The following is a 57,671-nucleotide window of genomic DNA, read 5'->3' as shown; positions in this document are numbered from 1 at the left end:
ACGCTCGCGCCTAATCTCGGCGTGGTGCGCGTCGGGCCGGAAAAGAGCTTTGTAATCGCGGATATTCCGGGTCTGATCGAAGGCGCGGCAGAAGGTGCGGGACTCGGTCACCGCTTCTTGCGGCACTTGCAGCGCACCGGCGTGCTGTTGCACCTGGTCGATCTGGCCCCGTTCGACGAAGCCGTCGACCCGGTTCAGGAAGCGCGCGCAATCGTGAACGAATTGCGCAAGTACGACGAAGCGCTGTACGAAAAGCCGCGCTGGCTGGTGCTGAACAAGCTGGACATGGTTCCGGACGATGAGCGCAAGGCACGCGTGGCGGACTTCATCAAGCGGTACGAATGGGACGGTCCGGTGTTCGAAATTTCGGCGCTGACCGGCCAGGGTTGTGAAGGCCTGACCTACGCCATTTTCGACTACATCTCGAAGAACTCGGACGCGTCGCGCGCGGCGGAAGCCGAAGATCTCGCTGCGGACGTGCGTTTCCGCGATGAACCCGCGACTGCCGCTCCTCAACGTGCGCCGGAAATCGAAGAAGACGACGAAGACGAAGCGTAAGAAAATCAGGCCCGTGGATCGAGGCAAATTCGAGGAGAAATGCGTCAGATGCGTTCCGTCATAGCCGCTTCGAAGCGACTCGTAGTGAAAGTGGGATCGAGCCTCGTCACAAACGATGGTCGCGGGCTCGATCATGCTGCCATCGCGCGCTGGGCCTCGCAGATCGCCGCATTGCGCGAGCAGGGCAAGGAAGTCGTGCTGGTGAGTTCGGGCGCGATTGCCGAAGGGATTCATCGGCTTGGATGGACGAAAAGGCCGCGCGAAATCGACGAGTTGCAGGCGGCCGCCGCGGTCGGGCAAATGGGGTTGGCGCAGGTCTACGAAAGCAGTTTCGGCAAGCACGGTATTCGGACCGCCCAAATTCTGCTCACCCACGCCGATCTGGCTGACCGCGAACGCTATCTGAACGCGCGGTCCACGCTGCTGACCTTGCTGCGCCTGGGCTGCGTGCCCATCATCAATGAAAACGACACGGTCATTACCGACGAAATCAAATTCGGCGATAACGACACGCTGGGCGCGCTGGTCGCGAATCTGATCGAAGGCGACGCGCTGATCATCCTCACCGATCAACGTGGTCTGTTCACGGCCGATCCGCGCCACGATCCGTCGGCGACTCTGGTGGAGCAGGCGGATGCAGGAACGCCGGAACTCGAAGCCATGGCGGGCGGCGCGGGCTCGAGTCTCGGACGCGGTGGCATGTTGACCAAGATTCTCGCGGCGAAACGCGCGGCGCACAGCGGCGCGAATACCGTGATCGCGAGCGGGCGGGAATCAGATGTCCTGACGCGGCTTGCTTCCGGAGAGCTGATCGGCACGCAACTTATCGCCCGGACGGCGCGGATTGCTGCGAGAAAGCAGTGGATGGCCGATCATTTGCAGGTGCGCGGACATGTTGTCATTGACAACGGCGCAGTCGAAAAGCTGACCGCAGGCGGCAAAAGCCTGCTGCCAATCGGCGTTATCGACGTCCATGGCGCGTTTGCGCGTGGCGAAGTGATCGCATGCATGAATTCCGATGGACGGGAAGTGGCGCGCGGCATCACCAATTACAGCAGTTCCGAGGCGCGGCTTATCCAGCGCAAGCCCAGCGGCGAAATTGAGACGGTGCTTGGCTACATGCTGGAGCCTGAACTGATTCATCGAGACAATCTGGTGCTTGCCTGACGCGATCATTATTTAAAAAGCCGCCAATTGGCGGCTTTTTTGTCTAAGTGCGTGCTATCGATTTAGTGGTAATTCGATACCGCAGTCCGCTTCATCTGGATGTTCGATAGAATCTGCTTCGCCGTTCCAGTCGGCAGCTTGTTTGCGCAGAAGTAATCCTGATACAGGGCCGAGTGATACGCATTCAGTTCACCGGTTTCAATGCGCGTGAAATCGCGTTCCACCGCACGGTCCCAACCGGTCTGGTCCTCGTTGATGCTTGCATAGAGGCGCCAGTTGAAGTTGTCGCAGCGAATCCCTTCATAGTTCACGTTGCGCGCACCCGCCGGGCTTTGCACTACGACCGTGTAGCGAATCACGCCGTCATCGCCGACGCTGAGCGAGTTTTTATCGATGAAAAAACTGAGCGGCGTGTTCTGGGAAACCGTGAACGGAATCAGGTTGCCTTGCTGCGGCAGAGGCGGAATGGTCTCAACCTTGTTTTCGGTCCAGTTGGGCTTGCGGTCCATCAAATAGACAAACGCGCTGTCGTCCTTGTTGGTCGGCTTCGAGCTGCCGCAACCGGCGAGCACGGCAAGGGCTGCCGCGGATGCCGCGAACAATGCAATGGCTTTCAATTCTTGAATCCCTGAGGTTGATGCAGCGGCGACTGCAAACGGATTGAGCCTCGCGCTGCCTGAGGCCCACTTCCGACGCCACACGAAAAAAAGCGGCGAGCGTTGCCGCGCCGCCGCTTTGGATGACACACGTCCTAATCCCGCGAAGGACGTTGTGCGTAGATATGCAGCTCTTCGGTCACCGAACATTCTGCCTGAATGACCTGACCGTTGGCAGAAACGGTCGCGTCCTCCATGGTCATGCTCCCAATCACGCGCGGATACCGGTTGGCGTGACGCGCCAAATGTTCCGCGCGCTCGGCACGCACGGCTGCGCGCCTCAGGAAGCGAGAAAGTTCCGTGAGCGCAAGCTGATATACATCACGCTTGAACTCGATCACCGCGTCAAGCGGGACCCAATATTCGTTCCACCGCCAGGCATCGAATTCCGGATGATCAGTCGCACGCAAACAAATGTCACAGTCGCGGCCTACCATGCGTAACAAAAACCAAATCTGCTTTTGTCCGCGATAATGCCCGCGCACTTCGCGCTTGATGAACTTGTCCGGCACCTCATAACGCAGCCAGTCGCGGGTTCGACCCACGACCTTGACGTGTTCCGGCAGCAAACCGGTTTCTTCGTGTAACTCCCGATACATCGCTTGCACAGGGGTCTCGCCGTACTTGATGCCCCCTTGCGGAAACTGCCAGGAATGTTCACGCAGCCGCTTGCCCCAAAACACTTCGTTGTGCGCGTTCAAGAGGATGATGCCGACGTTCGGGCGAAAGCCTTCACGATCCAGCATACAACCACCTTCGAATCCTTTAAAATTGCTTTGATTATAAACAGATAACGGGCCTGGCGCACCGGCACGAACCCGAATTCGGGCATTCGTTTCGCCTGGGCGTTGAGGCGGGCGGCGCTATGGTTTGCGCCCCGCATCGCTGTCCCGTCGTTCACTCGTTCCGCACGTTCAGCACGATTGGGCGCTCACCGCCCATTCAATCGACGCGCTCCGCTTTGGAAGATTTTTGAATGAAAGCATCCCGTTTCTTTATCGCCACCCTGAAAGAAGCCCCCACCGACGCAGAAATCGTCAGCCACCAGCTCATGGTCCGCGCAGGCATGATCCGCCGCGTGGCCGGCGGTATTTATAGCTATCTGCCCATCGGCCTGCGTTCCATTCGCAAGGTGGAAAACATCGTGCGCGAAGAAATGGATCGTGCCGGCGCGCTCGAATTGCTGATGCCGGCGGTGCAGCCGGCCGAACTCTGGCAGGAATCGGGTCGTTGGGAGCAATACGGGCCGGAATTGCTGCGTATCAAGGATCGTCATGACCGCGATTTCGTGGTCGGGCCGACGCACGAAGAAGTGGTGACGGACATTGCGCGCCGCGAGATCAAGAGCTACCGCCAATTGCCGGTGAACTTCTATCAGATCCAGACGAAGTTCCGCGATGAAATCCGTCCGCGTTTCGGCGTGATGCGCGGACGCGAGTTCATCATGAAGGACGCATATTCGTTCGATCGCGATCAGGCAGGTCTTGCCGAGTCGTACAAGAAAATGTTTGATGCCTACGTGCGCGTGTTCTCGCGCATCGGCCTGGAATTCCGCGCGGTCGCGGCGGATAACGGATCGATTGGCGGCAGTGGTTCGCACGAGTTCCACGTGATCGCGGATACCGGTGAAGACGCGATTGCGTATAACCCGGCATCGGACTATGCGGCGAACGTCGAAGCAGCCGAGGCCTTGCCGCTCAACGCCACGCGCGCGGCGCCGGCCGAAGAGATGAAGAAGACGGCGACGCCGGGCAAGGCGAAGTGCGAGGCGGTGGCCGAGTTGCTGAACATTCCGCTGCAACGGACAATCAAGTCGATCATTCTCGCGACCGAAAACGAAGGCGCCGAAGCAACCATCTGGTTGCTGATGCTGCGCGGCGATCATTCGCTCAACGACATCAAGACGGGCAAGTTGCCGGGTCTCGCGGGTTACCGGTTCGCGACTGAAGCTGAAATCATCGATACCTTCGGCACGCCGCCCGGCTATCTCGGCCCCATCAACACAAAGAAGCCGATCAAGGTGATCGCGGACCGCACGGTCGCGAACATGAGCGACTTCGTGGTCGGCGCGAACGAGGTGGACTATCACATTACCGGCGTGAACTGGGGCCGCGATCTGCCGGAACCGGTCGTGGCGGACATCCGCAATGTGCTCGTGGGCGATCCGTCGCCGGATGGAAAAGGCACGCTCGAAATCTGCCGCGGCATTGAAGTGGGCCACGTGTTCCAGCTCGGCACGAAGTACTCGGACGCCATGGGCGCGACGTTCCTCGATGAAAACGGCAAGCCGGCCAAGATGCTGATGGGTTGCTACGGGATCGGGATCACGCGGGTTCTGGGCGCGGCGATCGAACAGAACTTCGATGCGAAGGGCATCATCTGGCCGGAATCGATTGCACCGTTTGAAGTCGTGCTCTGCCCGATGGGCTATGACCGCAGCGACGCCGTGCGCGAGCAGGCCGACAAGCTGTACGCGACGCTGCAGGCGGCGGGTATCGACGTGATCCTGGACGATCGAGGCGAGCGTCCGGGGGTGATGTTCGCGGATTGGGAACTGATCGGTGTGCCGCATCGGCTGGTGATCGGCGATCGCGGGCTGAAGGAAGGCAAGCTCGAGTATCAGGCACGACGCGATGCCGAAGCCACATTGCTGCCGGTCGATGACGCTGCAAATGTGGTGATCGAGAAGGTCCGCGCCGCGCTCGCGGGTGGAGTGACGAAGTAACGTGCAGTACAACTTCCTCTCGGCAACGGTGCTGCTGATTCTGATCACCGATCCGCTCGGCAATATCCCGATCTTCATTAACGCGTTGCGTGGTGTGGCGAAGGAGCGTCGGCGGATCGTGATCCTGCGTGAAGTGGCGATCGCCTTCGGGATACTGCTGATGTTCATGCTCGTCGGCGACCGCTTTCTTCGCGCGATGAGCCTGACGGATCTGTCGTTGCGGCTGGGCGGCGGGATCGTGTTGTTCCTGATCGCGCTGCGGATGATTTTTCCGCATCCCGATGGCCCGATGGGCGGCGATTCGCGCGGCGGCGAACCGTTGATCGTGCCGCTGGCCATTCCCGCGCTCGCCGGTCCGTCGGCGCTGGCTACGGTGATGTTACTGACATCGCAGGCGCCGGGGCAGATGTGGGAGTGGGTCGGCGCGCTGACCGTGACCATGTTCGTTTGCGCCATCGTGCTGGTGATGGCCGAAAAGATTCAGCACTGGCTCGGCGAACGCGCGGTGACGGCGTTCGAGCGGCTGATGGGACTAGTGCTCGTGTCCATATCCGTGGAAATGATCCTGACCGGGATTCGCACCTTCGTGCATCAACTGGCGGTCAGCGGCTGACATTTTCTTACGCATTAAAGCAGAAGGCCGTTTCAACGTGAGTTGAAACGGCCTTCTTTCATTTTTCCCTGCAAGGGAAAGAATCAAGCGCCTTCAGTCAGCGCCCGGATGGTCGGCAGGTTGCGCCAATAGCCCTTCGCGTCCATGCCACAGCCGAACACATAGCGGTCGGGCACTTCAAAGCCGCAAAAATCCGGACGCAGCGGCTTCGCCTTGTTGATGAGCTTCTCGCAGAGCACCGCCGAGAGGAATTTCTTCGCGCCCATTGCCATGATCCGGTCGCGAATGGCGGCCATGGTTTCGCCTTCATCCAGGATGTCGTCGAGCACGAGCACCACGCGATCCTTCACCGATTCCGCCGGCGCCACGCGCCATTCCATCTTGTCGCCGCCCTTGGTCGTATTCCGATAGCGCGTCAGATGGATGTAGTCGAACTCGAGCGGGAAGTCGAGATGCGGCAGCAACATGCCGGTGAACACCGCCGCGCCGCCCATGACGGACAGCACGAGCGGAAACTCTTCACCGGTGCTCGTGCCGATGGCTTTCGCCATGTTGACGATCGACGCGGTCACGTCTTGCGCCGAAACGATCTCTTCGGAGTGGCTGAAAATGTGGAGTGCTTCTTCGCGGTTCATATGAGCAGGCGGGGAGGGTGTAACTAGATTAGAAGAGACGGGGCACGTAGCGCTACATATTAAACCCGCGTTCCCGAACGAAAACGCGGGTCTTCCAAAACAGACTGCTACGGCAACAAAAAGAAACAGAAACTCAACGCATGCCCGGCATCATGCCCTTCATGCCGCGCATCATTTTCTGCAGATTGCCGCCCTTGAGTTTTTTCATCATGCCGCGCATTTGCTCGTATTGATTCAGCATGCGGTTCACTTCCTGCACCTGCACGCCCGCGCCCGCTGCAATCCGGCGTTTGCGCTGCGCCTTGATGAGGTCGGGTTTCGCGCGCTCGGCGAGCGTCATGGAATTGATGATGCCTTCCATGCGGCGCATCTGCTTTTCGGCGACACCCATATTCGCGCCCGCCGCGGCCTGCTGGAATTGCGCCGGCAGCTTGTCCATCAACGATGACAAACCGCCCATGTTCTTCATTTGCGCCAGTTGCGCGCGGAAATCGTTCAGATCGAAATCGCCGCCTTTCTTGACCTTGTCGGCGAGTTTTTGCGCGGCGGCGCTGTCCACGCCTTTCTGCGCTTCCTCGACGAGCGCAAGAATGTCGCCCATGCCGAGAATCCGGTTCGCCATGCGATCCGGGTGGAATACTTCCAGGCCGTCGAGCTTTTCGGCGACACCCACGAACTTGATTGGCTTGCCGGTCACGTGGCGCACCGAAAGCGCCGCGCCGCCGCGTGAGTCGCCGTCGAGCTTGGTCAGCACCACGCCGGTCAGCGGCAGGGCGTCGCTGAACGCCTTGGCCGTGTTGACCGCGTCCTGACCGAGCATGGCGTCGACCACGAACAGCGTTTCCGCCGGTTTCAGGATGCCGTGAAGCTCGGCGATTTCCTTCATCATCGCTTCGTCTATACCGAGGCGGCCGGCTGTATCGACGATCAGTACGTCGTGAAAATGGCGTTTCGCCCAATCCACTGCCGCCCGCGCGATGTCAGCCGGTTTCTGATCCGGCTCCGACGGGAAAAAGTCCGCGCCGACCTGTTCGGTCACTGTTTTCAACTGCGCGATAGCAGCCGGCCGATACACGTCGACAGACACCGTCAGCACCTTTTTCTTGTGCTTTTCCCGCAGCAGCTTGGCGAGCTTGCCGGTCGTGGTGGTCTTACCCGCACCTTGCAGGCCGGCCATGAGTATGATTGCAGGCGGTGTGACGGCCAGGTTCAGCTCGACCGCCTTGCCCTCGTAATCCCCGCCGATGATGGCCGTCAGCTCGCGCTGCACCACGCCGACCAGCGCCTGCCCCGGCGACAGGCTGGAAATCACTTCCTCGCCGAGCGCCTTTTCCTTCACCTTGGCGATGAATTCGCGCACGACCGGCAGCGCAACGTCGGCCTCGAGCAGCGCCAGGCGGACTTCGCGCAGCATTTCCTGCGTGTTAGCCTCGGTGAGCCGGGCTTCGCCGCGCAGCGTCTTTACGACGCGCGCCATCCGTGTAGTGAGTGTGTCTAGCATGGGAGCGTGTGAGAGTGCGGCCGGTAAGTGTCGGTAACTAAGCGATAACGGCGTCCTGGCGGCCCTTGCGGTCAAAGGGGAAGACGTCGCGGCCTCGGGGCCTGGTGTAAACTTCAATCATGGATATTGTACTGTATGCCCTCACTGCGCTTCTCTACGGCGGACTTGCCGTAGCGGGCTGGCGCGCGCATCGCCACACGGCGGTCGGACCGGCGCTCGCGGGCATGCCGGCGGGCACCCGCCTGGGCGACGCAATGGAAAGCGGGCGGAGATCGAAGGCGTCGGGCATGAGTTCAATGGGACGCGTGCTGCTCGGCGTTGCGTTGCTTTTGCATGGCGTCCTGTTGCACACCACCATCTTTCCGCAAAACGCGATGGTCTTCGGCTTCGCGTTTGCGCTCTCCGCCATGTTCTGGCTGGGCGCGGGCATCTACTGGATCGAGAGTTTCTTCTTTCCGCTCGACGGCTTGCGGTTGCTCGTCCTGCCGCTTGCGGCCGTGGCGTCCGTAATGCCGTTGATCTTCGGCGGCGTGCGCGTGTTGTCGTATTCGGCCGCGCCCATGTTCAAGCTGCACTTCCTGATCGCCAACATCGCGTACGGATTGTTTGCCATCGCCGCGCTTCACGCCATCCTCATGCTGATGGTGGAGAAGCGTTTGCAGAACATGCGCGGCACGGCGACGCGGCATACTTCGAACAGTTGGGTGTCGAGCTGGCTCGATACTTTGCCGCCGTTGCTCACGCTCGAAAAATTGTTGTTCCGCTTGATATCGGCGGGGTTCGTGCTTTTGACGCTCACGCTGATCTCGGGCGTCGCATTCAATGAACAACTCGTCGACAAAGCGTTCAAGCTCGACCACAAGACGGTGTTCGCGATTCTGTCGTGGGTCATGTTCGGCGCGTTGCTGACCGCGCGCCGCGTGTCCGGCTGGCGTGGCCGTGCTGCGTTGCGCTGGGTGCTCGCCTCGTTCGTGGCGTTGTTGCTGGCTTATGTGGGCAGCCGCTTCGTGTTCGAAGTGCTGTTGCATCGCGCGGTCGTCTGACGCGTTCACCTCGACTTCGCCTCTACCGCTTCTACTGCTTCTACTATTAGTAAGCTCATGCGCCAAATTCTCCTGCTGATTTTTGTTTTCTTCGCGAGCCAGTGGCTTTTCAAAAAGCTCAAGCGCGCCCAGGCTGCGGCCGGTAATCCGCACCCCGGTCCCGGTAATGGCGCCGGCGCCGCGCGCGCCTCTCGCGGTCCGGCTGCTTCCAGCGCGCCGCAACTTCCGGATCCGCTCGTGCGCTGCGCCGAGTGCGGCTTGCATACGCCGAGCAGCGAATCGGTCGTCGCGGCGGGGCACCGCTTCTGTTCCGTCGATCACGCCCATCGCCACGCAGCGCGCCCGACAGGCCGCGACGCACGATGAGCGAAGCGGGTGTTATCGGCGGGGACGGGTGGTATTCGTCAGCGCGCCGTTTGCCGTCGCCGAATTTCGAGGTGCGTCCCGGCGGCATTGAACCGACGTTGATCGTCGTTCATAACATCAGTCTGCCGCCCGACGAGTTCGGCGGCAGCGCGATCACCGAGTTTTTCCAGAATCGTCTGGATCACGATGCTCACCCGTACTACGACCAGTTGCGCGACATGCGCGTATCGTCGCATTTCGTGATTCGCCGCGACGGCGTGGTCGACCAATATGTGTCGTGCAACGAGCGTGCGTGGCATGCGGGGTTATCGAATTTCTTCGGCCGCGAGCGATGCAATGATTTCTCGGTGGGCATCGAGCTGGAAGGCAGCGATACAAGCGCGTTCGAAGATGCGCAGTATATGTCGCTCAATCAAGTGGTCCGCGCGGTCACGCGGCGCTACCCAATCGATGCCTTAGCCGGCCATTCGGACATTGCGCCGGGGCGCAAGACGGACCCTGGCCCGCACTTCGAATGGTTGCGGCTGCAGCACGACTGTGAACTTCCTCTTCGGTACTTTCCCTACCTCGCCAAAGCGTAGGTCGCGGGCCTCCGCGACCGTTCACCGCTTGACATCCGCACATTCAATTTTGCGTTGCAGCGCGTTTGGCGCTCGTAAGCTCGCGATCCCTTGTCCGACTTTGGCATTCGAAAAGTCAAGCCCGGTTAGTGAAATCCTCAGCAAATAAAAGTTTTTGAGACTGTGCGGAATGTCACTATACTTGGTGCTCAGAGACGTAAAACGCACTATATGTTGTGTTGTCAAGGCGGCGCCCCGCTCTTAGAGCCGGCGCCGCACGCTTTCCGGCCATAGAACAAAACGCCGCATAAGCGACTGATTCGCCGCGTGAAATTCGCCGGCAAGTCGGGTTGAGACACTCGGGGGCAGATAGGCGTAGTGAGTGAAATTGCCATCGTGATCGTACGGATCGCAGCGGCAAATTCCCAGGCTGACCATTTTCAATTTCATCGTCGCGCGCGGTCGGCAAGAGCAGCACCCGGCAGTAAAAAACTGGCCAGCCACGCGCGGCACGCATCTCAATCCGCGGACGTTCCGCACCATCGAACACCAGGAGATTTGCACATGCAAACCACCGACAACGCCACGATTTCCTACGAAGGCGCTTCTGTGCGACCCATCGGCGCACAAGGTCAGCAGCCGAACGCGAGCGCGCTCGCCCCGGACGCCACGCTGGCCGACTACAAAGTCATCCGCCGTAACGGGACCGTGGTGTCGTTCGAGCCGTCGAAGATTTCCATCGCCGTGACGAAGGCATTCCTCGCCGTGAACGGCGGGCAGGGCGCGGGCTCGGCACGGGTGCGCGAGCTCGTTGAACAACTGACGCACAGCGTCGTGCGCGCGCTGGTGCGCAGCCGTCCGAACGGCGGTACGTTCCATATCGAAGATATTCAGGATCAGGTCGAACTCGCGCTGATGCGCGGCGGCGAGCACAACGTGGCGCGCGCTTACGTGCTGTATCGCGAGAAGCGCACGCAGGAACGCGCGCATGCGCCGGAAACGCGTGCGAACGCGCTCGGCATCAATGTGATCGACAACGGCGTGTCGCATCCGCTGGATCTGGACGCGTTGAAGGCGCGCATCAACGAAGCGTGCGTGAATCTCGGCAGCGAAGTGAACGCGGACCCGATCGTCGCGGAAACGGTGAAGAACCTGTACGACGGCGTGCCGATGGCGCAAGTCTACGACTCGGCCATTCTCGCCGCGCGCACCATGATCGAAAAGGACCCGGCGTACAGCCAGGTCACCGCACGCATCCTGCTGCACACGATCCGCCGCGAAATCCTGGAAGAAGACGTCTCGCAAGGCGAAATGTCGACGCGCTACGCCGAATACTTTCCGCTCTTCATCAAGCAGGGCGTGGAAGCGGAACTGCTCGACGAAAAACTACAGCAATACGACTTGAAGCGCCTGGGCGCCGCACTCGATGCCGACCGCGACCTGCAATTCGGTTATCTGGGTCTGCAGACGCTGTATGACCGCTACTTCCTGCACAACGAGAACAAGCGCATCGAACTGCCGCAGGCGTTCTTCATGCGCGTCGCGATGGGCCTGGCGCTCAACGAAATCGACCGCGAAGCACGCGCTATCGAGTTCTACAACGTGTTGTCGAGCTTCGACTTCATGTCGTCCACGCCAACGCTGTTCAACTCGGGCACGCGCCGGTCGCAATTGTCGTCGTGCTATCTGACCACGGTTGCCGACGACCTCGACGGCATCTATGAAGCGCTGAAGGAAAACGCGCTGCTCTCGAAGTTCGCGGGCGGTCTGGGCAACGACTGGACGCGCGTGCGTGCACTCGGTTCCCACATCAAGGGCACGAACGGCAAGTCGCAAGGTGTGGTGCCGTTCCTGAAGGTCGTGAACGACACCGCCGTCGCGGTGAACCAGGGCGGCAAGCGCAAGGGCGCGGTATGCGCGTACCTGGAAACGTGGCACCTGGATATCGAAGAATTCCTGGAACTGCGCAAGAACACGGGCGACGACCGTCGCCGCACGCACGACATGAACACGGCGAACTGGATTCCCGACCTGTTCATGAAGCGCGTTCACGAAAACGGCGACTGGACGCTGTTCTCTCCGGCCAACACGCCGGACCTGCACGATCTGTTCGGCGCGGCGTTCGAAAAAGCGTACGTGGCGTATGAAGAAAAAGCGGCGCGTGGCGAGCTGAAGCTGTTCAAGAAGGTTCCGGCTGCGCAACTCTGGCGCAAGATGCTGGGCATGCTGTTCGAAACGGGCCACCCGTGGATCACGTTCAAGGATCCGTGCAACATCCGTTCGCCGCAGCAGCATATCGGCGTGGTGCATTCGTCGAACCTGTGCACGGAAATCACGCTGAACACCAGCGACACCGAAATCGCCGTGTGTAATCTCGGCTCGGTGAACCTCGTCGCGCACATGAAGCAACAGGCCGACGGCACGCTGGCGCTCGACCACGAGAAGTTGAAGCGCACGGTCAGCGTGGCGATGCGCATGCTGGATAACGTCATCGACATCAATTACTACGCCGTTGCGAAGGCGCGTAATTCGAACCTGAAGCATCGGCCGGTCGGCATGGGCATCATGGGATTCCAGGACTGCCTGCACTTGCTGCGCACGCCGTATGCATCGAAGGAAGCAGTCGATTTCGCCGATACCTCCATGGAAGCGGTCTGCTACTACGCGTACTACGCATCCACGGAACTCGCCGAAGAACGCGGCCGTTACTCGAGCTATCGCGGTTCGCTGTGGGATCGCGGCATTCTTCCGCAAGACTCGCTGAAGCTGCTCGCGGCAGAACGCGGCGGCTACGTGGAAGTTGACGAAAGCGCATCGATGGACTGGACCGAGCTGCGTTCGCGGATTGCAACGCACGGCATGCGCAATTCGAATTGCGTGGCGATTGCGCCGACGGCGACCATTTCGAACATCATCGGCGTGTCGGCGTGTATCGAGCCGACGTTCCAGAATCTGTACGTGAAGTCGAATCTGTCGGGCGAATTCACGGTCGTGAACGAGTACCTGGTGCGTGATCTGAAGGAACGCGGCCTGTGGGACGAAGTCATGGTCTCCGACCTGAAGTACTTCGACGGCACGCTTTCGCGCATCGACCGGGTTCCGGCCGATCTGCGCGCGATCTACGCCACCGCGTTCGAACTGGACGCAACCTGGGTCGTGGAAGCAGCGTCGCGCCGCCAGAAATGGATCGATCAGGCGCAGTCGCTCAACATCTACATGGCGGGCGCGTCGGGCAAGAAGCTGGACGAGGTGTACAAGCTCGCGTGGCTGCGCGGCCTGAAGACCACGTATTACCTCCGCACCATGGCCGCAACGCACGTCGAGAAATCGACCGTTGCTCACGGTCAGCTGAACTCGGTGCCCTCGGGCAACTCGGACGGCGGCGCGGGTGGTGCAAGCGGTACGAACGGCAGCGGCTTCGGCACGCAGGGTTCGCACGGATCATCGACGGGTGGTTTCAACGCGGCGGCAATCGCGGCGCCGGCGGTGTCCGCGGCTGAGCAGGAAGCCGACGGTCCGGTCTGCATGATGCGTCCGGGCGATGCCGGGTTCGACGAATGCGAGGCTTGCCAGTAAAAAGGTGCAGGCGACGGGTTGCAGATAACCCGTCGCTAATAAGTACAGTAATTAGCAGAGGCCGGTACGAAAGCGGTTGTTCTTCCCAGTCAGGAAGTGGCGGCCGGATTCGATACCGGCCTTTTCCATGTGTACTCGCCGCTTATCCTCGCGTTCCCCGCGATATCTCGTGCCCGGCATCGCGGGAAAGCCTTGCGGTAATCGGAATCGAAAGAAACGAAAACATGCCGACAACCACAAACGCCGGCCAGAAATCCGACCAGACCATTTGCGGATGTCCTTGCAGATCGTGAGAAATCTGCAGCGCAATTCCGCCAACGGTCACGCCCAGTCCCAGCGAAACCTGCTGGATAAAACTGCCGAGACTCGTGGCGCGGCCAACATCACGGCTCTCGATCTCGGCATACGTCAGCGAGTTGAGGCTCGTAAATTGCAACGCCGGGAAGAATCCGCCGAGCAGCACGACCGCCCAGATGAGCCATGTCGGCGTGCCGGGATAGAACATGCCGCACGCCGCGATCGCAATGCCCGAGAGCGCTGCGTTCACCATCAGCGTCTGCCGGAAGCCGAAGCGATGCAGCACGCGCGAGGCCAGCGAGCGCATGAACATGCCGCCGACAGCCGATGCGCAGGTGATCGAGCCCGACTTGAATGCGCTCATGCCCAGTCCTTCCTGCATGGCGAGCGGCAGCAGGAACGGCACGGCGCCAAGGCCGATACGAAACAGCGAGCCGCCGACCACACTTGCCTGGAAGGTCGGCACGCGCAGGAAGCTGAGATCGAGCAGTGGCAGCTTGATGCGCCGCGAATGCAGGAGATACAGCACGAGAAACACCACGCCGCCGAGCGCCATGCCGGCCGCGACGCGATCGGTGACCAGCTCGCCGCCGATCAGCGAGAGCCCGAGGAGAAACAGCGTGCCGCCCATCGCCGACAAAAAGAAGCCCAGCCAGTCGAGGGGCCCCGGATGCGCTTCACGCACGTTCGCGATGTACTTGTTAGTGAGGTAGATCCCGGCGATGCCGATCGGGATGTTGATGAAAAAAATCAGGCGCCAGTGCAGATAGGTCGTGATGAAACCGCCGAGCAGCGGGCCCACGGCGGGACCGAACATCGCAGGCAGAGAAAGATAGTTCATCGCGCGGATGAATTCGGAGCGCCGCACCGAGCGGAAGATGATGATCCGCCCGACCGGCACCATCATCGCGCCGCCGACGCCTTGCACGAAGCGCGCGAGCGTGAAGGGGATCAGCGAGGTGGAGGCCGCGCACAGGATCGAGCCGGCAACGAAAATGCCGATGGCAAGACGAAAGATGGTGCGTGCGCCGAAGCGGTCGGCGACCCAGCCGCAGATTGGAATGAACACGCCGAGGCCGAGCACATAACTCGTGACGGCAATCTTTAGTGTTACAGGATCGCGGCCGAAAGCTTTGGCCATTTCGGGGATCGCGGTGACGATGACGTTGGCATCGACGCTTTCCATGAACATCGCGCACGCGACGATGAGAGGGGCAACGAAAGCTTTGATGGCTAGCGACATGGAGAACGGAAGGGGATCTCTTCGCGGCGGGAGTTGCGATTATGGCATCGATATCAAGGCAGCGACATCGCGAAGTGCCGCCGCGCTGTCACGATGAGCGCTACCTCGCGCAGGAAAAACACAAGGAGCACGACGATGGACCCCCAAGATTTGCAGCGTCTCGTCACGCAAAAAATGCCTTACGGAAAGTACAAGGACCGCTTGCTTGCGGACCTGCCCGGTCACTATCTCGCGTGGTTTGCGCGTGAGGGTTTTCCTGCAGGACAACTCGGCCGGCTGATTGCGTTGATGCACGAAATCGATCACAACAACTTGCGCGAACTGCTCGCGCCGCTGCGTGACAAACGTGCTTGAACGCGATGCTGAGCAAGGCTTCGCGGCGTGATTTCGACGCTCTGGCCGGTGCTTGCACGATGCATCCACTTGTACTATAGGTAGTTTGTGCTGGCCCAAAACACCCAAGATTTTGTGTTTTTAACCTTTGCGATGAAGGCATCGAGTGCTACACTTTCACCATGGAAACACGACGCGAAAGCGCTTTGTTTCCACTGCGAGACAGGCGGGTTCGCGGGCGTTGAAGAGAGCGTCCGAGCGATCAAAAAACGTGTCGCAGAGGATCAGATTCAAAGCTTTGCTTGTGCGCATCGCGAAGATCGACTTAACTGAATTGAACGCGTGGATTGAACGCGTCGCGCATCGTACGAACCCGCAGCAAATGCACTTGCATCAACACGCGGACGAGTCAGGATTTCATCGAAGGCAATTGAAGTTCGAATGCAACGAAAGTCACTGGACGTCACGCTTCAAAAGACACACTCAGGATGATTCGCAGCAACGCATCACGACGTTGTGAAGAGCGTGAAAGAGCGCTGCGAGAGCACCGCGAGAGCACTGCATCGAACACGTTCAGCAACATCTCGCATGAAGCTTCAAGCAGTGAGCTCAACGCAAAGTGTTGTATGCAAGTAGCAGCGTCAACACGAAAACAGGATTTTTATGAGCAAGCTCTTTTATCGCTCATGGAAAGATGGTACAAACCGATCTAAATTGATGGTGAGAATTTATGCTCAACTGGGATGACGAGACCACTGCCGTAACTCCCTCGAACGGTTCGCAACACAACACGTTGCGTAACCCGGCAGGTCAGGTTGCCGGCGTCAGTCAGGCATCACGTGCAGCTGCTCCGAGCGCTGCACATGTTGCGGGCCATGGCGTTCTTCAAACTGCCCATCAAACGCCAGTAGGCGCGAATATTTTTGCGAGCGACTTCGTTGCTCCCGCAGCACCGAGCGCCAGCGACATCGAGGCTGCAAGTGCAAAGCGCGTGAATGTAGCGGACAAGCGCATCATCAACGGCAAGACCGACGTGAACCAGTTGGTGCCGTTCAAGTACAAGTGGGCGTGGGAAAAGTATCTGGCGGGTTGTGCGAACCACTGGATGCCGCAGGAAGTGAACATGTCGCGCGACATCGCGTTGTGGAAAGATCCTAACGGTCTGTCCGACGACGAGCGCCGCATCGTGAAGCGCAACCTCGGTTTTTTCGTGACGGCGGATTCGCTGGCGGCGAACAACATCGTGCTCGGCACGTATCGCCACATCACCGCGCCCGAGTGCCGCCAGTTCCTGCTGCGTCAGGCGTTCGAGGAAGCGATCCACACGCACGCGTATCAGTACATCGTCGAATCGCTGGGTCTGGACGAGAGCGAAATCTTCAACGCGTATCACGAGGTCGACTCGATTCGCGCGAAGGACGAGTTCCTGATTCCGTTCATCAACACGCTGACTGATCCGGCCTTCACCACGGGTACGCTCGAAGCGGACCAGAAATTGCTGAAGTCGTTGATCGTGTTTGCTTGCGTGATGGAAGGCTTGTTCTTCTACGTTGGCTTTACGCAGATCCTGGCGCTGGGTCGCCAGAACAAGATGACGGGTGCAGCGGAGCAGTATCAATACATCCTGCGCGACGAGTCGATGCACTGCAATTTCGGTATCGACCTGATCAACCAGATCAAGCTCGAAGAGCCGCAACTGTGGACGCCGGAATTCCGCGCGGAGATCCGCGAGATTTTCCAGCAGGCTGTTGAACTTGAGTACCGGTATGCAGAAGATACGATGCCGCGCGGCGTGCTCGGTCTGAATGCATCCATGTTCAAGAGCTATTTGCGCTTCATCTGTAATCGTCGATGCCAGCAGATCGGTCTCGACACGCTGTTCCCGAACGAGGAAAACCCGTTCCCGTGGATGAGCGAGATGATCGACTTGAAGAAGGAACGCAACTTCTTCGAGACGCGAGTGATTGAGTATCAGACTGGCGGCGCGCTGACCTGGGAATAAGCGGGGAAGCGAATCAGCGTCAGCCGGCGGCAATGGACGCATTGCCGCTACGAATGAGATGCAGACCAGGCGCCTGTCATGGCGCCGAGTAGACGGGTGAAAAGCAAACCGGCGCTTATGCGTGCGATCAAGATTGCTCGCGCGCCGGTCCAACAGGTTTAGGAGAACGGTCGCCTGATGCGAAGTGCGCCTTGTGGCTTGACAGCCCTTATAGATGACAGGCGTTTTGCGGACCCTTCAGTGGGACGGGCAAACTTCCCCCCGAAATATGCCGTCGGCAGTGCCGATGGCCCGATCAAGCGATTGCCGGCACCGCTTCAAGGTGCTGACTTAATTTGGCGCGCGGTGCCTTGTGGCACCGCGCGCCTTGCCGTATTCATTAGCGTAAGCAAGCTCCATCAGCGTACGCCGATGAATAATCCGCTTCGCAGCGTGCGTCCTGAGAAGCCCACGCGGGAAGCGGGTTTTGACGAAGGGTGTTGTTTGAACTGACTCTCATCTTGAAACCTGAAGGAGAAAATGATGGCATTAGCCAAGAAATCCGTCGCAAAGAAGGCTGCAGCAAAGCCGGCCGTTAAGAAGACGGCTGCCAAGAAGGCAACGGTAGCGAAGAAGGCTCCGGCAGCTAAGAAAGTAGCCGCCAAGAAAGTTGCAACCAAGAAAGTCGCAGTGAAGAAGGTCGCGGCGAAGAAGGTTGCAGCAAAGAAGGTTGCTGCCAAGAAGGCGCCGGCGAAGAAAGTTGCTGCCAAGAAAGTTGCAGTGAAGAAGGTTGCAGCGAAGAAGGCGCCGGCGAAGAAGGCTGCTGCCAAGAAGGCGCCTGCCAAGAAGGCTGCTGCTAAAAAGGCGCCTGCCAAGAAAGCGCCTGCGAAGAAGGCCGCTGCCAAGAAGGCGCCTGCTAAAAAGGCTGCTGCCAAAAAGGCGCCTGCTAAGAAGGCACCTGCCAAAAAGGCGGCCGCCAAGAAGGCTGCGCCCGCCAAGAAGGCTGCCCCTGCTGCGAAGAAGGCCGCGCCTGCGAAGAAAGCTGCAACGCCTGCCCCTGCCGCAGCTCCCGCTGCAGCGCCGGCTCCGGTTGCCAAGAAGGCTCCGGCCAAGAAGGCTGCCGCTGCGAAGAAGACGACTGCTGTAGCACCGGCAACGACGGCAACGACCCCCGCAGCGCCGGCTCCGGCTGCAACGGTCAAGACGGCGTTGAACCCGGCCGCCGCATGGCCGTTCCCGACGGGCAGCCGTCCGTAAGCGCAGGGTGTGATGCAGTAAATCGACACACGCTGTGTGTCTCGCGACCGCGTAGTGCTATGCGGTCCAAACCCGCTGTCCGGTTTGTATCGGCGGCGGGTTTTTTTACGGGGAAAAAAAACGCATGTGCCCGCGAAGGCAAATGCGTTTTTCTTCAGCGCCGCGCGATCAGCTCAATCGCGCCGGTGCATCAGACGTTCAGTGCGTCACCCGCGTCACGCCACCGCTCGACAACAAGCGGACACGTTCACCAGCCTGGAACACTTCGCCGGTCGCAGTTTGCGTAATGGCGCGCATGTCGCCGTTATCGAGGCGCACGGTGATCTCCAGTCCGTTCTGCGTGGCGACGCCGTTCTCAACCGCGTTACCCGCCACCGCACCCGCGATACCACCAACGATACCCGTCAGGATCGAGCCGCGTCCGCCGCCCAGCGCGCTGCCTGCCACCGCACCTAGTGCGCCGCCGCCGATAGCGCCAAGGCCGCTCGGCTGGCCGTTGTTCGAGCTGATCTTCACGCCGCGCACGCTGTCGACGGTGCCCATGCGGACCGTTTCTTCGCGTTGTGCCTGCGACGCCGTGTACACGTCCGGCGAGCTGCTGTTATAGGCGCATCCCGTCACGAAGACGGTGCTTATCAGCGCTGCTGCCAGCGCTATTCGACTTGTCATGTTCATTCTCTACTCCCACTAAATTACGGCCGCCTGCGGCACTTGACCGCCAGCCGGCTGCACCTGTCGTTGCTGAAGCAGCACCAGGTCTGCTTCGTTACTTTTGCTGCTTTACTGCACCACATCAAATTCTCAAAGCGCCATACCAAACGCCGTCTTGAAGTGGGCGTCGATTTCAGCGCGCGTGGGCGCGTAAGTTTGCGGTCCCTGATGCTCGATCTTGAGCGATCCCATCAGGCTCGCAAGACGACCGGTCTTTGCCCAGCCGAGTTTGTTTTCGATACCGTAAAGCAGACCGCCGCGAAATGCGTCACCGCAACCGGTCGGGTCGACGATCTTCTCCGCCTTCACAACCGGAATTTCTTCGATACCGTCTGCGTGCAAAATCTGCGCGCCGTGCTCGCCGCGCGTGATGATCAACGCGTCGACGCGGCTCAAAATTTCATCGATAGACCAGCCGGTCTTGTTGCTCAACAATTTCGCCTCGTAATCGTTGACCGCCACGTATGTGGCAAGTTCAATCATGCGACAAAGCTCTACACCTTCGAGAATCGGCAGGCCCTGGCCCGGATCGAAAACAAACGGAATGCCTGCCGCCGCGAGTTCTTCGACGTGCTGGCGCATGCCGTCGGCGCCGTCCGGTGCGACGATTCCGAGCGTGATGCCCTTGGTTTCTCCAGCGTGATTCAGGTGCGAATCCATCATGGCGCCGGGGTGGAACGCGGTGATCTGGTTGTTCGCCAGATCGGTCGTGATGAAGCATTGCGCCGAGTGCTGGTCAGGCAGTACGCGCACGTATTCGCGCGACAAACCCAGGGCGTCGAACCGATCGAGGTAGAGCTGGGCGTCGGCTTCACCGAGCGTCGCCATGATCTTCGCGTCGCCGCCGAGCAGCTGCAGTGCGTAGGCAATGTTGCCTGCGCAGCCGCCGAAGTTGCGCCGCATCGTGGGGACGAGGAAGCTGATGTTCAGCTGATGTACCTGGTCCGGCAGGATGTGGTCGCCGAAGCGGCCCTGGAACGTCATGATGTTGTCGTAGGCAAGCGAGCCGCAGATGAGCGTAGACACTGGCGAAATCCCTGAAAATGATATGTAAAAGTACGCGCAGGTGAATGTTCCTGAGCACCGTGCATGCCCGGGTGATGGCGCTGCGCATTCGTCACGTCGCGCGTTCTTCGACGTCACGAATGCACATGCCGGCGTGATGCATTGCCGGCGGGCGGTATTCCCGTCTCGCCGGCGTCCCGCAATTTCTTCCGCTTACTTCAACGCGGCAAGCGCTGCGTCGTAATTCGGCTCGTTCTTGATTTCCGGCACGAGTTCGGAGTACAGAACCTTGTCGTTTTCATCGATAACCACAACCGCGCGCGCCGTCAGGCCCGTGAGCGGACCGCTCGTGACATCGACGCCATACGCCTTGGCGAAATCATGACCGCGGAACGTCGAAGCCGTCACCACGTTCGCGATGCCTTCGGTCGTGCAAAAGCGCGTTGCGGCAAACGGCAGGTCGCCCGAAACCACCACGACGACCGTGTTGTCGAGGCCGGCCGCGGCTTCGTTGAACTTGCGCGTGGACGTGGCGCACGTCGGCGTGTCCAGGCTCGGGACGATGTTCAGCACTTTGCGCTTGCCGCCGAAACTTGCGAGCGTCAGATTGCCGAGGTCCTTGCCGACCAGCGTGAAATCGGCTGCTTTTGCGCCAGCTGCGGGAAACGTGCCGGCGACTTCGATCGGGTTGCCGCCGAGGGTAACTTGGCTCATGTCTACTCCAGAATGGGTCTGATGTTCAGGGATTGAGCACGCCGACCGGCCGGGACGGACGGGCAGCGCGCACGGAGACAACGACTAACTAAGAGTGAAGCGCGTCAGGGGTAGAAAATCTGCACGCGATAATTCGCCGCAACGGCGTCGCCGGTATCGAGCCGGACGATAACCGGCTGCGTGCTGCGCGCAGCGAGTCCCGTGCCGATCTGCGTTCCCGGCCGCGCGTAATCCTGCGGCCAGAGCACACGGCGAATCGCGACGTTGTTCTTGTCGTCGAGGAGCGTGAGTTCCAGCGCCGGATACGCAATGGCCAAGTCGAAACGATTGCGAAGCGACAGTTTCAGCTCGAGCTTATGCGATCCATCCACCTGACGCAGGCCGGAATTTTCGATCTGCAATCCATCGATATCGCGCGGCGGCGCAACCACGCAGCCAACTTGTTCACACGCCTGCGCGAACAGCGGCTGCGATGCCGGCCAGTAGACCATGACGGTCTCCCGCTGCCACCACGCGACTTGCGCGGCGAGCCCGACCAGCAGCACGAGCGCGATCAATGAGCCGATGATCTTCCACGCCATGCCCGAACGTGCAGGCGGACGGGTTTCGCGGATGACAGGGAAGGGCTCCGAAGGCGGAGGAACGGTCGATGCCGGGCGGCCGAAACGCGGCTCGGCATCGGCATGATGGTCGTCGTCGTCGGGTTCTTCGCCCCACGCAGCAGCGGGAGGCGTTTCGGCGCGTCTTGGCGCAGGCGGTTCCGGTTCGGTGCGCGGTGCGGTGCGTCCGACAAACGGCTCCGTGCGGCCAATAAACGGATCGACGCGCTTCGCCGGTTCGGGTTCAGTCCGGCCGATAAACGGATCGTTGCGAGTCCGGGTGTTTGCCTCGGCCCGCGCCTCGGGATGATTGATCTCGTGCCACGGGGATTCGGCGCGGCCGTCGCCGGGGAAATCGCTTGCGTCTCGGGTACGTGCGCTTGCCTGGGCCTGCGCCTCTGCCAATCCGGCGAACGGTTCTTCCTCCAGCTCGACATGCCTGGGTTGTGCCGGGATGGCATCCTCCGCCTGGGGTCCAAGCGCGGTATCGGGGATGAACGGGTGTAGCGGAATGCCCAGCGCATCGTTCTTGCCGCCGGCGACTTCCGCGCTCGACTTTTCCGCCCACGGACTTGCCGGGTCAGCGCCGTAGTTCGGAGCGGGCGTAGGCTTGGGCGTATGCGTGGCCGTGGCGCGTGCGGTTATCGCGATGGCATCGCGGTCGAATTGATAGTGCGCGGCATCGAAGATTTCCTGGCAATGGCCGCAGCGCACACGGCCGTCGTGCGGCGCGAGCAGATGCGGGTCAAGACGGAAAACCGTATCGCAGTGGGGACAGCGGGTAGCCAGCGCCATAGTTAGCCGAAGGCCAGAGGCCAGTAGAAGGACGATGGCGCTATTCTAAAGGCTTTCGCGGCGGGTACCGGCAAGACATACCCATCCTTCGTGCTCGCGCCACACGCTGATGTCGATCCAGCGCGCGTACACGGCTGCAACTTCATCGGCCTGACGCGCAAGAATGCCCGATAAAGCAATGCGTCCGCCCGGTTTCACGCGCGCGGAAAGCATCGACGCCATTAGTTTCAGCGGGTTCGACAAGATGTTGGCGACCACAATATCGAACTGTCCTTCGGCCAGATCGTCGGGCAAACCGTAGGTGACTTCCGCGTGATTGCGCTCGCTGTTCTGGCGCGCGGACTCGACGGCTTGCGGATCGATATCGATTCCAATCACCGGATTTGCACCACATTTTTTCGCAAGAATCGCGAGGATTCCGGAACCACAACCGTAGTCGAGCACGGACTGATTCTGGAAAACCGATTGCTCGATCCACTCCATGCAAAGCCGCGTGGTCGGGTGGCTTCCGGTACCGAACGCAAGACCCGGATCGAGTTCGAGCACGAGCGCGTCGGGTTCGGGCGCATCGTGCCAGGACGGCACGACCCAGATCCGCTTGCCAATGGGAATCGGATCGAACTGAGATTGCGTGAGACGTACCCAGTCCTGATCCTCGACGTCGCGCAACGTGAACGAAGGCGCGTCCTTCAAGCCTATTTCGTTCGCCGCCGCCGCGAGCAGCACGGCGGGATCGGCGTCATTGGACAGCAGCGCGACCACGCGCGAACGATTCCACGCCTTCTGGTCCGGCGTGAGGCCGGGCTCGCCGAACAGAGGTTGCTCGTCGGGGGTATCGGCGTCGGCGTCTTCCACCGATACCGACAGCGCGCCCAATTCCAGCAACGCGTCCGACAACGCTTCCGCGTGTTCCCGGTCCAGCTCGGCGATCAATTCCCGGTAGCTCATCTTTTGCTGCCTTACTTATAGTGCTGCGTCTTCCGCGGCGACGGCGGCGGCCGCCTTGCGCGCGGCAAGCTTGTTTTCGAGGTAGTGAATGCTCGTGCCGCCTTCGACGAACTTGGCATCGATCATCATCTCGCGATGCAGCGGGATGTTGGTCGAGATGCCTTCCACGACCATCTCCGACAACGCAATGCGCATGCGGTTGATCGCCTGCTCACGGGTCGCACCGTACGAGATCAGCTTGCCGATCATCGAATCGTAGTTCGGCGGAACGAAATAACCGTTGTACACGTGCGAGTCGACGCGAATTCCCGGGCCGCCCGGCGCATGCCACGACGTAAGACGTCCCGGCGACGGCGTGAACTTGAACGGATCTTCCGCGTTGATCCGGCATTCGATCGCGTGACCGCGGAACTGAATGTCCTTCTGGCGGAACGCGAGCTTTTCGCCGGCGGCAATACGAATTTGTTCCTGAACGATATCCACGCCCGTGATCAGCTCCGTCACCGGATGCTCGACCTGTACGCGCGTGTTCATTTCGATGAAATAAAACTCGTTGTTTTCGTACAGGAATTCGAACGTGCCCGCGCCGAGATAACCCATCTTCTTGCAGGCATCGGCGCAACGATCGCCAATCCGGTCGATCAGGCGGCGCGGAATGCCCGGCGCCGGCGCTTCTTCGATCACCTTCTGGTGACGGCGCTGCATGGAGCAATCGCGTTCGCCGAGCCAGATTGCGTTACGGAACGAATCGGCGAGGATCTGGATTTCGATATGCCGCGGGTTCTCCAGGAATTTTTCCATGTAGACCTGCGGATTACCGAACGCGCGGCCGGCTTCTTCGCGGGTCATGTTCACTGCGTTGACCAGCGCCGCTTCTGTGTGCACCACGCGCATGCCGCGGCCGCCGCCGCCGCCCGCCGCCTTGATGATCACCGGATAACCCACGGCGCGCGCAATTTTCACGATCTCCTTAGGATCGTCGGGCAACGCACCTTCAGAACCCGGCACGCACGGCACGCCGGTCTTGATCATCGTCTGCTTGGCGGAGACCTTGTCGCCCATCATGCGGATCGTTTCCGGACGCGGGCCGATGAACGTGAAGCCCGACTGCTCGACGCGTTCCGCGAAATCCGCGTTCTCCGACAGGAAACCGTAGCCGGGGTGGATCGCTTCGGCATCGGTGACTTCGGCCGCGCTGATCAGCGCCGGCATGTTGAGGTAGCTCAGGTTGGACGGAGCCGGTCCAATACACACGGCTTCGTCGGCCAGTTTCACGTACTTCGCTTCTTTATCGGCTTCCGAATAGACGATGACCGTCTTGACGCCGAGTTCGCGGCAGGCGCGCTGGATTCGCAGCGCGATTTCACCACGGTTCGCAATGAGAATTTTTTCAAACATAGCAAGGTTTCGACTCATCGATGGATCGCCGGGACAAGGGTCCGAGGCGTTCCTGGGAGATCGGCGGCGCTTCTCGCCCGTTGTCTGTCCGACAAACGCGGCGAGTGCCCGAGTGCTGCGTTTCACCGGGCGCGCGTGCTGCGTGCGACGCCCCGGTCGAAGCGCGGGAAATCAATCGCCGATCACGAAGAGCGGCTGACCGTACTCGACGGCCTGGCCGTTCTCGACCAGGATTTCCTTCACGACGCCAGACTTGTCCGACTCGATTTCATTGAGCAGCTTCATTGCTTCGATAATGCAAAGCGTCTGCCCTTCCTTGACCGTATCGCCTACTTGCACGAACGCGTCGGCGCCCGGCGACGGCGCGCGATAGAACGAGCCGACCATCGGCGAAGTCACCACGTGTCCTTGCTGCACAACGGCAGCGGGCGTGGCCGGCGCGCCTGCGGCAGAGCCGCCGCCGTTGCCTGCATCGCCCGGCTGGCTGTATTGCGGCGCTTGGCCCATCTGGCCTTGCGGCATGTACTGCGGGGCCTGCATGTAGACCGGCGCGGCATTCTTGACGATGCGAACCTTGCCTTCGCCCTCGGTCACTTCGAGTTCCGAGATACCGGATTCAGAGACGAGGTCGATCAGCGTTTTGAGTTTACGAAGGTCCATCGAAAATTCCCCTTTCAATGCTTGGTGACCGGAAGCGTTTTCCGGTGCTTGACTTGGTTTTTGGGTGCCGCTGACGGGTGCATCGTCGGGCGCTGCAGACGCTGGCTCCGCGTCACGGTGTGCGCTCGATCCAGCCTTTGCGTGCGGATCGCGACTCAATCGCGCGTCTTCAGGGCAACGCGTTCGAGTGCAAAGTCGAGCGCATACAGATAGCCTTTCCAGCCGAGGCCGCAAATCACGGCTTCAGCGAGATCGGAGAAATAAGAGTGATGCCGGAAAGCTTCCCGCTTGTGGACGTTCGACAGATGAATCTCGACGAACGGCAGCGCGACGCCCGCAAGTGCATCGCGGATCGCGACGCTCGTATGGGTGTACGCGGCCGGATTGATCAGCACGAAGTCCACTTGTTCAGTGCGCGCTTGCTGAATGCGGTCGACGATCGCGCCTTCGTGATTGCTCTGAAATGACGACAATTCCGCGCCTGCCGCCTTTGCCTTGTCTGCCAGCGCTTGATCGATCTGAGCGAGCGTGACCCGGCCGTAGACGTCCGGCTCGCGAGTGCCGAGCAGGTTTAGATTAGGGCCGTGAAGCACCAGCAGTCGTGACATAGGGCTTTGGTTTATGCGGAGTTGGGCGCACTTTAGCGCCCTTTAGAGAATTTTGTCTAGTTTTACAACGCCGCACAGGCTCCCGGCTCGGGAGCGTTGCGTGTGTACACGCGCATTTTGCACGCATTTTCGGGCAAAGTTCGCCGAATTACTGTTAACTTTACGTGAATCGTTTCGATTTGACCCGCATCAACAAGAGGCTCAAAGGGCATCCAGCGTCGCTTTCAGCTCTTTTGGATCGACTTCGCCGAGCTTGGTCGAGCGGATGTTGCCCTTTGCGTCGATGACAACCGTAAAAGGCAGGGCGCCGGCGTTGTTGCCGAAGCTGCGAGCCAGGTCCGCGCCGCCGAAGCCCGCAATATAGATGGGGTAATCGACCGGCACCTTCTGCAGGAACGCATTCACGTTCTTCTCGGAATCGACGCCGAGGCCAATGAACGTAATGCCTTTCTTCTCATATTCGCGATGCAACGCGGCGAGCGTCGGCATTTCCTTGACGCACGGGCCGCACCATGACGCCCAGAAGTTCACCACGACAGGTTTGCCTTTGAACGATGCCAGGTTTTGCTGCGTGCCGGCGGCCATCTGCAGTTGCTGTTTCCAGAGGTCATCGACGGCATTGCTTTTCGCCGATGTCGTCATGGCCGCTTCGCTCGGGCTGCCGCCCAAGATCAGGTGGCTTGCGTAAAAACCGCCGCCGGTCGCCGCGATGGCAACGATCAGGGCGACTACGATGCGCATGGGTTTCATAGTGATGTGGCCGGTGTAGAAGGTGGTTCGTCGAGCAGCGCCTGGACAGCGGCGGCGTTCGCGCGGGCAAGTTTGCCGCGGCCGTCGGCGCGTACGGCGCCCCGGAGGTCGTTGGTATCGTAGAGCGCGATGTGCAGGCCCATGGGTTCTTCGTCGCGCGAGGGCCGCGTGAGAAAGCTCAGGGTTTCCACATAGCCACGGCCAGCGAAGTGGCGGGTCTCGGAGACATCGTATTGGATGTTCGCGTTCAGCAGATAGATGGCGACTTCCTTGGGGTTATCGCAGAAACATTGCAGATGGATGTCTGAGTGCTCGCCGGCGGTGCCGTTCAACACGGCGCCTGTGACGTACGGGTTGAATGGCTTTAGGCGCTGCATCCAGTCGAGGGTGACTTCGCGCATCCGGCGCAGGACGGCGGGTTGACTTTCGCTTTGAAAGATTGCCTGGTACTCGCGGATTTCTTCTTCGATTTGCGTGTTATCGGGGAGCCATTCGCCGCTGACGCGGGTTTCGCCGATTACCTGGCGGGCGGCCTTGCGCTTGGCGGTGGAGTAGTCGAGACCGTCTTCGGCGATCATTCGCGCCGCCGCGATGGCGATTTCCTCGCGGACGCGCTGGGGGTCGAAATGAGGTTTGCGAATCATGATGAGGATGATACCGGAAGGGGGAGGAGGGGCGCTGACGCTTGGGCGGACAAGGTTTTTTCTTGCGGTCGGGGTTGATGCCGGGTTGCTGCTTTTGAGGCCTTCGCGCGTTTCGTCCTATCTGATCTCTTTAGCACTGTTAGCCACTGTGCGTGGCGGCACTTCATTTCTTGGTCCTTCGGCGACAAAGAAACGAAGCAAAGAAAACGCCTTTCAACAATCGGCTCATAAGTGTCCCCAGCGTGCAGTGACAACGGTTTGGTACCCCAAAAGCACGCTCGGCTCATAACCACCTCCTGCTGAAACCCTCCCCCTCCGAACACAGATACCCACACGCTTCGCCACCAGTGTGGGAATCCGTTAATACGGAAACCTCGCCTACGCATAACAACGGCTTAGCCCAACAGGTCCAAAGCATCTTGAACCCAAAGCCTTCCCACCGGCACGGCCGACCCTTTCGGTTTGGGCGCCAGCGCGCGTAGCGCGGAAGCCTAATTAGTGGATTCCCACACTGGTGGCGAAGCGTGTGGGTTGCGGTTGACGGAGGGGGAGGGTTTCAACCGGACGAGGTTATACGCCGAGCGTGCTTTTGGGGTACCAAATCGTTATAACTGCACGCTGGGGACACTTAAGAATTAGCGGTTGAGAGGCGTTTTCTTTGCTTCGTTTCTTTGTCGCCGTTGGACAAAGAAATGAAGTCCCGCCACGGACAGTGGCTAACAGTGCTAAAAAAATCAGCCAACGAGGAACGCGCGAAGAGCCAAACAGCACCAACCCAGCACCAACCCCGACCCCGACCCCGACCCCGACCCCGACCCCGACCCCCACCCCGACCCCGACCCCGACCCCGACCCCGACCCCGACCCCGACCCCGACCTCCCCGGCCCCCCTCCCGCGCCAGCATTCGCCCCCCGGGCGTCAGTTACAATATCCCCCTTCCGGGCGCAGGAATATTCCCAAACTTCCCCCCGTGCTAACGGACCTCAAAACCAGCTCTATGCACATTCACATCCTCGGCATCTGCGGCACATTCATGGGCGGTCTCGCAGTCCTCGCGCGCGAAGCCGGACATCGCGTCACCGGCTGCGACGCCGGCGTCTATCCCCCCATGAGCACGCAGCTCGAAGCGCAAGGCATCGAATTGATCGAAGGATATGGCGTCGAACAGATAGCGCTCGAACCCGATCTCTACGTGATCGGCAACGTGGTCACACGCGGCAATCCCCTGATGGAAGCCATCCTCGATCGCGGCCTGCCATATACCTCCGGCCCACAATGGCTCGGCGAACACGTCCTGAACGGCAAATGGGTCCTCGCGGCCGCCGGCACGCACGGCAAAACCACCACCAGTTCCATGCTCGCGTGGCTGCTGGAAGATGCGGGCCTCAATCCGGGATTCCTGATCGGCGGGGTGCCGCTGAATTTCGGAATTTCGGCGCGCCTTACGGATTCGAGTTTCTTCGTGATCGAAGCCGACGAATACGACACCGCTTTCTTCGATAAACGCTCCAAGTTCGTCCATTACCGCCCACGCACGGCGCTCCTGAACAACCTCGAATTCGATCACGCGGATATCTTCCCGGATCTTGGCGCCATCGAAACCCAATTTCATCATCTTGTGCGCACAGTGCCGGGTGTCGGCAGGATCGTGACGAACGGGCGCGAAGCTGCGCTCGAACGCGTGCTGACGCGCGGTTGCTGGTCGGGCGTCGAGCGTTTCGGCGTGCAAGGCGGCTGGGAAGCGCAACCGGCAACCGAAGGCGTTCCCGCCGATGAACAATTCGCCGTCTACTGGGAAGGCGAGCGCATGGGCGTAGTCGACTGGCAAGTGCAGGGCGAACACAATCGCCTGAACGCGCTTGCGGCGATTGCGGCGGCGCGTTCGGTGGGCGTTCCGCCCGCGCAAGCGACGCAATCGCTCTCGACGTTTCGCAACGTGAAGCGGCGCATGGAAGTGAAGGGTAGCGTCGACGGCGTGACCGTGTACGATGACTTCGCGCACCATCCGACTGCCATCGAAACGACGGTGGCGGGGTTGCGAACACGTATCGGTGAACAGAACCGGATTCTGGCCGTGCTGGAACCGCGTTCGAACACCATGAAACTCGGCACCATGAAAGCGCAACTTCCCGCCAGTCTCGCGGGCGCCGAACTGATCTTCGGCTACGGCGCGCACGAAGGCCGCGACAAACTCGGCTGGGATCTGCAAGCGGCGTTGAGCCCGCTTGGCGATAAAGCCCGCGCGTTCGACGACCTTGCGCTCCTGGTGAAGTCGGTCGTCGCGGCGGCAAAGCCGGGCGATCATGTGCTTGTCATGAGCAACGGCGGATTTGGCGGCGTGCACCAGAAATTGCTGGATGCATTGTCGGCGCGTCCCGCCACGAAGGAGCGTGAGTGATTCTCTATCTGCATGGCTTCCGGTCGTCGCCGCAATCGTTCAAGGCTCGATTGATGCGCGCGCGGCTGGAGGAGCTCGGACTCAGCCATGAATGGTGCTGTCCCGTGCTCCCGGTTTCGCCGCGCGACGCAATCGCGCTGGCCGAATCGCTCGCCGCAGAGGCTACCGGAGAAATTACGCTGGTTGGAAGTTCGCTTGGCGGCTTCTACGCAACGTGGCTTGCCGAGCAACACGGCTGGCGCGCCGTGCTGCTGAATCCGGCGGTCGTGCCGCAGGAAGACCTGAGTGCGTACATCGGCGAGCAGCCGTTGTGGCATGGCGGTGGAAGTATCGTGGTGGAGCCGCGTCATATCGATGAATTGCGTGCGCTTTCCGTACCGTCGATTACCCACCCGGAGCGCTACTATCTGATAGCGGCCACGGGCGACGAAGTGCTCGATTACCGCACCATGCTCAAGCATTATCCCGGCGTGAAAACCACGCTGATCCAGGGCAGCAATCACGCCATCAGCGACTTTTCCAGTTACATGGACGACGTACTGGCGTTTTGCGCAGCCCGGCCGCCGCTGGCCGCGGCCTGAAACTTTTCAAGCGCATCCATTTTTCGTTGGCCTGGCGCTTGGCAACCGGGGAACACGCCCGCCTGCACGCCTTGCCGACCAACTGTCTTTCGAGAGTACTGAGTGAACGTTTTTTTCGAGGAATCGGGTAGTTTCAAGGCCGGCGCTGTTTTGTCGAAGGCAAACGATGCTTTCCAGGTCGAGTTGCCGGGCGGACGGCGCGCGAAGGTGCGCGCGAAAGACGTGTTGATCGAGTTCGAGAAACCGAACGCCGCGGATCTGATGCAAGAGGCCGACGCCATCGCCAAGGACATCGATCTGGATTTCCTGTGGGAATGCGCGCCGGAAGACGAATTTCCCTTCGCGGAACTCGGCGCGGATTATTTCGGCGATAAATTCGGCGCGACCGAACGCGCCGCGCTCGTGTTGCGCATGCATGGATCGCCGGTGTATTTCCGCCGGAAAGGCCGCGGGCAATATCAGCGTGCGCCGCAGGAACAGTTGCAGATGGCGCTCGCCGGGCTGGAGAAAAAACGTCAGCTCGCGCTCGTGCAGGCGGGTTACGAAGAGGAACTCGTCGCCGGCAAATTGCCTGAAGCGCTGGTGGGCAAGGCGATCGGCTTGCTGACGAAGCCGGATAAGAATTCCATCGAATACAAGGCGCTCGAGGGTGCTGCTGCCGCGCGCGGCATTTCGCAAGCGCGGCTGATGCTGGAAGTCGGCGGGATTCCGTCGGCGCGCGCGTTGCATGAAGCGCGCTTTCTCTCCGAGTTTTTCCCGCACGGGACGGGCTTCGCGCCGGTTACCGTGCCGCCGTTGCCGGACGATCTGCCGGAAGCGGACGTGCAGGCGTTTTCCATCGACGACGTCACGACGACTGAAATTGATGACGCGTTTTCCGTCGAACATCTCGCCGATGGCCGGGTTCGCATCGGCGTGCATATCGCGGCGCCGGCGTTGGGGATCACGCGCGGCGACATGATCGACGCGATCGCGCGCACGCGTCTTTCGACCGTCTACATGCCCGGCGACAAGATCACGATGCTGCCCGACAGCGTCGTGGAAGCGTTCACGCTCGCCGAAGGCGGGTTACGGCCGGCGCTGTCGCTTTACATCATCGTGAATCGGGAAACGCAGGAGATCGTCGCCAGCGAAACGCGCGCCGAACGCGTGTTCGTGAAAAGCAATCTGCGTCACAACTATCTGGATGAACACGTCACCGAGGAATCGCTCGCGGCGGGAACGGGCGAATATCCGCACAAGGATGACATTGCGGTGCTGTGGCCGCTTGCTCAGGCGCTGTTCGAAAAGCGTCAGGAAGCGCGCGCAGGTTACGGTTTGCGTCGCGAAGTTCAGCGTAACAACGACTTCAATTTTTACGTGGAAGGCGAGCATATCGAGATCACGCCGCGTCGGCGCGGGTCGCCGCTCGATCTGATCGTGGCCGAACTGGCGATTCTCGCGAATTCATCGTGGGGCGCGTTTCTCAACGATCACAGCGTGCCGGGGATTTATCGCTCGCAGCGTGGCTTTGGCGCGCCCGGTCCGAAGCGCACGCGCATGCAGACCACGCCCGCGCCGCACGAGGGGCTCGGGGTTGCGCAATATGCGTGGAGCACGTCGCCGTTGCGTCGATACGTCGATCTGGTCAATCAATGGCAATTGCTCGCGTGCGTCCGGCATGGCGTGACGGCCGCGCTGGTCGCGCCGTTCAAACCGAAAGACGCGGATTTGTTCGCCGTCGTTCAGGGATTCGATGACCAATATTCCGCCTACGCCGATCATCAGCGGCGCATGGAATTCTTCTGGTGTCTGCGCTGGTTGAAGCAGGAGAACAAGAAGCAGGTCGTGGCGGCGGTGGTGAAGGACGATCTCGTGCGTCTCGATGAAATTCCGCTGATGTTGCATGTGCCCGGCCTCGGCGTGCACGCGCGCGGGACGAAGGTGATGCTGGAAGTGATGAATCTCGATGAACTCACGGTCGAGGCATCGTGCCGGTTGCTGCACGTGATCGATGCACCTTCAGGCGCCGCAACGCAGCCCGAAGAGCCGGAAGAAGAGTTGGTCGAAGCGGAAGATCTGAGCGCCGAAAGCGAGGCCGAGGCGCAGGCGGAAGCGGTGCCGACCGAAGAACCCGCGGGCGAAAACACGCCCGACGCGACGGAGCCTACGCAATGACATCGGGCGTCAAGCGCGAGGGTATCGGCCAATATGCGGTGATCGGCAATCCGGTCGCGCATAGCAAATCCCCGTGGATTCACGCGCGCTTCGCCGAACAAACCGGCGAGCCGGTCGAATATGGGCGCGTGCTGGGAACCATCGGCGCATTCGCCGGCGATGTCCGCGCGTTCATCGAAGCGGGCGGGCGCGGCATGAACGTGACGGTGCCGTTCAAGCTCGATGCACACGCTTTCGCCACCACGCTCACGCCGCGCGCAGCGGCAGCGGGCGCAGTGAACACACTGGCGTTCAACGCCGATGGCGTCCTCGGCGACAACACCGACGGCGTTGGCCTCGTGCGCGATATCGAAGGGAATCTGGGCGTTGGGCTGAAGGGCGCGCGCGTGTTGTTGCTCGGCGCCGGCGGCGCGGCGCGCGGCGTTGTGCTGCCGATGCTCGATTGCGGCGTGGCGGCGTTGACCATCGTGAACCGGACGGCATCGAAGGCGCAGATTCTGGTCGATCATTTCTCCGATGCCGCCCGCGCCGCAAACGTGCGTTTCTCGGGCGGCGGTGCGGATAGCGTGGAAGCGGGCCCGTACGACGTGATCGTCAACGCGACGGCCGGAAGTCTGGACGACGCGCTGCCCACCTTCGATGACACCTCGATCGGCCCCGGCACGCTCGCCTACGACATGATGTACAGCGCGCAGCCGACCGTCTTCATGCGCCACGTCCAAACGCTGGGTGCGCGGTCATCGGACGGATTGGGGATGCTCGTGGAGCAGGCGGCGGAATCGTTTCTCCTGTGGCGCGGGGTGCGTCCGGACAGCGGCGCGGTGCTGCGGGCGTTGCGGCTGGAGTTATCGAAGTAAATCTAAAGCGGCTGACATTTCCAACAGAACAAGCACGATGACAAGAACAAAATCGCCCGTGCGTCTCGGGCCGGCTCGATGGATTGTCTACGGTATCTCGGTGATGGCGATTGCCGCCATTGCCACGCAGGTCTACTTCTTCGCGATGGTCGGGATCTATACGGTCGTGAATCCGTCGTCCACGGCGTTCATGCGCTCCGACGCCTGGCGGCTCGCACAGGATCGTCCCGATCTCTCGATTCAGCACACCTGGGTTCCGTACGACCAGATCTCGCGCAATTTGAAGCGCGCGATCATTGCGTCCGAGGACGCGAACTTCGTCAACAACAACGGCTACGAAACCGATGCCATCCTGCAAGCCTGGGAGAAGAACAAGGCGCGCGGGAAGATCGTGGCGGGCGGTTCGACGATTTCGCAGCAACTGGCGCGCAACCTGTTTTTATCGCGGGAAAAGAGCTACGTGAGGAAGGCGCAGGAACTCGTGATTACATCGATGCTCGAGCTCTGGATGGACAAGGAGCGCATCTTCGAGATCTATCTGAACTCGGTGGAGTGGGGCAACGGCGTGTATGGCGCCGAAGCGGCGGCGCATTATTACTACAAGACGTCGGCATCGAAGCTGACCGCGTGGCAATCGGCGCGGCTGGCGGTGATGCTGCCCAGGCCGAAATACTTCGATGAACATCGTGGCTCCGCGTATTTGTCGCAACGGGCGGGGGTGATCGCGAGACGGATGGGGGCGGCGGAGTTGCCGCAGTAAGGGCTTTTAGCAAGACAGGAATGTAGACCCCGGCTGACGGGGTCTTTTTTTGCCGCACATAATTGGAACCGCTTGGTCAATATAGTTGCGAGAATATGGAAACTATTCGACACATAGTCAAAACGATATAAAAATTTACGAATATGGAAACTATGTGGAATACTGACCTGATATTGTATAGTTTCTTTAAAGAGAAACTATGACCACGGCGAGCCGCGTAGGCCTCGTTGTTTCCAGATGGCAAAACTATGGCTCGATCCCTCTCTCCGCATGATCCCAACACCATGCCGCTCGCGCGCGACATGGCCACGCTTGGTGCCTTGGTACGCAATCGTCGACTTGAGCAGGCGATGCGCATCGACGACGCCGCCGATTTGCTCGGGGTGTCTGCAAGCGTGCTTTCCCGGCTTGAGAACGGGCATCCCGTCGGCTCGGACCGGTTATTCCGTGTACTCGAAGGGTTCGGTTTGATAATGCTGGTGCTTCCGAAGGGCGAGTCGCCTACGGCGTTGCGGGCATTGAGCGTGACGACGGCTCACGCGAAGGCCTCCCTCTCCACCGGCCAATCCTGATGGTGCACGTTCTCAGCGTATCCACTCAGGACGGGCCGGTAGGGCAACTCGGGTTCGAGTCGCACCAAGACGTCTACAGCTTCAAATACGATGAAGCCTGGCAGGCCAGAGAAGCTGCTGTTCCGCTTTCGCCGCACATTCCGCTAACAGGTGATCAGCCAAAACTTGGGACCGTGCATCGCTTCCTCGCGAATTTGCTTCCTGAAGGGCGTGCGCTCGAAGTCGCATCGGTCATGTATCAGATGTCGAAGGACAACACGTTCGGCCTGATGCATATCCTGGGGAAAGAGCCAGTCGGCGCATTAAGTTTTACGGCGGCAGCGCAAAACGCCGTGGCCGGCGAGGAGCGCGCTGTAAATGCAGAAGCGGAGTACACCGCCGACCAGGAAAATGACGCGCCGCCCGTGCGGCGAGTCGTGCCTGCTGATGAGTTGAGCGACCGTATCCGCCGCCGCGATGAAATTCCCTTTCCGGTTTGGGATCGCAAACTGCGATTATCGGTCGCGGGCTTTCAGGACAAATTGCAGGTGCTTGTCGAGGGAGATTCGATCGCGCTCGTGGACGGCGGACCCATCAGTTCGACGCACATTCTCAAGCCGGAGTCCCTGAATCCCACATCGGCTTTCATGGTTGCAAACGAGCACTACTGCATGACGCTGGCCGCGAGCATCGGATTGCCGACAGCGGCCGTTCAGATTCGCCGGATTCCCGAACCGATACTGCTGATCGAGCGGTTTGACCGGCAAGTGGAGCTTGATCCTGCCGACGGCGTAACCGCGCTTCGGGTTCGCCGCACGCATGTCATCGATGGCTGCCAGGCGTTGGATCTGCCTGTGAGCCTCAAGTACGAGCGCAACTTCGGCAACGCTCCGGCTGTTCGTGACATCAGGGAGGGCGCGAGTTTCGAAAAACTGTTTTCACTCGAGCGGCACCTGGAAAATCCCGCGCAAGCCCGCCAGGTCATGCTGCGATGGGCGCTGTTTCAGCTCTTCATTGGCAACAGTGATGCGCACGGCAAAAATCTGTCTTTCCATGTGCGACCGGCGGGTTTGTCGCCCGCGCCTTTTTACGATCTTGTATCCGTCAATGTTTACGGTGACGCCGTTGAACAGGACATGGCGCTCGCTTACGGCGACGCATTCCGACTGGACGAGATCACGGCGTTTGAACTCGCGTATTTCGCCAAGAGTACGGGCACGCCAAGACCTTTCTTGGCGCGTGAACTGACGCGTATGGCGCTCGCGATAAAGCGGGTCTCGGGGGAACTGTCGCGCTCGGAAGTGTACGTGGGCGAGGAACGCGGGCTTGTGAAGCGCATCCATGATTTTGTGACCGTGCAAGTCGACAAGCTCATGCGGCTGGCGCCGGAGGTGCCGAGAGTCGACCAGTCGCTGCTGTAGACGAAATCTTCCGCTATGCCCAATTGAACCCCTGGCCCGCCGGGGTTTTTTGTTTTTTGCCCCCAAACCACGCAAACTCAGATAAATCTCCCAATATGTGAACACATCAATCACATATTGAATAATTGAGATGCCCGGCTCTAAAATCCGATCACAGCCAAACGGCAGTTACATAGGCATCCGGGTAATCCCGAAGACCCATGCAACGACAAAAGCAATCGGAGACGAGTCATGAAATCGCCAGCGCAATCGCATCTGCTTGAGCATCCGCGCGTCCAGCACTCCTTATCAGTGCGTTGATGAGTGCCATGACCAAGACCCTGAATTCCACCATCGACGCCGAATTGTCGATGGATCAAGTCATCGCCGAGCAGGACGCGAACGTTGCAAACGACGCCCAGGCCTCCGCCGCCGCGTTGCTCGATCTCACGCCGCAGCAAGCCGGGACGCAAACACTGCTGCGCGGCCTCGCGATTCTCGAAGCCGCCGCGACCGGCGCGCGCGATCTGCGCAGCATCGGCGCGGCGCTCGGCACGACGCGCAGCACGACGCATCGGCTGGTCAGCTCGCTCGTGCAAGCGCGGTATCTGCGCCAGGTGGGCGGCGGTTATCTGCTCGGCCCGAAGCTGATCGAACTCGGCACCATCGCGCTCGAACAAATGCCGCTGACCGCCGTCGCGCGGCCGCATCTGCAAGTGCTCGCCGACTACACGCACGACACCATCCACCTCGGCGTGCGCGATGGCGACGACGTGCTCTACATCGACAAGATTCCCGGCACGCGCGGCCTCGAAATGCGTTCGCGCGTAGGCCACCGGATGCCGATGGCGTCCACCGGAATCGGCAAGGCGATGATGCTCGACCTGCCGTCCGAAAAGTGGTCGACGCTGCTTGAAGCATCGCATCGCGTGCTCGCGAAGGTGAGCTTCAAGCCGGATCACCAGCCCGATTTCGATACCTTCGTGCAGCGCATGACGCGGTATGCGCAAGGCGGTTTCACCTTCGATCTGGAAGAAAACGAAGCGTCCATCCGATGTGTCGCCGCGCCCGTGCGCGATGCATCGGGCGCGATCGTGGCGGCGCTTTCGGTGGCGAGCACGATCCCCTACATGCCGCTCGAGCGCATGGAAGAACTGATTCCCGTCGTGCAGCGCGAAGCGCGCGCGATTTCGCAAGAACTCGGCTGGCGCGTGCCGCAGCCCGCAACACGCAGGATCAAACGATGAGCGTCGCCCACGACCAATCCACGGCGGCACTGATTGCCCTCGACTGGGGCACGACGGCGCTGCGCGCCTATTTGCTCGATGCACACGGCGCGGTGCTGGACACGCGCGCGTCATCGGCGGGAATCATGAATTTGCCGAGGCCCGCAGCGGAAGGCGGATTCGATATCGTCTTCGATGAAACCTGCGGCGCGTGGCTTGCCGCCAACGCACAGCTTCCGGTGATTGCCGCCGGCATGGTCGGCAGCGCGCAAGGCTGGGTGGAAGCGCCGTACGTGACGACGCCCGCGGATTCGGCGGCGCTCGTGGCGGGCATCGTGCGCGTGACGACGAACAAGGGCATCACGGTTCATATCGTGCCGGGCGTGCTGGAAGACGGCGCGTTGCCGAATGTGATGCGCGGCGAGGAAACACAGATATTTGGCGCGCTTTCCGGCGACACCACGCACAGCGAACTGATCGGCTTGCCGGGGACGCACGCGAAGTGGGCGTTTGTATCGGCGGGAAAAATCGAGCGGTTTTATACGTTCATGACCGGCGAGACCTTCGGCGCGTTGCGCGATCACACTATCCTCGGCCGCACGATGCGCGCCGCCGATCAGCACGACATGCCCGCGTTCATTCGCGGCGTCGATACCGCCAAGGACGCAGGCCACGCCGGCATGCTCGCGACGATCTTCAGCACGCGCACGCTGGGCCTCACCGGACAACTCAAGCCCGAACAGCAAGCGGATTACCTTTCGGGCCTGCTGATCGGCCACGAATTGCGCGGCCTGAACGAAGTGCTCGCGCGCGAGCACGCGGACCTCGCGGGCAAGACGCTGAGGTTGATCGGCAACGACGCGTTGTGCGAGCGGTATCGGCACGCTTTGGCTCGTTTCGGTTGCAACGATGCCAAAACCGTCGCGCACGCCACCGAACGCGGCTTGCACGAAATCGCGCTGCAAGCCGGGCTGATCCGCTCGACGGCCGGCGCGAACTAATCAGGAGCAGAACATGAGCGATATCGATATCAATCTTCCCGGCGCGTACACGCCGCACGCCGGACTCGCCGCCGCGTTCAGCGCGTGTCCGCTGATCGCGATCCTGCGCGGCGTGACGCCGGCCGACGCCGCCGAGCATGGCCGTGCGTTGTACGAAGCGGGCTTTCGGATCGTGGAAGTGCCGCTGAATTCGCCGCAACCGTTCGACAGCATCGCGGCGATCCGTCAGGCGCTTCCGGCCGATGCCATCGTTGGCGCGGGGACGGTCTTGCATCCGCATTACGTCGATGAAGTCAAAAAGGCCGGCGGCGAATTGATCGTGATGCCGCACAGCGACGGTGACGTGGTGCGTGCCGCAAAGGCTCAAGGCCTGGCCTGCGCACCGGGCGTTGCGACGCCGAACGAAGCGTTTCTCGCGCTGAAGAATGGCGCCGACGTGCTGAAGATGTTCCCCGCCGAGCAACTCGGCGCGCACGTGGTGAAGGCATGGCGCGCGGTGATTTCGGCGAAGGTTCCGCTCGTGCCGGTTGGCGGCATTGCGCCAGACAACATGGGGCCATTCCTGACTGCCGGCGCGAACGGCTTTGGTCTCGGCTCGGCGTTGTACAAGCCGGGTCAAAGCGCGGCGACCACGTTGGCGCACGCGAAGGCGTACATCAATGGATTGGCCGTTGCGCGAGGCCAGAAGAAATGAACCGGCTTGCAGGGAAGGTCGCGATGATCACCGGCGCCGGGCGCGGCATTGGCGCAGCGATTGCCGCCGCGTTCGTGCGCGAAGGCGCGGCTGTGGTTCTGGCTGAACTGGATTTGACGCTGGCGCAAGAAACCGCGCAACGGATCGGCTCGGCGGAAAGCGTGCTCGCCGTGCAGACGGACGTGACGCAAAGCGCATCGGTGCAAAACGCGGTCAAGGAAGCAGAAGCGAAGTTCGGTCCCGTCGATGTGCTCGTGAACAACGCCGGCATCAACGTATTCTGCGATCCGCTGACCATGACCGACGAAGACTGGCGTCGTTGTTTCGCGGTCGATCTCGACGGCGTCTGGAACGGTTGCCGCGCGGTATTGCCGGGCATGGTGGAACGCGGGCGCGGCAGCATTGTGAATATTGCGTCCACGCATTCCTTCAAGATCATCCCGGGCTGCTTTCCGTATCCGGTGGCGAAGCACGGCGTGATTGGTTTGACGCGGGCGTTGGGTATCGAATACGCGGGGCGGCAGGTTCGGGTGAATGCGATTGCGCCGGGCTACATCGAAACGCAATTGACGCTCGACTGGTGGAACGAGCAGGCCGATCCGGCGAAAGCGAAACAGGCGACGCTCGATCTCCAGCCGATGAAACGCATCGGCCGTCCGGAAGAAGTGGCGATGACGGCGGTGTTCCTGGCGTCGGATGAAGCGCCGTTTATCAATGCAAGTTGCATCACGGTCGATGGCGGGCGTTCGGCGCTCTACCACGATTAAAAACGAATTCAGCAGCATCGGATGACGCACCGGCCGTGGTGCGACGTCATGACAACAAGACGCGGCCAACACCTTTGTTCCAACTAGACATTCAAGTCAGGAGACAGACCATGAAACGCAGAATGTTCATCACGCTGGTTGCCACGGCTACGGCTGCAAGCGCCACCATGTTCGCGGCGCCGATCGCGCAGGCGGCAGACCCCGTCAAGATCGGCTTTGTCGTGAAGCAGCCCGAAGAACCGTGGTTCCAGGACGAGTGGAAATTCGCCGAAATGGCCGCCAAGGAAAAGGGCTTCACGCTGGTGAAGATCGGCGCGCCGTCGGGTGAAAAGGTCATGAGCGCGATCGACAACCTCGCCGCGCAAAAGGCCCAGGGTTTCGTGATCTGCACGCCTGACGTCAAGCTTGGACCGGGCATTGTCGCCAAAGCGAAAGCTGCGGGGCTCAAGATGATGACGGTCGATGACCGCTTGGTCGATGGCTCGGGCAAGCCGATCGAATCGGTGCCTTACATGGGCATTTCGGCATTCAACATCGGCAAGCAAGTGGGCGATGGCATTGCTGCGGAAATCAAGAAACGCGGCTGGAACATGGCGGACGTCGGCGCGATCGACGTGACGTATGAACAGCTCCCGACGGCACATGACCGCACGGGCGGCGCGGTGGAAGCGCTGGTTGCCGCGGGCTTTCCGAAGGCGAACATCGTGATGGCGCCGCAAGCCAAGACCGATACGGAAAACGCTTTCAATGCAGCAAACATCGCGTTGACGAAGAACACGAAGTTCAAGCACTGGGTTGCATTCGGTCTTAACGACGAAGCCGTTCTCGGCGCCGTGCGTGCTGCGGAAGGTCGTGGTTTCAAGGCTGACAACATGATTGGCGTGGGCATTGGCGGCTCGGATTCGGCTCTGAACGAATTCAAGAAACCGACGCCAACCGGTTTCTTCGGCACGGTGATCATCAGCCCGAAGCGCCATGGCGAAGAAACGTCGGAACTGGTCTACACGTGGATCAAGGACGGCAAGGAACCGCCGCTCGTGACGCTCACGACCGGCATGCTGGCAACGCGTGACAACGTGGCCGACGTGCGCGAGAAGATGGGTCTGGCATCGGCTAAGTAAGTTTTGTGTAGCAATACGGACCGTGCTGCATGAGCCGCGCGGTCCGCTCGAATTCCAAGGAGGCGATGTGTCAGCGACGCTGCGTTTTGACAATATCGGCAAGGTTTTTCCAGGCGTGCGCGCGCTCGACGGCGTGTCGTTCGACGTCAACGCCGGCGAAGTGCACGGTCTGATGGGCGAGAACGGCGCGGGTAAATCGACTTTGCTGAAAGTGCTGGGCGGTGAATATCAACCCGATTCCGGGCGTGTCCTGATCGATGGCAACGAGGTGAAGTTCTCGAGTGCGGCGGCATCGATTGCGGCGGGCATCGCGGTGATTCACCAGGAATTGCAGTACGTACCCGATTTGACCGTGGCCGAAAACCTGTTGCTCGGCGCGTTGCCGAGCACGCTCGGCTGGGTCCATAAACGCGAAGCAAAAAAGCATGTGAGCGAACGCTTGCGGCAGATGGGCGTGGATCTCGATCCGAACGCGAAGCTGAAGAAGCTTTCCATCGCGCAACGGCAGATGGTGGAAATCTGCAAGGCGTTGCTGCGCAATGCACGCGTGATCGCGCTCGATGAACCCACGTCATCGCTTTCGCATCGCGAGACGGAAGTGCTGTTCAAGCTCGTGCGCGACCTGAAGGCGGATAACCGCGCGCTGATCTACATCTCGCACCGGATGGATGAGATCTACGAGTTGTGCAACACGTGCACGATTTTCCGCGATGGCCGCAAGATCGCGTCGCACCCGAATCTGGCCGAAGTGCCGCGCGATACGCTCGTGCAGGAAATGGTCGGCCGCGAGATTGCCGATATCTACGATTACAAGCCGCGGCCGCTCGGCGACGTGCGTTTTTCAGTCAAGAACATTGAAGGCCACGTGCTGCGCGAGCCGACGAGTTTCGATGTGCGTCGCGGTGAGATCGTCGGCTTCTTCGGACTGGTTGGCGCGGGCCGCAGCGAACTGATGCATCTGGTCTACGGCGCGGACAGCAAGAAGGCCGGCACGATCACGCTCGATGGCCAGCCGATCAAGGTCCGCAGCGCCGGCGAAGCAATCCGTCACGGCATTGTGCTGTGTCCGGAAGACCGGAAGGAAGAGGGCATCGTTGCAATGGCGACGGTTTCCGAGAACATCAACATCTCGTGCCGCCGTCATTATCTGCGCGCGGGCTTGTTCCTCGACCGGAAAAAAGAAGCCGCGACGGCTGACCGTTTTATCCAGTTGCTGAAGATCAAGACGCCGAGCCGCAAGCAAAAGATCCGCTTTCTTTCCGGCGGCAATCAGCAGAAAGCCATTCTGTCGCGCTGGCTCGCCGAGCCCGAACTGAAAGTCGTGATCCTCGATGAACCCACGCGCGGGATCGACGTGGGTGCGAAGCACGAGATCTACAACGTGATCTATCAGCTGGCCGAACGCGGCTGCGCGATCGTGATGATTTCGTCCGAATTGCCCGAGGTGCTGGGGGTATCGGACCGGATCGTGGTGATGCGGCAAGGACGGATCGCGGGCGAATTGCCGCGCGGACAAGCGAACGAACAATCAGTGCTGAATCTTGCGCTGCCTGTGCAATCTGAACCGACTGCCCAGGCAGCCTGAAGCAAAAAGTGGAGACGGAGGACATCATGGAAGTCAGGGAAAACATTGCAAACACGCTGGTGCCAGCGAAAAACGACAAGCAGAAGTGGTGGCAACAGATCACCGAATACAGCTTGATCGTGATCTTCGTGGTGATGTTCATCACCATGTCGCTTTCGGTCGATCACTTCTTTTCGATCGAAAACATGCTCGGTCTCGCGCTGTCGATTTCGCAAATCGGCATGGTCGCCTGCACGATGATGTTCTGCCTGGCATCGCGCGATTTCGACTTGTCGGTCGGGTCCACGGTCGCGTTCGCCGGCGTGCTCTGCGCGATGGTGTTGAACGCGACGGGCAATACGTTCATCGCGATCATCGCAGCGGTTGCGGCGGGATCGGCGATCGGCTTCGTGAACGGCGCGGTGATCGCGTACTTGCGGATCAACGCGCTGATTACCACGCTGGCCACCATGGAAGTTGTGCGCGGGCTCGGGTTTATCGTGTCGCATGGTCAGGCGGTCGGCGTGTCGTCGGATACGTTCATTGCGCTCGGCGGTTTGACGATGTTCGGCGTTTCGCTGCCGATCTGGGTCACGCTGGCGTGTTTTATCGTGTTCGGCGTGTTGCTGAATCAGACCGTGTACGGCCGCAATACGCTCGCGATTGGCGGTAACGCAGAAGCGTCACGTTTGGCTGGTATCAATGTGGAACGCACGCGTGTCTGGATCTTCCTGATTCAGGGCGCGGTTGCGGCGCTCGCCGGTGTGATTCTGGCATCGCGGATTACGTCGGGTCAGCCGAACGCGGCCGATGGCTTCGAGCTCAACGTCATTTCCGCGTGCGTGCTCGGCGGCGTGTCGCTGCTCGGCGGACGTGCGACGATTTCGGGCGTGGTGATCGGCGTGCTGATCATGGGTACGGTCGAGAACGTGATGAACCTGATGAACATCGACGCGTTCTATCAGTATCTCGTTCGCGGCGCGATCCTCCTGGCCGCCGTGCTGCTCGACCAGTTGAAGAACCGCGGTTCGCGCGACTAAAAGGGATTCGTTAAAGATGGCCAGTTCAGTCGATAAAACCCTCGCGCGCTATCCGAGTCTCGCCGGCAAGGTTGTGCTGATCACCGGCGGCGCGACCGGAATTGGCGCGGCGTTCGTCGAGCATTTCTTCGATCAGGGCGCGAAAGTCGCGTTCTTCGATATCGATACGAACGCCGGCGAAGCGCTCGCCGATCAACTCGGCGCCGATCTGGACGAAGGCCAGTTCCGGCCGATGTTCCTGCGTATCGACCTGACGGATATCGGCGCGTTGCGGCAAGGAATCGCCGATGTTCGCAGCACGCTTGGGGCCGTGAACGTGCTCGTGAACAACGCCGCGAACGACAAGCGCCACAAGATCGAAGACGTGACGCCCGAATCGTACGACGCGGGTATCGCGGTGAATATCCGCCATCAGTTCTTCGCGGCGCAGGCTGTTATCGATGATATGAAACAGCTTGGCGGTGGTTCGATCATCAATCTGGGATCGATCAGCTGGATGCTGAAGAACGGCGGATTTCCGGTCTACACCACGGCGAAAGCAGCCGTGCAAGGCATGACGAACGGCCTTGCGCGCGATCTTGGGCCGTTCAATATCCGCGTCAATACGCTCGTGCCGGGCTGGGTGATGACGGACAAGCAGAAGCGTTTGTGGCTCGATGACGCCGGAAAGCGCGCGATCAAGGAAGGGCAATGTATCGACGGCGAATTGCTGCCCGAGCATCTCGCGCGCGCCGCGCTGTTTCTCGCCGCCGACGATAGCCGCATGATGACCGCGCAGGAAGTCGTGATCGATGGAGGCTGGGCGTGAACGCGCAATTGTTGATCGACAGCAAAAGCGCGCTTGGCGAAGGCGCGACGTGGTGCGCGGCGAGCGGACGGTTCTACTGGACGGACATTGAAGGCAAGCGTCTGTGGCGCTACGACCCGCGCGACGCCAGCCGCGAATGTTTCGATATGCCCGAACGTCTCGCGTGCTTCGCGTTGTGCGCCGATCCCGATGTGCTGTTGCTCGGCCTGGCCTCACGTTTGGCGTTCTTCGATTTGGAAACCGGCGCGATCGAAACGATCATGCCGGTCGAAGATGATTTGCCGACGCGCCTGAACGATGGCCGATGCGACCGGCAAGGCCGCTTTGTCTTCGGCACGAAACACGATGTCGCGAAGGCGGAGAAGGTTGGCGGGTTTTATCGGTTGAATCTGGATTTGTCGCTGGAGCGTCTGCCGCTTGGCGATGCCGCGATTCCGAATAGCATCGCGTTCAGCCCGGACGGATCGACGATGTATTACTGCGATTCCCCGACGCGCCAGATTCAAGCCTGCGATTACGATTCCTTCGATAACCAGCGCGTGTTCGCCAAACTCTCCGATGACAGCGGCGAACCGGATGGATCGACCATCGATCGCGATGGTGGCTTGTGGAACGCACAATGGGGCGGCGCGCGCGTGGTCCGTTATGACGCCGATGGCCGGGAAACAGCGCGCATCAATGTCCCGACGACGCAACCAAGCTGCGTCGCGTTCGGCGGTCCGCAACTTGGCACGCTGTATATCACGAGCGCGCGCATCGGCCTCGACCATGCCGCGTTGCAGAACGACTTGCGCGCGGGCGGTGTATTTATCGCGTCGCCGGCGGCTAGGGGTATCGCGGAACCGGTGTTTCGCGGAAACTGATGGCCGTTGCTTTGTAGCAAGCATCACAATGCAAAAAAACTGAGGCGGCGCGCATGACGTGCCGCCCACAAACTCCCGGATATGCTGGGGTTCACGCCAGGATCACGGGAACGTTCGCCTCTCGGAGACTTGGACATGACCGTTGCCCGTTCCGCATCCAGCCCTAAAACCCCGCCCGTTGCGCCTCGTCCTGCTGCGCCCACCCGCCGTTCCAAACTCGCCGCCGCGACCGAACCGCCGATCCGGCCGGGTCCATCGACATCGGTTGTAGCGATGGGCGGCGCAGGCCGCGACGGCTGCATCACGCTCGCCAACGCGCAGTTGCGACTGGATATCGCCCCGATGCTCGGCGGCGGGATCACGCGCTTCGACTGGCGCAGCGACGGCACGCTCGTGCCTATCTTCCGTCCGTGTCTTGAACCGAGCGCCGCCACCGATCCCAACGAACTCGCGTGTTATCCGTTGCTGCCGTATTCGAATCGCATCGGCGGCGGGCGGTTTCAGTTTTTGGGGCGCGGTATCGATGTCCCGTGCAACCGGCCCGGCGAACCCCTGCCGCTTCATGGCGATGGCTGGCTTGGCGCGTGGGATGTGGCGTCGGAGAGTTCCACGCACGTGCGTCTCACGCTCGACCGGCGCAACGGCAAGCCGTATTCGTACAAGGCGAGCCAGTCGTTCATGCTCGAAGGCGCGACGCTGGTGGTGACCTTATCGATTGAAAATACCGGGCGCGATGCGTTGCCGTTCGGGCTCGGTCTGCATCCGTTCCTGACGCGCGAAGCCGATACCGAATTGTCCGCCGCCGCCGATGGCCTCTGGCTATGCGGCGATGACTTCCTGCCCGTGCGCCACGTTCCGGCACCGCCCGCATGGCAATTCGGCGTGGCGTACCCGATGCCCACCGCGATGATCAACAACGCGTTCACCGGATGGAGCGGGCGCACGAGCGTGATGTGGCCGAAGCGCCGGTTGTCGCTGACCATTTCCGCCGATACCGATTACTACGTGCTCTATGCCCCGGCCGGCAAGGATTTTTTCTGCTTCGAACCCGTCGATCATCCGATCAACGCGGTGAATCTGCCGGGCGGCGGTGCGGCGCATGGGATGACGGTTTTGGCGCCCGGCGAAAGTCTCACGCGCGAGTTCAGCTTTACGGTCGAGCGGTCGGGCGAGGCCGAGCGGCGTGGAAGGCCGAAGCAACCGGCCGGGCAGAAGGCGCGAAAGACGGCAGCCGTGGCTCGTTAGCATTCCATTCGCGCTGGAGCGCTTTTGCTCGCGCGGTAAAATGCTGTACTGCCTAATTCGCTTACGGATACCCATGTCTTTCATCGAATCGCTCAACGCCGCGTGGTCGCGCACCCAGTCAATGCTTTGCGTCGGGCTCGATCCGGAACCTTCGCGGTTCCCGGGCGCGTTCAACGGTCGCGCTGATTCGATCTTCGATTTTTGCCGCGAAATTGTCGATGCCACGGCACCTTTTGCTTGTTCATTCAAGCCGCAGATTGCGTACTTTTCGGCGCATCGGGCGGAGGATCAGCTTGAGCAATTGATCGCGCATATTCATTCGGAACATCCGGGGTTGCCGGTGATTCTCGATGCAAAGCGTGGCGACATTGGAAGTACCGCCGAGCAATACGCGATCGAGGCTTTTGACAGATATAAAGCCGACGCCGTTACCGTTAATCCGTATATGGGGTTTGATTCGGTTCAGCCTTACCTCGAACATGAAGGGAAGGGCGTGATCGTGCTTTGCCGGACCTCCAATCCGGGGGGATCGGATCTGCAGTTTCTTGAGGTCGATGGGACGCCGTTGTATCAGGTCGTGGCGAAACTCGCGGCCGAGAAGTGGAATGCGAGCGGCCAGTTGGGGTTGGTGGTGGGCGCGACGTTTCCACGGGAAATCGAGGTTGTCCGGTCGATCGTTGGAGATATGCCGCTGCTGATTCCAGGGATTGGCGCGCAAGGCGGGGATGTTGAGGCGACGGTTCGGGCGGGACGGGTTGCTTCGGGGAGCGCCGGGATGCTGATTAATTCATCGCGGGCGATTATTTATGCAGGCAAAGGCGAGGATTTCGCCGATGCCGCGGCCGAAGCGGCGAAGCGGACGCGGGACGCGATTAATGCGGTGAATTGACGTTTTTGCGCCGTCGTCAGCCAAGCCCAGGGTGTGAGGCAGTCGGCGCCAATACGAGCTGATTGCCGCCGAGCGACTTCGCGCTGTATAGCGCCGCGTCGGCAGCGGCCAGCAAATCGGAAAGCGTGGACGCTTCAGTTCCAAACTGCGCGAGGCCGATGCTGACCGTTGCTTGTATCGAGACGCCATCGATCCTGTGAGGGATCATCTCAGCGAAACGTTTAGCGACGGTTTCGCCCACTTCCTTGGCGCGAAGGCTGTTATGGCGAGGAAGCAGCGCAGCGAACTCTTCTCCGCCGATGCGAGCGAGAATCGCATCGGAATCCACCACGCTCCGGGCAACGTCGCTGAACACTTTCAAAACCTCGTCGCCCGTATTGTGGCCGTATCGATCATTGATGGTCTTGAAAAGATCGAGATCGAATGCGAGGAGGGAGATCGGCCGACGTGGTTCTGCTTCGCGGATAACGCGTGCGCTCTCTTCGAAGAACCATCGGCGATTGCCAAGACGGGTCAGATAGTCCGTTTGGGAATCTCGCAGAAGTTCTCCATGGGTTTCTTCGCGGATCAGTCGGAGCAGGGTCATCGGCAGAACGACCGAATACAAGACGCCTTCGTACATCGTGATGTTGCTTGCGACCGATACCACGTCCTGCCCGTACCGTGCCGCCAGCAAAGGCAGGATGGATGCTCTGGCTGCGTAGACGAGGGTATGGATGCCCGTTACCCACACCGTAATGTGCCGCGATTGCATGTGTTTCATGCTATGGCATCGGAGCAGTTCGAACGACGTCACGCCGCTAGCCAACGCGATGGGTATCGCGCTCGCGTAGTACCACACTGAATTCATCCAGCGCGCGCCGGCTACCGCCCATGTGAGCGCCAGCAAGATGAGCAACGCGATGGAACTGTTGCGGTATTGCCGGCCGCTCAGGGATGCGACGCCGTGCAGTAGCAACAGATAGCCGGTGACGATCACGAGGTTGCTCACGGCGGAGCCGGTCGCGCCGGGTAGCTTGGTACGGACCGTTGCCGCCGCACATCCGATGGCAAGCGTGGCGTACCCGGCCGCGAGTATTTTGAGTTCCTTGCTGCGCCTCGGATGCGTTCGATGTTCCCAAAGCGTCATCCCGGAACTGGCAAAAAGCGTCCCGATGATGAGGAAATATAGGGTGAGAAGATCGAAATGCATCGGTGTGGGGGAATCCTGCGGCGGTATAGGGCGGCTGGGGATTCTACGCAAAAATTTGGTAGTGGTTGATTGTCGGCGTTTCAGTTATCAATGCGCAGATCGGGATAATAGGCTTCGTTATTCGATCGCGCGCGGTTCGGCGACTTGCCGAAGAAAGCCTGCTTTATGACGACCTGCTCGTCGTTAGACGAAGTGGGCCGAATCGCAGACCTTGAATCAGGCTGTGGATTTTCGGCATCTTCTGTGGTTATCGGCAAGTCGCGAGAATACTCAAGGTTTGTAGCGGTGGCGCGGGCGTTTCGGCGAACCGAGGTTCGCGTCGTGGAACAGTATCGGCAATCGTTGTTTGATAGCTCTATGGATATGCGGCTGTCGGCTTGCGGCAAGCCACTGCGAACGAGCTGGCTTAACAAACAAAAAGGCCGATATCCGTGAGGATATCGGCCTTGCTTTCAACGGGTGGCGAGGGTTAACCCGACGTTCAAATTTGTGGATTCTGCAGGGATGATTCACTGCAACGCAAATTAAACGTGTCGATGTTTCCCCTCGCCGGGGCTTTCACCCTCACTTTTTATTGCCCAGCGGCCGGCGATTTCACGCTTGGAGTTGCCAGCGTGTTATTGCTCGGGGGAGGGCTGCTGGTCGATGTCGCACTGCCGTTATTGGCATTGGGCAGGCCTGAATTGGGCGCCTTCGAGCCCATGCCGCTGCCCGAATTGGTGATGCCTGGCGTGCCATAACCATTCGATGAATTGCTCACCTGATTCGACGGGCTAGCCGTGCTGCCCGATGAACCGCCGCCAGCTGCGCCTCCAGCGGATTGTGCAAAAGCGCCGCTCGATAAAGTGAGTGCTGCCGCGGCCGCGATCAATGTATTTGTTAACTTACTCATGATCCGTCCCTCCTATTGGATTTGAATAAAGGCACAAACGGTTGGCCGTCTGCTTACGTAACTACGCAGCAATGAACGTGCCGCAGACTTCGATCCTGTACTACTACGGTGCACTTTAAATAGTGGCGATTTATTTTCAGTTTGATACCGCCAGGTCGTGTTCCCAGACGAGCGCCGTTGCATCAGGTTTTGGCGTGGCTAGCGGCGAAGAAGAGGATTCGAGCAGTCAAATGGGGTCGATGGTTCAGGGCAGCATTTCCCGAAAAATCGAGGTTGTTAGAATGATGACTAAGAATATGCAACTGCTGATTGGGAATTGGCCCGCAAGGAGTGGTGTTGAGGCGACGATGTGAATGTCGGGGAAATGCGCGGATCCGGACTGAACCTCCACGGGTGATTACCAATGCAGCTCTTACAGTGCCATCGGAAAAATACTTTCTCCGCCATGTCTCAGACGCTAACGAAGTCAGTTCCGAACATCCCGACTGATATGCTACCGATCCGAAGCGGAAACAATCAGAACCCGAAACTGGACGTGGTAACTATGAAGATTGATTGCCAGCGCTGTGAAGATTCGGAGCTGAAGGCACTCTACGATGAAGGAATGGACGTAAGCTGGGCCGCTGAAATAATTAGCTTTTTTGATGAGGCGCGCACATTGGTCTTTCGACTCGATGATTCGATGCCTGGAGAGGCGATGTTTTCAACCATAATTGTGGAGGATCAGTCGCGCCGCGTGAAGTTAGGCGCGACGACTTATGCCGCGAACAAATTGGAGCTGCCTAGTACAGACCCTCTGCTAACCCAGGCGGTGGAATTTCTTAAGAATCGCCGACAAGTGCAACAGATTGCCATTTACGACGGACCTGCGGGCTTCAATGCAAGGGTGCCAGTGAGCGACATAGCCGCCACTTGAAGGGAATCGTTGCCTAGCTATTGCGGTCTAGGCAAAGTTGGGACGCCCACTCCCGACCCACAAGGGACAGTCGCGCTCCGCCGGAAGCGGCCGCTCAGTTCGTCAATGCACCGGACAATTTAACGATCGGCAAACGATTCGCTTTGCTCGTGTGAGCAGCCGCAGAGTTGCAAGAAAAATGTATGAAGTATTGGATGCGGATAGGGCTGCACCAAGAGTTGCGAGGACGCTTCACTGCTGCGTGGAAAGTACTTGGGGGCATAGGTTCGTAATTTTTGCCCGCGCATTTGATGTTGAGCCGTTCCAATCCGGGTTCGCTCCGCGCTTTATTAGCGCCTCGGCTACGAGCGCTACTTCTCTTTTACGACAGAAGCCGCTGGCGCCTAAAAGCATGGTGTCCAAACTCACCCCGTCCCGTTGAAACTCGTCGATCCAATTGACAATGTTATCGTTGGCAAAGAGAGTGTCCAAACCGATTATCTCGTCTCCTCTATTGAGTTTTCCAGCCAAAAGAACACCCAACGGGTCCTCGAAGTATGTTTCATCTAAAGGACTTCCTTCAACCCGCCGGTGCCGATCTCTTAGCAATTTATATGCGCAGAAGCTGCCGAAAGAGATTGTGGTTTCGATTAGTTGATGATCGTCGAATCTGTACCGAGGTTGGGAACGGATCGCGCGGCTTATCTCGTCACAGTTCTCCCGATCTCCCCACTGAAGCGCGTACATGATTTGGTCCTCGAGAGGGTCTTCGTCTACTGCTAAAGGTGGGGGCGGCTGACGTCGCGTCGTAGACGGTCCAGGTTGGGCAGGCACGGCTGTCCCGGACTGATCGTAGTTTGCCGTATTACTGCCGAAGTAGCTTTGAACGCAGTTATTTATGCCGATCTTCATCGTTTGGCCGCGCTGCAACACAAATGAGTAGGGGCCCATCACGACCCTGACCCGTCTCGTTCCCATGTTACGAGCCTGATAGCAATTATTGACAAACTCGAAAACGATATCGTCGCAGGCGTTTCCACTGCACTCAGCAGCGAATGCAAATTGGACCGAAAGGAGCATCGGGATGAAAAGCGAAAATAGTAGAATTTTCATCGCTTGCTCCTCCAACGCGCTCCGTCGCAATATTCAATATAGCGAACGGTTGAATTCTGCGTTTTCTTATTTCTAGATGCCGTCACGAGAAGGAACAACACACAACCGAGCGAGGCGTCACAAACAAATGGCAACGATCAAGAAAGCAACCTGTGTGATGAAGGGCGAGCGCAGTGGGGACAAGAGATTTGACCTAGGTTACGACCTGGAAATCGGCTCGCTACGGATAGACGTCGTCTCCGTTATTAAGCAGCGACGAGCCAACCCAGTTTCCCCCTAAGGTGAGGTTCCTGTGTTTTAAGTTGCCGTAACCAGAGGAATTCTTGCAAATTGAAACCGGAACAGTCTGATTGGCAGAGAGGGAATGAACGCCGGCACTTTGATTACAGTTGACGTCAAAAATCTCCATCGAATATGTCGTGCCAGAACTCATGTACTTTCCGTTGAGCATGACGCTCATTGTGTCAGCGCGCGCTATTGCAGCAGATAACATGCACGCAACGGCAAAGACGATTTTTGTAGTCACGCGACACCTCAATTGAGATATTTGGCATCCACCGCATTACGGGGCGCCGTTATGGATTCAAACAAGGTCACTCGGATTGGCGCATATATAAGGGTTCGGACTAGCGTCGACGCCCGACTTTAATCGCACTCGATTTTGTAAATGGTCCAGCCGCATTGCCCGCCTCCAACATTTGACATTGTGGAAAGAGCGAAGGAGCCCACTACTTTGTCGCTGGCCGTATACTTGGTGCAAAACCCGCGTCCGATATTTTGTACATACTCAGTATCTCCCCCTGGACCGCAAGGATATACCACTCCACTAAAGGCGGGCTGGCCATTTCCGTTGCCCACCAAGATCTGAGTAGTCCGTCCAGCAACCGCAGTTGAGTGGAGAAAAACAAACAATAAAACGGCGGCTAAGGATTTAGAAATCACGGTTTCTCCCGTTGGAACGTGTTATCCGTATGTGAAGAGTTTGTATCACTATCTTTGCAACGATGCTTTCTTCCAGTCTGCGACCAGCTCAGAAACGGCGCCAAAACAGTGTTTATCGTTTCGCCGTTTATAATATACGGTCACCCAGTTGGCGTCCTTCGTTAATGGGATACTCGATATACACTCCGTCGCATCTTTCACGGTGGCACCGACGAGTCTCCAAAGCTCTACAATCTCGCGTCTTCCGCCAATGAGCGTAGTTCTAAAAACTTGAAAGGTTGAAATAATAAACTTGAAAGTGTTCGGTATCGCACACTTACGCAGGCGCTGACCGTCAGTTTGGTGGAGGGGAAAAGTTCAGCGATTGCACGCTTGAGGACGCCGCGGTGATGGCCAACCACGCATCGGCGCGTACAACGCAGCGTTATAAACAATACTCGGGGGAAATCCAACCAGAAGAGTTTGAGCGAATTTTGTTGCAGCACACAGACATATGCCTTAGGTTGGCCGTGCGCCGAACTTCGGTTGTTCGACGGTGCTAGTTGAATGTCGCTTGATGGCCGACTGCTGCCCCATGCGGTCGGCCGTAGTCGACCCAAATGAGACGAACGCTTCACCCAGAAGGAGTCGTTCGCCGTAGGCTGTTAAGGAGTATTGCGAAAGAAGCCAACTTGGCTTGGTCAGCGGACGCACTTCGCTTTATTCTTCATTCGATTAAATGTGCGCTTCTGTCCGGCTTGCATTGCCCCGCCAATGAACTATAAATACTGATAGTCGAGAAAATGCGCTGTCTTTATTTAAAGGTGAAAAAGATGAACGTTAAGAGATTTTTCGGTCTCATCTTATTGTTCGTTTTTCTTCACCTAGGATCGGCTGACGCATTCATTGGAAACCACCTCTTAGGAGAGAAATGGTGTGTTGTTGGCTGTGGCCGTGGACCGCTCGGCATTGCGCCAGTAGGCGATCTTATGAAAGGAGCCAACGAGTTCGTTTTTGGACCAACGCTTGAGGCGTTTGAAACGAAAGGCAGAAATATTATCGACTATGCCTCAAAAAAAGCCGACGAGAAACTACTAACACTTGATAACAACATAGAAGCGAAACTTCGGCAACTATCAGAGCTGACTCAGGACGCCGTAACGCAACTTGACGGCGTGTTGAGCAATAACATTAATGTCGGACTTGAAGGCCTTCAAGCTAAAATCGCTGCGCTCGATATTCTGGGGTCCAGAAAAACCGATGACTTGAACCGGGCGCTGCGAGGAATTGTAATACTAGCGTCGTTTTCGGTTTTTGCGGTATGGATAGGCAAATATATCTCAACATCTACGGGCTCGCTTGAGTCGCGCGTGAAGAAAGCTCGCTGGCGCATAGGAGGTGCCTTTGTAACGTTGGCCGTCATTGCGATTGCTCCGCACTTTATACCATCGCTGCAATATCAAATACCATTAATTAGAGCCGAGCTTGACGCCGAATTCGACAAGGAATACCGTCTTCTGAATTTTAAACGCGCCGCTTATATCGCAGAGCAGCTTACGAATGTTGCACCCGACAATAACGACTATCAATACAAAAAAATGTTGTCCGAATTACTGCGAGACGTGTATTTGCGCCCAACTACTTACAAAACGGAAAACTCTCTAATACTTACAGAATATCGCCTGACTTCAATGTTGTGGCCAGACGGAAGCGGTGAAACAAATTCTGCGTCACAACCTCCACCGATTACTAAACAGCCGGAAGTTGAGATCACATTGGCAATGATTATGTGGCAAGTCAGGACCGACGCTTTGAGCCGTTTCCAAAGTGCGATGATTTCAGCGGCAGTGCTCGAGCGAGAACTTGCAAAACCCGTAGAGATGAGAAGTCCATTCCTACCGCTTGCTGCACATTACGTTCGCGCATATCTTGTCTTACCTCTCGATAGATTAGACACTGACGCGATCATTCCCGGCGTATTGGGCGATAAAACAGAGTTGTTTCAAAAAAATTACCCAGCGCGGTCAACTGTCGAGCTTGTGGAGCTTCTTAAAAAAGCTTCTCCTGCCTTGACTCGGCCAGCCGATTCCATGGCGCTGCAACTTCTGGCCGAGCAGATATCATTCAGCGACGCCGTAGGCAAGACATACGCTATTGCAATTCCCAGCTATGTCCGCATGGTTAAAGCTAATTCGATGCTAGCAATTGTGCCTACGGAGCAAAAGGCTCAATGGAAAGCTGAGCGCGACTCGGAGGCGAGTAAGGTGGTGGCTGCTTGGAACGAGCTACTGCGTATCATCGCTGTCCCGTCCTCATCGTTGACGATGCGAATGGCATTAGTGACGGCATTGCATTCCACATACACTCGCGCAAAGCTTTATGCTGGCGCGGATGAAAGCGGGAATATTCCGCCGGCAGTAGCTGCTGATTCCATCGCTACGTTACCAGTGGAGATGACTTTTCACGATCAGTGGCTCAGGGAAATGGCCGCTGCAATCAATCCTTCCGGTTTACCTGTTTTACGGTTTCGAGTGCGAGCACAGTTTCTTATTGATCAGAAAAATTTGGCCGAATTTGAGGATGCCTTTAAGAAGTCCTTGACTACGACGCCCAACAAAGACTTAGCAATTAACGCTTCAAACGCCGCTGCGAAACTAGGCCTTTTTGTATGTTCTAATCAATCTGCGATTAATAAAGACCGTATTGATCTTATAGACTGCGACCAGCCATCAGCTAATAAAATCCGGGCACTTTGGTACATACGTTCGTTGCTTCCAGTAGCGCAGCAAACCGATCTGTCTGCTTGGAAAGGCGTAGCGGAGTCGAGTCTCAAATCCGCTATCCCTATGCTGTGAACTATTGGCGCAAATACAGGAGATATCATGTTTATAGGTAGATTCTCGAAGACTTTGCTTGCGTCTTTTTTGCTCGCATCATTAACAGGATGTCCAGAGAACGATCCTCCTTGCAAAAAACTTGGGAAGACTTGTTGTGTTGTTAATACTGGGCCGGACACTCATGTTGATCAGTGTGTTGCAAACGCGACCGAGTGTGCAGCTCTTGCAAGTAAATTTCCGAACAATAACGGTTATCCAAAGGCAGAATTAACAAGTGTTGTAAATCGTTGCAATAGTTAGTATGGCAAAGTGTTCGGACCGTCGAGTCGCGCGCTACACAAACCATGAAACCGGCTGCGGGGTCGTGACGGTGAGCAGAGAACGTACATGTGTTGACGATCTGTAAGCACCCGGCAATCTCATCTGGTTTTCTATTCTTTGGCGTAAGAGCATACGTTTCCACGATCAGGAAGCGGACACGTGCACACTATTTCCCAAGACATTCCGACCGGGCGCACACGGCGCACCTACAGCCCCTTGTTCAAGTCAGAGCTTATCGAACAATGTCGCCAGGTAGGCGTCTCATGTTCAGCCGTGGCAATTTCGCATGGTCTGAACCCCAATGTGCTGCGGCGTTGGATTAAAGATGCCGCGGATTCGAGCGACGCTGCGCCGCCTGCACCCAAATCGGTTGTTGTCGACGTAAAGCCTGCCTTCGTCGCGTTGCCAATGACCGTGCCGACACCACAAGCGCCCGACGCGGCGCAAGCGAACGTGCGTATCGACATTCAGCGCAATGGCACAACCGTGTCAGTGCTGTGGCCGCAGCTTTGTTTGAGTGACAGTGCAGCTTGGGTTCGGGAGGTGCTGCGATGATCCGCATCGACGCCATTTGGCTTGCGACCGAACCGCTCGATATGCGTGCCGGCGCTGATACCATCCTTGCTCGCGTGGTGAAGGTATTTGGGTCCGCACGGCCACATCATGCATATCTGTTCGCCAATCAGCGCTCGACGCGCATGAAGGTCCTGGTGTACGACGGTTTTGGCGTCTGGCTTGCTGCACGACGCTTGAACAAAGGTCATTTCGTTTGGGCCAATGGTCATAGTGATATTTCTGAGACGTTAAATCTCGAGCAACTGCGCGCACTCGTGATCGGGCTGCCCTGGCAGACGTTGGCACACGACCACGTAATCGCGGTGGTATAGCAAATGACGTAAACAGTTTCGATTCCCCCGGCGTGCAGGTGCTGGCAAACTTGGGGGTATGAATTCACCCACCGATCTCGATGCCCTGAACCCCGATCAACTGCGCGCACTTGCGCGGCAGTTGATGACCCAGGTCGACGAGAAGACGCGTGAATCGCACTACCGCCAAACGCGCATTGACCAGCTCACCCACGAGCTCTCGGTCATCAAACGCCTGCAATTCGGCAGACGTAGCGAACAGTTCACTGCCGAGCAGTTAAGCTTGCTGGACGAGGCCATTGATGAGGATTTGGCAGCGCTTGAGGCCGAGCTGGATGAACTGCGCTCGGACGCGCCGCAGGAGAAACCTCGCAAGCGGGCCAAACGCTTGCCGTTGCCGCCCCAGTTGCCCCGCACCGACATCCATCACGAACCGACTGAGTTGAGCTGCTCCTGTGGCTGCCAGCGCGTGCGCATCGGCGAGGATATCAGCGAGAAGCTCGACTACACTCCGGGCGTGTTCACGGTTGAGCGCCACATCCGTGGGAAGTGGGCATGTAAAGCGTGCGAGACGTTGATCCAGGCGCCGGTGCCACCGCATGTGATCGACAAAGGGATTCCAACGAATGGCTTGCTCGCACAGGTGTTGGTCGCCAAATACGGCGACCACCTTCCTCTGTACCGGCAGGAACGCATCTTCGCCCGCGCGGGCCTGGCAATTCCACAATCGACGCTCGGCGGCTGGGTGGGCGTATGCGGTGTGCGTTTGCAACCCTTGGTCGACGCGCTTCGCGAGGAACTACTGCGCCACAGCGTCCTACATGCAGACGAAACGCCAGTGCAGATGTTGAGCCCCGGCAAGGGGAAGACACATCGCGCCTATTTGTGGGCGTACACGTCGACCGAGTTCGCAGAGGTGCGCGCGGTCGTGTACGAATTCGCCGACGGTAGATCTGGCGAACACGCTCGCGCTTTTCTGGGCAATTGGCGCGGCAAGCTGGTCGTCGACGATTACAGCGGCTATAAAGCGGGCTTTAAGCTGGGCATCACGGAAATTGGCTGCATGGCACACGCGCGGAGAAAATTCTTCGATCTGCATGCGAGCAAGAAGAGCCAGATCGCCGAGCAGGCATTGAAATTCTTCGTGGCGCTCTACGACGTCGAGCGCGAAGCTGCCGACTTAGACCCTGAACAACGACGAGCGATTCGTAAGGAGCGAGGCCGGCCAATTGCACAGGCGTTGCACGTCTGGATGCTCGCTCAGCGCAAACTTGTCGCCGAGGGCTCGCCGATCGCCAACGCACTGGACTACAACCTCAAGCGTTGGCAGGCGCTCACGCGCTATCTCGATGATCCTCATGTACCCATA

The 57,671-nt window shown here is 59.2% G+C and carries 54 protein-coding genes (2 of these 54 cut by a window edge); 35 read left to right on the top strand and 19 right to left on the bottom strand.

Annotated features, from left to right (window positions below; genetic code table 11):
• On the top strand, positions 1-558 hold the final stretch of the coding sequence (gene cgtA, locus HB633_RS20350; protein WP_213779974.1) for an Obg family GTPase CgtA. Its footprint begins 576 nt before the window's first position; 558 of the gene's 1,134 nt are visible here — the last part of the coding sequence; the start codon falls outside the window, past its left edge; its stop codon occupies positions 556-558.
• A gap of 48 nt (positions 559-606) precedes the next feature.
• Positions 607-1,725 carry a glutamate 5-kinase gene (proB, locus tag HB633_RS20345; protein WP_213779973.1) on the top strand — a complete coding sequence of 373 codons (1,119 nt, stop codon included), beginning with the start codon at positions 607-609 and terminating at the stop codon, positions 1,723-1,725.
• 62 nt (positions 1,726-1,787) lie between these two features.
• On the opposite strand, the gene HB633_RS20340 is transcribed toward proB, so the two are convergent.
• Both HB633_RS20340 and HB633_RS20335 read right to left on the bottom strand, forming a co-directional pair.
• Entirely contained in the window at positions 1,788-2,342 is a 555-nt protein-coding gene (locus tag HB633_RS20340) for a CNP1-like family protein (protein ID WP_255581030.1), read from the bottom strand.
• 134 nt (positions 2,343-2,476) lie between these two features.
• Positions 2,477-3,127 carry an RNA pyrophosphohydrolase gene (locus HB633_RS20335; protein ID WP_062000294.1) on the bottom strand — a complete coding sequence of 217 codons (651 nt, stop codon included), beginning with the start codon at positions 3,125-3,127 and terminating at the stop codon, positions 2,477-2,479.
• A gap of 230 nt (positions 3,128-3,357) precedes the next feature.
• On the opposite strand from HB633_RS20335, the gene HB633_RS20330 reads away from it, so the two are divergent.
• On the top strand, positions 3,358-5,106 hold the full coding sequence (locus HB633_RS20330; RefSeq protein WP_213779971.1) for a proline--tRNA ligase: 1,749 nt from the start codon (positions 3,358-3,360) through the stop codon (positions 5,104-5,106).
• A gap of 1 nt (position 5,107) precedes the next feature.
• Positions 5,108-5,719: a MarC family protein gene (locus tag HB633_RS20325; protein ID WP_213779970.1), complete on the top strand. Its 612-nt coding sequence runs from the start codon at positions 5,108-5,110 to the stop codon at positions 5,717-5,719.
• A gap of 83 nt (positions 5,720-5,802) precedes the next feature.
• Here the strand turns inward: HB633_RS20325 and HB633_RS20320 are convergent, their stop codons facing one another.
• Together HB633_RS20320 and ffh are read right to left on the bottom strand one after the other, a co-directional pair.
• Positions 5,803-6,354 (bottom strand): hypoxanthine-guanine phosphoribosyltransferase, encoded by a 552-nt coding sequence (locus HB633_RS20320; RefSeq protein ID WP_213779969.1) that lies wholly within the window; start codon positions 6,352-6,354, stop codon positions 5,803-5,805.
• A gap of 133 nt (positions 6,355-6,487) precedes the next feature.
• Positions 6,488-7,855 (bottom strand): signal recognition particle protein, encoded by a 1,368-nt coding sequence (gene ffh, locus HB633_RS20315; protein WP_213779968.1) that lies wholly within the window; start codon positions 7,853-7,855, stop codon positions 6,488-6,490.
• Positions 7,856-7,974: 119 nt separating this feature from the next.
• Here ffh and ccsA point away from each other — a divergent pair, with 119 nt between their 5' ends.
• The 4 genes from ccsA (at position 7,975) to HB633_RS20295 (ending at position 13,400) form a co-directional block, all read left to right on the top strand.
• Positions 7,975-8,898, top strand: coding sequence for a cytochrome c biogenesis protein CcsA (ccsA, locus tag HB633_RS20310; protein ID WP_213779967.1), 924 nt, complete (start codon positions 7,975-7,977; stop codon positions 8,896-8,898).
• A gap of 57 nt (positions 8,899-8,955) precedes the next feature.
• Positions 8,956-9,264 (top strand): PP0621 family protein, encoded by a 309-nt coding sequence (locus HB633_RS20305; RefSeq protein WP_213779966.1) that lies wholly within the window; start codon positions 8,956-8,958, stop codon positions 9,262-9,264.
• Positions 9,261-9,845: a 1,6-anhydro-N-acetylmuramyl-L-alanine amidase AmpD gene (gene ampD / locus HB633_RS20300; protein WP_213779965.1), complete on the top strand. Its 585-nt coding sequence runs from the start codon at positions 9,261-9,263 to the stop codon at positions 9,843-9,845. Before HB633_RS20305 ends, ampD begins: the two co-directional genes overlap by 4 nt.
• Positions 9,846-10,388: 543 nt before the next feature.
• A complete protein-coding gene (locus tag HB633_RS20295) occupies positions 10,389-13,400 on the top strand; it encodes a ribonucleoside-diphosphate reductase subunit alpha (RefSeq protein ID WP_213779964.1) in 3,012 nt (1,003 codons plus the stop codon).
• 142 nt (positions 13,401-13,542) lie between these two features.
• On the opposite strand, the gene HB633_RS20290 is transcribed toward HB633_RS20295, so the two are convergent.
• Complete coding sequence (locus tag HB633_RS20290) at positions 13,543-14,940, bottom strand: MFS transporter (RefSeq protein WP_213779963.1); 1,398 nt, start codon at positions 14,938-14,940, stop codon at positions 13,543-13,545.
• A gap of 135 nt (positions 14,941-15,075) precedes the next feature.
• On the opposite strand from HB633_RS20290, the gene HB633_RS20285 reads away from it, so the two are divergent.
• The 4 genes from HB633_RS20285 (at position 15,076) to HB633_RS20275 (ending at position 18,511) form a co-directional block, all read left to right on the top strand.
• Positions 15,076-15,294 carry a DUF3820 family protein gene (locus tag HB633_RS20285; protein WP_213779962.1) on the top strand — a complete coding sequence of 73 codons (219 nt, stop codon included), beginning with the start codon at positions 15,076-15,078 and terminating at the stop codon, positions 15,292-15,294.
• A 709-nt stretch (positions 15,295-16,003) separates the two neighbouring features.
• Entirely contained in the window at positions 16,004-17,275 is a 1,272-nt protein-coding gene (locus tag HB633_RS20280) for a ribonucleotide-diphosphate reductase subunit beta (RefSeq protein WP_213779961.1), read from the top strand.
• A 177-nt stretch (positions 17,276-17,452) separates the two neighbouring features.
• Positions 17,453-17,767: a hypothetical protein gene (locus tag HB633_RS30970; protein WP_255581029.1), complete on the top strand. Its 315-nt coding sequence runs from the start codon at positions 17,453-17,455 to the stop codon at positions 17,765-17,767.
• A 30-nt stretch (positions 17,768-17,797) separates the two neighbouring features.
• The gene (locus tag HB633_RS20275; RefSeq protein ID WP_213779960.1) at positions 17,798-18,511 is read left to right on the top strand and encodes a histone H1-like repetitive region-containing protein; all 714 of its coding nucleotides are present in this window, start codon (positions 17,798-17,800) and stop codon (positions 18,509-18,511) included.
• Between the two features lie 198 nt (positions 18,512-18,709).
• Here HB633_RS20275 and HB633_RS20270 read toward each other — a convergent pair whose 3' ends face one another.
• The 10 genes from HB633_RS20270 to HB633_RS20225 form a co-directional block, all read right to left on the bottom strand.
• Complete coding sequence (locus tag HB633_RS20270; RefSeq protein ID WP_056354805.1) at positions 18,710-19,186, bottom strand: glycine zipper 2TM domain-containing protein; 477 nt, start codon at positions 19,184-19,186, stop codon at positions 18,710-18,712.
• Between the two features lie 126 nt (positions 19,187-19,312).
• Positions 19,313-20,248: a PfkB family carbohydrate kinase gene (locus tag HB633_RS20265; protein ID WP_213779959.1), complete on the bottom strand. Its 936-nt coding sequence runs from the start codon at positions 20,246-20,248 to the stop codon at positions 19,313-19,315.
• Between the two features lie 192 nt (positions 20,249-20,440).
• On the bottom strand, positions 20,441-20,941 hold the full coding sequence (gene tpx, locus HB633_RS20260; RefSeq protein WP_213779958.1) for a thiol peroxidase: 501 nt from the start codon (positions 20,939-20,941) through the stop codon (positions 20,441-20,443).
• Positions 20,942-21,045: 104 nt separating this feature from the next.
• Positions 21,046-22,335, bottom strand: coding sequence for a DUF3426 domain-containing protein (locus HB633_RS20255; RefSeq protein WP_213779957.1), 1,290 nt, complete (start codon positions 22,333-22,335; stop codon positions 21,046-21,048).
• A gap of 45 nt (positions 22,336-22,380) precedes the next feature.
• Entirely contained in the window at positions 22,381-23,283 is a 903-nt protein-coding gene (prmA, locus tag HB633_RS20250) for a 50S ribosomal protein L11 methyltransferase (protein ID WP_213779956.1), read from the bottom strand.
• Positions 23,284-23,298: 15 nt separating this feature from the next.
• Positions 23,299-24,681: an acetyl-CoA carboxylase biotin carboxylase subunit gene (gene accC / locus HB633_RS20245; protein WP_062000277.1), complete on the bottom strand. Its 1,383-nt coding sequence runs from the start codon at positions 24,679-24,681 to the stop codon at positions 23,299-23,301.
• Positions 24,682-24,852: 171 nt separating this feature from the next.
• Positions 24,853-25,341, bottom strand: coding sequence for an acetyl-CoA carboxylase biotin carboxyl carrier protein (gene accB / locus HB633_RS20240; protein ID WP_213779955.1), 489 nt, complete (start codon positions 25,339-25,341; stop codon positions 24,853-24,855).
• 155 nt (positions 25,342-25,496) lie between these two features.
• A complete protein-coding gene (gene aroQ / locus HB633_RS20235) occupies positions 25,497-25,949 on the bottom strand; it encodes a type II 3-dehydroquinate dehydratase (protein ID WP_213779954.1) in 453 nt (150 codons plus the stop codon).
• Positions 25,950-26,150: 201 nt separating this feature from the next.
• The gene (locus HB633_RS20230) at positions 26,151-26,699 is read right to left on the bottom strand and encodes a TlpA disulfide reductase family protein (protein ID WP_213779953.1); all 549 of its coding nucleotides are present in this window, start codon (positions 26,697-26,699) and stop codon (positions 26,151-26,153) included.
• Positions 26,696-27,343: a UDP-N-acetylmuramate--alanine ligase gene (locus tag HB633_RS20225; protein ID WP_213779952.1), complete on the bottom strand. Its 648-nt coding sequence runs from the start codon at positions 27,341-27,343 to the stop codon at positions 26,696-26,698. Before HB633_RS20225 ends, HB633_RS20230 begins: the two co-directional genes overlap by 4 nt.
• A gap of 997 nt (positions 27,344-28,340) precedes the next feature.
• On the opposite strand from HB633_RS20225, the gene mpl reads away from it, so the two are divergent.
• The 18 genes from mpl to pyrF all read left to right on the top strand — a co-directional run bounded on the left by mpl (position 28,341) and on the right by pyrF (position 47,265).
• Entirely contained in the window at positions 28,341-29,741 is a 1,401-nt protein-coding gene (gene mpl / locus HB633_RS20220) for a UDP-N-acetylmuramate:L-alanyl-gamma-D-glutamyl-meso-diaminopimelate ligase (RefSeq protein ID WP_213779951.1), read from the top strand.
• Entirely contained in the window at positions 29,738-30,322 is a 585-nt protein-coding gene (locus HB633_RS20215) for a YqiA/YcfP family alpha/beta fold hydrolase (RefSeq protein ID WP_213779950.1), read from the top strand. Before mpl ends, HB633_RS20215 begins: the two co-directional genes overlap by 4 nt.
• Before the next feature lie 102 nt (positions 30,323-30,424).
• Positions 30,425-32,479 carry an RNB domain-containing ribonuclease gene (locus tag HB633_RS20210; protein ID WP_213779949.1) on the top strand — a complete coding sequence of 685 codons (2,055 nt, stop codon included), beginning with the start codon at positions 30,425-30,427 and terminating at the stop codon, positions 32,477-32,479.
• Positions 32,476-33,336 carry a shikimate dehydrogenase gene (gene aroE, locus HB633_RS20205; RefSeq protein ID WP_213779948.1) on the top strand — a complete coding sequence of 287 codons (861 nt, stop codon included), beginning with the start codon at positions 32,476-32,478 and terminating at the stop codon, positions 33,334-33,336. Before HB633_RS20210 ends, aroE begins: the two co-directional genes overlap by 4 nt.
• 37 nt (positions 33,337-33,373) lie before the next feature.
• The gene (mtgA, locus tag HB633_RS20200) at positions 33,374-34,096 is read left to right on the top strand and encodes a monofunctional biosynthetic peptidoglycan transglycosylase (protein ID WP_056354852.1); all 723 of its coding nucleotides are present in this window, start codon (positions 33,374-33,376) and stop codon (positions 34,094-34,096) included.
• Between the two features lie 248 nt (positions 34,097-34,344).
• A complete protein-coding gene (locus tag HB633_RS20195) occupies positions 34,345-34,668 on the top strand; it encodes a helix-turn-helix transcriptional regulator (RefSeq protein ID WP_255581025.1) in 324 nt (107 codons plus the stop codon).
• Entirely contained in the window at positions 34,668-36,068 is a 1,401-nt protein-coding gene (locus tag HB633_RS20190; protein WP_213779947.1) for a HipA domain-containing protein, read from the top strand. The genes HB633_RS20195 and HB633_RS20190 overlap by 1 nt, the downstream gene beginning before the upstream one ends.
• 350 nt (positions 36,069-36,418) lie before the next feature.
• A complete protein-coding gene (locus HB633_RS20185; protein WP_255581042.1) occupies positions 36,419-37,294 on the top strand; it encodes an IclR family transcriptional regulator in 876 nt (291 codons plus the stop codon).
• Positions 37,291-38,274 carry a 2-dehydro-3-deoxygalactonokinase gene (locus HB633_RS20180; RefSeq protein ID WP_213779946.1) on the top strand — a complete coding sequence of 328 codons (984 nt, stop codon included), beginning with the start codon at positions 37,291-37,293 and terminating at the stop codon, positions 38,272-38,274. The genes HB633_RS20185 and HB633_RS20180 overlap by 4 nt, the downstream gene beginning before the upstream one ends.
• 13 nt (positions 38,275-38,287) lie before the next feature.
• Positions 38,288-38,968, top strand: coding sequence for a 2-dehydro-3-deoxy-6-phosphogalactonate aldolase (locus tag HB633_RS20175; protein ID WP_213779945.1), 681 nt, complete (start codon positions 38,288-38,290; stop codon positions 38,966-38,968).
• Positions 38,965-39,735 carry an SDR family oxidoreductase gene (locus tag HB633_RS20170; RefSeq protein WP_213779944.1) on the top strand — a complete coding sequence of 257 codons (771 nt, stop codon included), beginning with the start codon at positions 38,965-38,967 and terminating at the stop codon, positions 39,733-39,735. The genes HB633_RS20175 and HB633_RS20170 overlap by 4 nt, the downstream gene beginning before the upstream one ends.
• A gap of 110 nt (positions 39,736-39,845) precedes the next feature.
• Complete coding sequence (locus HB633_RS20165; RefSeq protein ID WP_213779943.1) at positions 39,846-40,856, top strand: arabinose ABC transporter substrate-binding protein; 1,011 nt, start codon at positions 39,846-39,848, stop codon at positions 40,854-40,856.
• A 67-nt stretch (positions 40,857-40,923) separates the two neighbouring features.
• Complete coding sequence (gene araG / locus HB633_RS20160) at positions 40,924-42,441, top strand: L-arabinose ABC transporter ATP-binding protein AraG (RefSeq protein WP_213779942.1); 1,518 nt, start codon at positions 40,924-40,926, stop codon at positions 42,439-42,441.
• Positions 42,442-42,467: 26 nt separating this feature from the next.
• Positions 42,468-43,460 (top strand): L-arabinose ABC transporter permease AraH, encoded by a 993-nt coding sequence (gene araH, locus HB633_RS20155; RefSeq protein WP_056355316.1) that lies wholly within the window; start codon positions 42,468-42,470, stop codon positions 43,458-43,460.
• Positions 43,461-43,476: 16 nt separating this feature from the next.
• On the top strand, positions 43,477-44,268 hold the full coding sequence (locus HB633_RS20150; protein ID WP_213779941.1) for an SDR family oxidoreductase: 792 nt from the start codon (positions 43,477-43,479) through the stop codon (positions 44,266-44,268).
• A complete protein-coding gene (locus HB633_RS20145) occupies positions 44,265-45,131 on the top strand; it encodes an SMP-30/gluconolactonase/LRE family protein (protein ID WP_346730343.1) in 867 nt (288 codons plus the stop codon). Before HB633_RS20150 ends, HB633_RS20145 begins: the two co-directional genes overlap by 4 nt.
• Before the next feature lie 135 nt (positions 45,132-45,266).
• Entirely contained in the window at positions 45,267-46,376 is a 1,110-nt protein-coding gene (locus tag HB633_RS20140) for an aldose 1-epimerase (protein WP_213779940.1), read from the top strand.
• 73 nt (positions 46,377-46,449) lie between these two features.
• The gene (gene pyrF / locus HB633_RS20135; protein WP_213779939.1) at positions 46,450-47,265 is read left to right on the top strand and encodes an orotidine-5'-phosphate decarboxylase; all 816 of its coding nucleotides are present in this window, start codon (positions 46,450-46,452) and stop codon (positions 47,263-47,265) included.
• A gap of 16 nt (positions 47,266-47,281) precedes the next feature.
• Here the strand turns inward: pyrF and HB633_RS20130 are convergent, their stop codons facing one another.
• Positions 47,282-48,457, bottom strand: a complete 1,176-nt coding sequence (locus HB633_RS20130; RefSeq protein ID WP_213779938.1) for a GGDEF domain-containing protein — start codon at positions 48,455-48,457, stop codon at positions 47,282-47,284.
• Positions 48,458-49,028: 571 nt separating this feature from the next.
• Positions 49,029-49,349, bottom strand: coding sequence for a hypothetical protein (locus HB633_RS20125; protein ID WP_213779937.1), 321 nt, complete (start codon positions 49,347-49,349; stop codon positions 49,029-49,031).
• A gap of 403 nt (positions 49,350-49,752) precedes the next feature.
• Between HB633_RS20125 and HB633_RS20120 the strand changes: the two genes are divergently transcribed.
• Positions 49,753-50,265, top strand: coding sequence for a hypothetical protein (locus HB633_RS20120; protein ID WP_213779936.1), 513 nt, complete (start codon positions 49,753-49,755; stop codon positions 50,263-50,265).
• Positions 50,266-50,496: 231 nt separating this feature from the next.
• Here HB633_RS20120 and HB633_RS20115 read toward each other — a convergent pair whose 3' ends face one another.
• Positions 50,497-51,357 (bottom strand): hypothetical protein, encoded by an 861-nt coding sequence (locus HB633_RS20115; RefSeq protein WP_213779935.1) that lies wholly within the window; start codon positions 51,355-51,357, stop codon positions 50,497-50,499.
• A 220-nt stretch (positions 51,358-51,577) separates the two neighbouring features.
• Positions 51,578-51,883 (bottom strand): hypothetical protein, encoded by a 306-nt coding sequence (locus tag HB633_RS20110; protein WP_213779934.1) that lies wholly within the window; start codon positions 51,881-51,883, stop codon positions 51,578-51,580.
• Positions 51,884-53,111: 1,228 nt separating this feature from the next.
• Between HB633_RS20110 and HB633_RS20105 the strand changes: the two genes are divergently transcribed.
• The 4 genes from HB633_RS20105 to HB633_RS20090 all read left to right on the top strand — a co-directional run.
• Positions 53,112-55,133, top strand: a complete 2,022-nt coding sequence (locus tag HB633_RS20105) for a hypothetical protein (protein WP_213779933.1) — start codon at positions 53,112-53,114, stop codon at positions 55,131-55,133.
• 462 nt (positions 55,134-55,595) lie between these two features.
• Complete coding sequence (locus HB633_RS20100) at positions 55,596-55,991, top strand: transposase (RefSeq protein ID WP_213779932.1); 396 nt, start codon at positions 55,596-55,598, stop codon at positions 55,989-55,991.
• Entirely contained in the window at positions 55,988-56,323 is a 336-nt protein-coding gene (tnpB, locus tag HB633_RS20095; protein ID WP_044455394.1) for an IS66 family insertion sequence element accessory protein TnpB, read from the top strand. The genes HB633_RS20100 and tnpB overlap by 4 nt, the downstream gene beginning before the upstream one ends.
• Positions 56,324-56,381: 58 nt before the next feature.
• A protein-coding gene (locus tag HB633_RS20090) for an IS66 family transposase (RefSeq protein ID WP_255581024.1) crosses the window boundary here: on the top strand, positions 56,382-57,671 show its 5' portion. 291 nt of this gene lie beyond the right edge of the window; 1,290 of the gene's 1,581 nt are visible here — the first part of the coding sequence; it begins with the start codon at positions 56,382-56,384; the stop codon falls past the right edge of the window.

It is taken from the genome of Caballeronia sp. dw_276, assembly GCF_018449635.1.
In the GTDB taxonomy this organism is placed as follows: domain Bacteria; phylum Pseudomonadota; class Gammaproteobacteria; order Burkholderiales; family Burkholderiaceae; genus Caballeronia.
The sequence above is the reverse complement of the archived record's forward strand: the minus strand, read 5'-3'. Positions and strand labels throughout refer to the sequence as shown.

Bases quoted from the DNA above. Each gene is read 5' to 3' on its own strand.
- proB (WP_213779973.1), top strand. From the start codon at position 607: ATGCGTTCCGTCATAGCCGCTTCGAAGCGACTCGTAGTGAAAGTGGGA.
- HB633_RS20335 (WP_062000294.1), bottom strand. From the start codon at position 3,127: ATGCTGGATCGTGAAGGCTTTCGCCCGAACGTCGGCATCATCCTCTTG.
- HB633_RS20330 (WP_213779971.1), top strand. From the start codon at position 3,358: ATGAAAGCATCCCGTTTCTTTATCGCCACCCTGAAAGAAGCCCCCACC.
- HB633_RS20320 (WP_213779969.1), bottom strand. From the start codon at position 6,354: ATGAACCGCGAAGAAGCACTCCACATTTTCAGCCACTCCGAAGAGATC.
- ffh (WP_213779968.1), bottom strand. From the start codon at position 7,855: ATGCTAGACACACTCACTACACGGATGGCGCGCGTCGTAAAGACGCTG.
- ccsA (WP_213779967.1), top strand. From the start codon at position 7,975: ATGGATATTGTACTGTATGCCCTCACTGCGCTTCTCTACGGCGGACTT.
- HB633_RS20305 (WP_213779966.1), top strand. From the start codon at position 8,956: ATGCGCCAAATTCTCCTGCTGATTTTTGTTTTCTTCGCGAGCCAGTGG.
- ampD (WP_213779965.1), top strand. From the start codon at position 9,261: ATGAGCGAAGCGGGTGTTATCGGCGGGGACGGGTGGTATTCGTCAGCG.
- HB633_RS20295 (WP_213779964.1), top strand. From the start codon at position 10,389: ATGCAAACCACCGACAACGCCACGATTTCCTACGAAGGCGCTTCTGTG.
- HB633_RS20290 (WP_213779963.1), bottom strand. From the start codon at position 14,940: ATGTCGCTAGCCATCAAAGCTTTCGTTGCCCCTCTCATCGTCGCGTGC.
- HB633_RS20285 (WP_213779962.1), top strand. From the start codon at position 15,076: ATGGACCCCCAAGATTTGCAGCGTCTCGTCACGCAAAAAATGCCTTAC.
- HB633_RS20280 (WP_213779961.1), top strand. From the start codon at position 16,004: ATGCTCAACTGGGATGACGAGACCACTGCCGTAACTCCCTCGAACGGT.
- HB633_RS30970 (WP_255581029.1), top strand. From the start codon at position 17,453: ATGCGAAGTGCGCCTTGTGGCTTGACAGCCCTTATAGATGACAGGCGT.
- HB633_RS20275 (WP_213779960.1), top strand. From the start codon at position 17,798: ATGGCATTAGCCAAGAAATCCGTCGCAAAGAAGGCTGCAGCAAAGCCG.
- HB633_RS20270 (WP_056354805.1), bottom strand. From the start codon at position 19,186: ATGAACATGACAAGTCGAATAGCGCTGGCAGCAGCGCTGATAAGCACC.
- tpx (WP_213779958.1), bottom strand. From the start codon at position 20,941: ATGAGCCAAGTTACCCTCGGCGGCAACCCGATCGAAGTCGCCGGCACG.
- HB633_RS20255 (WP_213779957.1), bottom strand. From the start codon at position 22,335: ATGGCGCTGGCTACCCGCTGTCCCCACTGCGATACGGTTTTCCGTCTT.
- prmA (WP_213779956.1), bottom strand. From the start codon at position 23,283: ATGAGCTACCGGGAATTGATCGCCGAGCTGGACCGGGAACACGCGGAA.
- accC (WP_062000277.1), bottom strand. From the start codon at position 24,681: ATGTTTGAAAAAATTCTCATTGCGAACCGTGGTGAAATCGCGCTGCGA.
- accB (WP_213779955.1), bottom strand. From the start codon at position 25,341: ATGGACCTTCGTAAACTCAAAACGCTGATCGACCTCGTCTCTGAATCC.
- aroQ (WP_213779954.1), bottom strand. From the start codon at position 25,949: ATGTCACGACTGCTGGTGCTTCACGGCCCTAATCTAAACCTGCTCGGC.
- HB633_RS20230 (WP_213779953.1), bottom strand. From the start codon at position 26,699: ATGAAACCCATGCGCATCGTAGTCGCCCTGATCGTTGCCATCGCGGCG.
- HB633_RS20225 (WP_213779952.1), bottom strand. From the start codon at position 27,343: ATGATTCGCAAACCTCATTTCGACCCCCAGCGCGTCCGCGAGGAAATC.
- mpl (WP_213779951.1), top strand. From the start codon at position 28,341: ATGCACATTCACATCCTCGGCATCTGCGGCACATTCATGGGCGGTCTC.
- aroE (WP_213779948.1), top strand. From the start codon at position 32,476: ATGACATCGGGCGTCAAGCGCGAGGGTATCGGCCAATATGCGGTGATC.
- mtgA (WP_056354852.1), top strand. From the start codon at position 33,374: ATGACAAGAACAAAATCGCCCGTGCGTCTCGGGCCGGCTCGATGGATT.
- HB633_RS20195 (WP_255581025.1), top strand. From the start codon at position 34,345: ATGGCTCGATCCCTCTCTCCGCATGATCCCAACACCATGCCGCTCGCG.
- HB633_RS20190 (WP_213779947.1), top strand. From the start codon at position 34,668: ATGGTGCACGTTCTCAGCGTATCCACTCAGGACGGGCCGGTAGGGCAA.
- HB633_RS20185 (WP_255581042.1), top strand. From the start codon at position 36,419: ATGGATCAAGTCATCGCCGAGCAGGACGCGAACGTTGCAAACGACGCC.
- HB633_RS20180 (WP_213779946.1), top strand. From the start codon at position 37,291: ATGAGCGTCGCCCACGACCAATCCACGGCGGCACTGATTGCCCTCGAC.
- HB633_RS20175 (WP_213779945.1), top strand. From the start codon at position 38,288: ATGAGCGATATCGATATCAATCTTCCCGGCGCGTACACGCCGCACGCC.
- HB633_RS20170 (WP_213779944.1), top strand. From the start codon at position 38,965: ATGAACCGGCTTGCAGGGAAGGTCGCGATGATCACCGGCGCCGGGCGC.
- HB633_RS20165 (WP_213779943.1), top strand. From the start codon at position 39,846: ATGAAACGCAGAATGTTCATCACGCTGGTTGCCACGGCTACGGCTGCA.
- araH (WP_056355316.1), top strand. From the start codon at position 42,468: ATGGAAGTCAGGGAAAACATTGCAAACACGCTGGTGCCAGCGAAAAAC.
- HB633_RS20150 (WP_213779941.1), top strand. From the start codon at position 43,477: ATGGCCAGTTCAGTCGATAAAACCCTCGCGCGCTATCCGAGTCTCGCC.
- HB633_RS20140 (WP_213779940.1), top strand. From the start codon at position 45,267: ATGACCGTTGCCCGTTCCGCATCCAGCCCTAAAACCCCGCCCGTTGCG.
- pyrF (WP_213779939.1), top strand. From the start codon at position 46,450: ATGTCTTTCATCGAATCGCTCAACGCCGCGTGGTCGCGCACCCAGTCA.
- HB633_RS20130 (WP_213779938.1), bottom strand. From the start codon at position 48,457: ATGCATTTCGATCTTCTCACCCTATATTTCCTCATCATCGGGACGCTT.
- HB633_RS20125 (WP_213779937.1), bottom strand. From the start codon at position 49,349: ATGAGTAAGTTAACAAATACATTGATCGCGGCCGCGGCAGCACTCACT.
- HB633_RS20120 (WP_213779936.1), top strand. From the start codon at position 49,753: ATGCAGCTCTTACAGTGCCATCGGAAAAATACTTTCTCCGCCATGTCT.
- HB633_RS20115 (WP_213779935.1), bottom strand. From the start codon at position 51,357: ATGAAAATTCTACTATTTTCGCTTTTCATCCCGATGCTCCTTTCGGTC.
- HB633_RS20105 (WP_213779933.1), top strand. From the start codon at position 53,112: ATGAACGTTAAGAGATTTTTCGGTCTCATCTTATTGTTCGTTTTTCTT.
- tnpB (WP_044455394.1), top strand. From the start codon at position 55,988: ATGATCCGCATCGACGCCATTTGGCTTGCGACCGAACCGCTCGATATG.